42 protein-coding genes and 8 pseudogenes are annotated in these 57,671 nt (G+C 58.9%); 31 read left to right on the plus strand and 19 right to left on the minus strand.

Features of this window, described 5'->3' with window-relative positions; genetic code table 11:
- Positions 1–925 (minus strand): annotated as a pseudogene (locus tag AC0L18_RS25975) (DEAD/DEAH box helicase); the annotation flags it as partial.
- Between the two features lie 767 nt (positions 926–1,692).
- Between AC0L18_RS25975 and AC0L18_RS25980 the strand changes: the two are divergent.
- The 3 genes from AC0L18_RS25980 (at position 1,693) to AC0L18_RS25990 (ending at position 3,891) form a co-directional block, all read left to right on the plus strand.
- Positions 1,693–2,100: a hypothetical protein gene (locus AC0L18_RS25980; protein WP_473494778.1), complete on the plus strand. Its 408-nt coding sequence runs from the start codon at positions 1,693–1,695 to the stop codon at positions 2,098–2,100.
- A gap of 56 nt (positions 2,101–2,156) precedes the next feature.
- Positions 2,157–3,332, plus strand: a complete 1,176-nt coding sequence (locus AC0L18_RS25985) for a zinc-dependent alcohol dehydrogenase (protein WP_473494779.1) — start codon at positions 2,157–2,159, stop codon at positions 3,330–3,332.
- A 103-nt stretch (positions 3,333–3,435) separates the two neighbouring features.
- Positions 3,436–3,891 carry a hypothetical protein gene (locus AC0L18_RS25990; RefSeq protein ID WP_473494780.1) on the plus strand — a complete coding sequence of 152 codons (456 nt, stop codon included), beginning with the start codon at positions 3,436–3,438 and terminating at the stop codon, positions 3,889–3,891.
- A gap of 221 nt (positions 3,892–4,112) precedes the next feature.
- Here AC0L18_RS25990 and AC0L18_RS25995 read toward each other — a convergent pair whose 3' ends face one another.
- Positions 4,113–4,277: a hypothetical protein gene (locus AC0L18_RS25995; RefSeq protein WP_473494781.1), complete on the minus strand. Its 165-nt coding sequence runs from the start codon at positions 4,275–4,277 to the stop codon at positions 4,113–4,115.
- 749 nt (positions 4,278–5,026) lie between these two features.
- On the opposite strand from AC0L18_RS25995, the gene AC0L18_RS26000 reads away from it, so the two are divergent.
- From AC0L18_RS26000 to AC0L18_RS26040, 9 genes are all read left to right on the plus strand, one after another.
- Entirely contained in the window at positions 5,027–5,536 is a 510-nt protein-coding gene (locus AC0L18_RS26000; protein ID WP_473494782.1) for a DUF2231 domain-containing protein, read from the plus strand.
- A gap of 13 nt (positions 5,537–5,549) precedes the next feature.
- A complete protein-coding gene (locus tag AC0L18_RS26005; protein WP_473494783.1) occupies positions 5,550–6,464 on the plus strand; it encodes an SDR family oxidoreductase in 915 nt (304 codons plus the stop codon).
- A gap of 329 nt (positions 6,465–6,793) precedes the next feature.
- Positions 6,794–7,834, plus strand: coding sequence for a chemotaxis protein CheB (locus AC0L18_RS26010; RefSeq protein ID WP_473494784.1), 1,041 nt, complete (start codon positions 6,794–6,796; stop codon positions 7,832–7,834).
- Between the two features lie 396 nt (positions 7,835–8,230).
- The gene (locus AC0L18_RS26015) at positions 8,231–8,755 is read left to right on the plus strand and encodes a YciE/YciF ferroxidase family protein (RefSeq protein ID WP_473494785.1); all 525 of its coding nucleotides are present in this window, start codon (positions 8,231–8,233) and stop codon (positions 8,753–8,755) included.
- Between the two features lie 35 nt (positions 8,756–8,790).
- Complete coding sequence (locus AC0L18_RS26020) at positions 8,791–9,423, plus strand: ATP-dependent Clp protease proteolytic subunit (protein ID WP_473494786.1); 633 nt, start codon at positions 8,791–8,793, stop codon at positions 9,421–9,423.
- 184 nt (positions 9,424–9,607) lie between these two features.
- Positions 9,608–10,117 (plus strand): ferritin-like domain-containing protein, encoded by a 510-nt coding sequence (locus tag AC0L18_RS26025; RefSeq protein WP_473494787.1) that lies wholly within the window; start codon positions 9,608–9,610, stop codon positions 10,115–10,117.
- Between the two features lie 1,222 nt (positions 10,118–11,339).
- A complete protein-coding gene (locus tag AC0L18_RS26030) occupies positions 11,340–11,579 on the plus strand; it encodes a hypothetical protein (protein ID WP_473494788.1) in 240 nt (79 codons plus the stop codon).
- Positions 11,580–11,711: 132 nt separating this feature from the next.
- Positions 11,712–11,966: a DUF6894 family protein gene (locus tag AC0L18_RS26035; RefSeq protein ID WP_473494789.1), complete on the plus strand. Its 255-nt coding sequence runs from the start codon at positions 11,712–11,714 to the stop codon at positions 11,964–11,966.
- Positions 11,967–12,085: 119 nt separating this feature from the next.
- Positions 12,086–12,811, plus strand: a complete 726-nt coding sequence (locus AC0L18_RS26040) for a Crp/Fnr family transcriptional regulator (protein WP_473494790.1) — start codon at positions 12,086–12,088, stop codon at positions 12,809–12,811.
- Between the two features lie 283 nt (positions 12,812–13,094).
- Here AC0L18_RS26040 and AC0L18_RS26045 read toward each other — a convergent pair whose 3' ends face one another.
- From AC0L18_RS26045 to AC0L18_RS26055, 3 genes and pseudogenes are all read right to left on the minus strand, one after another.
- Entirely contained in the window at positions 13,095–13,664 is a 570-nt protein-coding gene (locus tag AC0L18_RS26045) for an inorganic diphosphatase (RefSeq protein ID WP_473494791.1), read from the minus strand.
- A 357-nt stretch (positions 13,665–14,021) separates the two neighbouring features.
- A pseudogene (locus AC0L18_RS26050) lies at positions 14,022–14,461 on the minus strand (DUF983 domain-containing protein).
- A gap of 1,459 nt (positions 14,462–15,920) precedes the next feature.
- On the minus strand, positions 15,921–16,283 hold the full coding sequence (locus tag AC0L18_RS26055; protein ID WP_473494792.1) for a response regulator: 363 nt from the start codon (positions 16,281–16,283) through the stop codon (positions 15,921–15,923).
- 1,011 nt (positions 16,284–17,294) lie between these two features.
- Between AC0L18_RS26055 and AC0L18_RS26060 the strand changes: the two genes are divergently transcribed.
- The 3 genes from AC0L18_RS26060 (at position 17,295) to AC0L18_RS26070 (ending at position 18,940) form a co-directional block, all read left to right on the plus strand.
- Entirely contained in the window at positions 17,295–17,789 is a 495-nt protein-coding gene (locus tag AC0L18_RS26060) for a DUF2243 domain-containing protein (RefSeq protein WP_473494793.1), read from the plus strand.
- A 189-nt stretch (positions 17,790–17,978) separates the two neighbouring features.
- The gene (locus AC0L18_RS26065) at positions 17,979–18,689 is read left to right on the plus strand and encodes a Crp/Fnr family transcriptional regulator (RefSeq protein ID WP_473494794.1); all 711 of its coding nucleotides are present in this window, start codon (positions 17,979–17,981) and stop codon (positions 18,687–18,689) included.
- On the plus strand, positions 18,689–18,940 hold the full coding sequence (locus tag AC0L18_RS26070; RefSeq protein ID WP_292552555.1) for a DUF6894 family protein: 252 nt from the start codon (positions 18,689–18,691) through the stop codon (positions 18,938–18,940). Before AC0L18_RS26065 ends, AC0L18_RS26070 begins: the two co-directional genes overlap by 1 nt.
- A gap of 96 nt (positions 18,941–19,036) precedes the next feature.
- On the opposite strand, the gene AC0L18_RS26075 is transcribed toward AC0L18_RS26070, so the two are convergent.
- The 5 genes and pseudogenes from AC0L18_RS26075 to AC0L18_RS26095 all read right to left on the minus strand — a co-directional run.
- Positions 19,037–19,276, minus strand: coding sequence for a hypothetical protein (locus AC0L18_RS26075; RefSeq protein WP_473494795.1), 240 nt, complete (start codon positions 19,274–19,276; stop codon positions 19,037–19,039).
- On the minus strand, positions 19,245–19,463 hold the full coding sequence (locus tag AC0L18_RS26080; protein WP_065008840.1) for a hypothetical protein: 219 nt from the start codon (positions 19,461–19,463) through the stop codon (positions 19,245–19,247). The genes AC0L18_RS26075 and AC0L18_RS26080 overlap by 32 nt, the downstream gene beginning before the upstream one ends.
- A 219-nt stretch (positions 19,464–19,682) precedes the next feature.
- The gene (locus AC0L18_RS26085) at positions 19,683–20,357 is read right to left on the minus strand and encodes a Crp/Fnr family transcriptional regulator (RefSeq protein WP_473494818.1); all 675 of its coding nucleotides are present in this window, start codon (positions 20,355–20,357) and stop codon (positions 19,683–19,685) included.
- A 1,548-nt stretch (positions 20,358–21,905) separates the two neighbouring features.
- Positions 21,906–22,271, minus strand: a pseudogene (locus AC0L18_RS26090) (TniB family NTP-binding protein); the annotation flags it as partial.
- A gap of 13 nt (positions 22,272–22,284) precedes the next feature.
- Positions 22,285–22,392, minus strand: a pseudogene (locus tag AC0L18_RS26095) (TniB family NTP-binding protein); the annotation flags it as partial.
- A gap of 209 nt (positions 22,393–22,601) precedes the next feature.
- On the opposite strand from AC0L18_RS26095, the pseudogene AC0L18_RS26100 reads away from it, so the two are divergent.
- Positions 22,602–22,772: pseudogene (locus tag AC0L18_RS26100) on the plus strand (DDE-type integrase/transposase/recombinase); the annotation flags it as partial.
- A 221-nt stretch (positions 22,773–22,993) separates the two neighbouring features.
- Here AC0L18_RS26100 and AC0L18_RS26105 read toward each other — a convergent pair.
- From AC0L18_RS26105 to AC0L18_RS26130, 6 genes are all read right to left on the minus strand, one after another.
- On the minus strand, positions 22,994–28,333 hold the full coding sequence (locus AC0L18_RS26105; RefSeq protein WP_473494796.1) for an SDR family NAD(P)-dependent oxidoreductase: 5,340 nt from the start codon (positions 28,331–28,333) through the stop codon (positions 22,994–22,996).
- An 83-nt stretch (positions 28,334–28,416) separates the two neighbouring features.
- Positions 28,417–30,354, minus strand: a complete 1,938-nt coding sequence (locus AC0L18_RS26110) for an amino acid adenylation domain-containing protein (protein WP_473494797.1) — start codon at positions 30,352–30,354, stop codon at positions 28,417–28,419.
- Between the two features lie 675 nt (positions 30,355–31,029).
- Entirely contained in the window at positions 31,030–31,755 is a 726-nt protein-coding gene (locus AC0L18_RS26115; protein WP_473494798.1) for a GntR family transcriptional regulator, read from the minus strand.
- Between the two features lie 252 nt (positions 31,756–32,007).
- Positions 32,008–32,763 (minus strand): 4'-phosphopantetheinyl transferase family protein, encoded by a 756-nt coding sequence (locus tag AC0L18_RS26120; RefSeq protein ID WP_473494799.1) that lies wholly within the window; start codon positions 32,761–32,763, stop codon positions 32,008–32,010.
- A gap of 758 nt (positions 32,764–33,521) precedes the next feature.
- Complete coding sequence (locus AC0L18_RS26125) at positions 33,522–33,932, minus strand: acyl-CoA thioesterase (protein ID WP_473494800.1); 411 nt, start codon at positions 33,930–33,932, stop codon at positions 33,522–33,524.
- Between the two features lie 431 nt (positions 33,933–34,363).
- Positions 34,364–35,080 carry a GntR family transcriptional regulator gene (locus tag AC0L18_RS26130; protein WP_473494801.1) on the minus strand — a complete coding sequence of 239 codons (717 nt, stop codon included), beginning with the start codon at positions 35,078–35,080 and terminating at the stop codon, positions 34,364–34,366.
- A 172-nt stretch (positions 35,081–35,252) separates the two neighbouring features.
- Between AC0L18_RS26130 and AC0L18_RS26135 the strand changes: the two genes are divergently transcribed.
- The 11 genes and pseudogenes from AC0L18_RS26135 to AC0L18_RS26185 form a co-directional block, all read left to right on the plus strand.
- Positions 35,253–37,262, plus strand: coding sequence for a hydantoinase/oxoprolinase family protein (locus tag AC0L18_RS26135; RefSeq protein WP_473494802.1), 2,010 nt, complete (start codon positions 35,253–35,255; stop codon positions 37,260–37,262).
- Entirely contained in the window at positions 37,262–39,016 is a 1,755-nt protein-coding gene (locus tag AC0L18_RS26140; RefSeq protein ID WP_473494803.1) for a hydantoinase B/oxoprolinase family protein, read from the plus strand. The genes AC0L18_RS26135 and AC0L18_RS26140 overlap by 1 nt, the downstream gene beginning before the upstream one ends.
- Entirely contained in the window at positions 39,013–39,903 is an 891-nt protein-coding gene (locus AC0L18_RS26145; protein WP_473494804.1) for a beta-keto acid cleavage family enzyme, read from the plus strand. The genes AC0L18_RS26140 and AC0L18_RS26145 overlap by 4 nt, the downstream gene beginning before the upstream one ends.
- A complete protein-coding gene (locus AC0L18_RS26150; RefSeq protein WP_473494805.1) occupies positions 39,900–40,676 on the plus strand; it encodes an SDR family oxidoreductase in 777 nt (258 codons plus the stop codon). The genes AC0L18_RS26145 and AC0L18_RS26150 overlap by 4 nt, the downstream gene beginning before the upstream one ends.
- Positions 40,677–40,711: 35 nt before the next feature.
- Positions 40,712–41,971 (plus strand): ABC transporter substrate-binding protein, encoded by a 1,260-nt coding sequence (locus tag AC0L18_RS26155; protein WP_473494806.1) that lies wholly within the window; start codon positions 40,712–40,714, stop codon positions 41,969–41,971.
- 67 nt (positions 41,972–42,038) lie between these two features.
- A complete protein-coding gene (locus tag AC0L18_RS26160) occupies positions 42,039–42,902 on the plus strand; it encodes a branched-chain amino acid ABC transporter permease (protein WP_473494807.1) in 864 nt (287 codons plus the stop codon).
- Positions 42,902–43,834 (plus strand): branched-chain amino acid ABC transporter permease, encoded by a 933-nt coding sequence (locus AC0L18_RS26165; protein WP_473494808.1) that lies wholly within the window; start codon positions 42,902–42,904, stop codon positions 43,832–43,834. The genes AC0L18_RS26160 and AC0L18_RS26165 overlap by 1 nt, the downstream gene beginning before the upstream one ends.
- Positions 43,827–44,585 carry an ABC transporter ATP-binding protein gene (locus tag AC0L18_RS26170; protein WP_473494809.1) on the plus strand — a complete coding sequence of 253 codons (759 nt, stop codon included), beginning with the start codon at positions 43,827–43,829 and terminating at the stop codon, positions 44,583–44,585. The genes AC0L18_RS26165 and AC0L18_RS26170 overlap by 8 nt, the downstream gene beginning before the upstream one ends.
- The gene (locus AC0L18_RS26175) at positions 44,578–45,282 is read left to right on the plus strand and encodes an ABC transporter ATP-binding protein (protein WP_127208196.1); all 705 of its coding nucleotides are present in this window, start codon (positions 44,578–44,580) and stop codon (positions 45,280–45,282) included. The genes AC0L18_RS26170 and AC0L18_RS26175 overlap by 8 nt, the downstream gene beginning before the upstream one ends.
- Before the next feature lie 255 nt (positions 45,283–45,537).
- Positions 45,538–47,490, plus strand: a complete 1,953-nt coding sequence (locus tag AC0L18_RS26180) for an acetoacetate--CoA ligase (protein ID WP_473494810.1) — start codon at positions 45,538–45,540, stop codon at positions 47,488–47,490.
- 101 nt (positions 47,491–47,591) lie between these two features.
- Positions 47,592–48,070 (plus strand): annotated as a pseudogene (locus tag AC0L18_RS26185) (recombinase family protein); the annotation flags it as partial.
- 652 nt (positions 48,071–48,722) lie between these two features.
- Here AC0L18_RS26185 and AC0L18_RS26190 read toward each other — a convergent pair.
- Positions 48,723–49,490, minus strand: coding sequence for an ABC transporter substrate-binding protein (locus tag AC0L18_RS26190; RefSeq protein WP_473494811.1), 768 nt, complete (start codon positions 49,488–49,490; stop codon positions 48,723–48,725).
- 1,387 nt (positions 49,491–50,877) lie between these two features.
- Here AC0L18_RS26190 and pmtA point away from each other — a divergent pair.
- The 3 genes from pmtA to AC0L18_RS26205 all read left to right on the plus strand — a co-directional run bounded on the left by pmtA (position 50,878) and on the right by AC0L18_RS26205 (position 52,757).
- A complete protein-coding gene (gene pmtA / locus AC0L18_RS26195; protein WP_292269697.1) occupies positions 50,878–51,471 on the plus strand; it encodes a phospholipid N-methyltransferase PmtA in 594 nt (197 codons plus the stop codon).
- Between the two features lie 621 nt (positions 51,472–52,092).
- Complete coding sequence (locus tag AC0L18_RS26200) at positions 52,093–52,506, plus strand: methyltransferase family protein (protein ID WP_473494812.1); 414 nt, start codon at positions 52,093–52,095, stop codon at positions 52,504–52,506.
- Positions 52,503–52,757, plus strand: coding sequence for a hypothetical protein (locus AC0L18_RS26205; protein WP_473494820.1), 255 nt, complete (start codon positions 52,503–52,505; stop codon positions 52,755–52,757). The genes AC0L18_RS26200 and AC0L18_RS26205 overlap by 4 nt, the downstream gene beginning before the upstream one ends.
- 31 nt (positions 52,758–52,788) lie before the next feature.
- Here the strand turns inward: AC0L18_RS26205 and AC0L18_RS26210 are convergent.
- Positions 52,789–52,979 (minus strand): annotated as a pseudogene (locus tag AC0L18_RS26210) (EamA family transporter); the annotation flags it as partial.
- Positions 52,980–53,251: 272 nt separating this feature from the next.
- Entirely contained in the window at positions 53,252–55,270 is a 2,019-nt protein-coding gene (locus AC0L18_RS26215) for an LTA synthase family protein (protein WP_473494813.1), read from the minus strand.
- A 625-nt stretch (positions 55,271–55,895) separates the two neighbouring features.
- Between AC0L18_RS26215 and AC0L18_RS26220 the strand changes: the two are divergent.
- Positions 55,896–57,613 (plus strand): annotated as a pseudogene (locus AC0L18_RS26220) (S46 family peptidase).
- Positions 57,614–57,671 lie beyond the last annotated feature (58 nt).

Genomic DNA, 57,671 nt, shown 5'->3' on the forward strand with positions numbered 1-57,671 from the left:
CACGCGACAAATAAAATTGTTTCGCCGCGGGCCGCGCCACCGTGGATACTTGCCGCCTGCCGCGCCACGCCTCCTCTGTGAGGTCCAAGACGCGAGTGAGCGAGATTTCTTCCAATCCATCCAGGAAGGAGATGGTAGCTGTTGATGCGACGTCGAAGAGCGCCGGCAAGTCGGAGTAGAGCGAGACCAGGCGTTCCTCCATCGGGATCGTTCGCATCGCTGCAGGGTCGAACTCGTTGCCGGGTTCCAACATAAGCTCGGACGCCGGACCAACTACGACTCTGTGCAGCGATCGTTCGCTTCGTTGAGTGATTGGGTCATATGTCTTAAGTTCGGAGATGGTGCCGCCAGGACCCAGGACAACACGAATAGGGCGATCACGGTCAGCAGGAAAAATGTCGATAAGATCCCCGCGGACGGCCATCTCGCCTGGTTCGTCGACCCGATCGTCGACAACATAGCCAGTTCTCTCAGCCAATACACGAAGTGCCCTCGGGTCCACCTCCTGTCCGATCTGCAGGGTCGCGAAACCCTGGCTGATTGCCGAGGGAGGCGGTACCCGCTGCAGGGCAGATTCGACCGAAGTAACCGTGATGCGGGGTCCGTTCGTAGCGGCCGCAGCAGCATGAACAACGCTGACCCGCCGCCCCATAGTGGCGCGAGTCGGCCACACCCTGTCGTATGGCAGGCAATCCCACGGCGGCATATACAGGATATCAGCTTTTGGGAGGAAGTGGCGCAATGCCTGGGTGATGTCAGCAGCACTGCGTTCGGAACTTGCGATATGGAGCATGTCCCTATTTCGAGTGGTTTCCAAAGCGCTGATCAATGCCGCAGCTACCGCGGCAGCTGGCGGTTCGGCTTCTCCTCCTGTTGCAAGTTCGCACTGCTCAGCCTTTCCGGCATTGGAGGTCACTCTATCCACGTCTCACCTTCCGGTCCTGGGACAAAACGGCCGCGACGCGCCCGGTGTTCCGTTGGGCGGCACAGTTGCCGACGCTCGGCTTTCAGCAACGTCGCAAAGCGGCAACCGTTGCCTTGCCCAGCGTGTGATCGGATCGTGCGCCATGAGAATAGAGTGCCGCACTGTCTAGCAATGCGTGCATTGCGAGGTTTCCTGAGCAAGTCGCGAATCCGGGGGCTACGGCTTTGTGGATTCTTTCTGGGACGAAACGGCAGCGGCTGGTCGATAGCGGCTTAGGCATCTGTGGTCGGCATTCCAATTGCCCGTTGCTAGACTTGGCCAAATGACTCGCTATCAGATGGACCCCAAGTTCTCAGGCTCAGCAGTCATTCGACGGTTGCTGTCCAAAAGCTCATGCACCCTTGGCGTGCTAGACTCCAAGCATCCCGGCACAAAATCGGCAATCAAACGGGTTGGCGCTACCATTGGCGATATGCATCCGCATCGAGTCTTCGCGCCGATCCGGACGTGCTTGGAAACCCTCGCCCGCCATAGACCCCCAAGGAATTGCAGGGCTTCATCTATCGCTCGAACCCTGCGTCTCTCGGCAGCCACAGCGACAGCGGAAAGCCCCAGATCAGCACGAGCCGACCAATCAGCCGCGGGACGACGATCTGCTTGCGCTGGACCGAGATCCTCGAGCTCGCTGCCCGCCGCCGGACGCAGGCCGGAGCGAGGAACGAAGAGCTCGCCGATGGTGGCGTCGCCCGAAGCTGTGGTCCTTCGTCATGGCGATGGCGGCCACTGTGGCCGAGATCGCCTTCGACACCGAGGAGACCTGGAAGATGGTGGTGCTGCTGACCTTAGAGGGTGTCATCCCGGTTGCTGCGAAGGCCATAGCCTTGGTCAATGATCATCTGCCGCCATGCACCACCGCCACGGCGAAGCAGGGAACGTTGGATGCTTCCTTGACCTTCTTGACGATGTCCGGCAGGGCGGCCACCGCCTTCTCGACGGCCCCACACTGCCATCAACCCCTCGTTCAAAAGCCGGGCTTAAGTTTTTTAACGGAGGCGGGAACATGGATGCTGCCTCGCGGGTTGAACCCCGAAGCTAATTCGCAGGCAGAAGGAAGGCGGCCGGGCTCGCTCTCGGGTGCAAGAAGCAGTGGTTCCGCAACCCCGTTTGCCACATGAGGGTCGCCGCGGAAGCTGCTACGACGCCGCGAACCGGGGGCCACGGGAGATTAAGCATGCGAGCGCTGGTTTGGCATGGAAAAGAAGACATACGTTGCGACGAGGTTACCGATCCCGAAATCGAGGATCCGCGCGACGTCATTGTCAAGGTGACGAGCTGCGCGATCTGCGGCTCGGACCTGCACCTCTATCACAACCTCATTCCGGCAATTCTGCCCGGCGACATTATGGGCCACGAAATGATGGGTGAGGTGGTGGAAGTTGGATCCGGGGTAAACGGCGCGCTTAGGAAGGGAGACCGCATCGTCGTTCCCTTCACCATCATTTGCGGGGAATGTGACCAGTGCAAGCGCCGAAACTTTTCGGTCTGCGAGCGTACCAACCGCAACAAGAACATCGCCGACAAGGCGTTCGGTCACACGACGGCTGGGCTGTTTGGGTATACCCATCTGACCGGCGGTTACCCGGGCGGACAAGCTGAGTATGTTCGCGTACCATTTGCCGATGCAACGCACATCAAGGTACCGGTCGGGCTCTCCGATGAGCAGGTCCTCTTCCTTGGCGACATATTGCCAACTGGCTGGCAGGCTGCTGTCCAGTGCGAAATCGAGCCCTCCGATACCGTCGCGATCTGGGGCTGTGGCCCGGTGGGGCAGATGGCAATCCGCAGCGCCATTCTTCTCGGTGCCAAGCAGGTCGTTGGCATAGATTGCCTGCCCGAACGCCTTTCCATGGCCGGAGCGGGCGGCGCGATCACCATCAACTTCCTGGAGGAGAGCGTTGTTGAAAGGGTGAACGAGCTTACAGGCGGCAAGGGGCCAGATAAATGCATCGACGCCATCGGGATGGAAAGTCACGTGTCTTTTCGTCAACCAGACACCGTTTATGACCGCGCGAAGCAGATGATGCTGATGGAGAGCGATCGGCCCCACGTGCTGCGTGAAATGATCTATGTCTGCAGGCCAGCCGGCGTCATCTCAATCGCGGGCGTGTATAGCGGGTTCGTCGACAAGATCCCGATGGGCCAAGCGATGAACAAGGGCCTGACCTTCAGGATGGGCCAGACTCATGTGAACCGCTGGACCGACGATCTACTGCGCCGCATCGAAGAAGGTCAGATCGACCCGTCGTTTGTCATCACCCACACTGCCGGGCTCGAACAAGGACCCGAGATGTACAAGCTCTTTCGCGACAAGCAGGACAGTTGCGTCAAAGTCGTACTGAAGCCATAGGATCAGTGTCATGAACATGCTTAGCAAATTCGGCAATCTCAGCAGATGGCCAAGCGACCCAAGGGTCGTAAATTCTGGCCCGAAGGCGCTCGCGCCCTCCGACATGGTGGCGCGCAAACTCGGATGGTTCAGCATTGCGCTTGGCATTGCCGAACTCATAGCCTCCGAGCGCATCGCCCGCGCATTCGGCTTGCCTGGCAAGGGAGGCGTGATCCGTGCCTACGGAGCGCGAGAAGTCAGCAGCGGCATTCTGTCCTTGTCGGTGGACAAACAGTCGGGACTTTGGAGCCGTGTGGCCGGTGATGGGCTCGACATCGCAACACTCCTATGGGCGTTCCGGCATGACAATCCCAAACGTGGCAATGTCGGACTTGCATTGGTGCTCGTTGCCGGCGTGACACTCATCGATTTATTGACCGCGCAAAAGGTAAGCGCCCGGCACGCTCGCGGCCGCCGGCAAGCCCGGGATTTTAGTAACCGCAGCGGCTTCCCGCGGGGTCTTGAAGCTGTGCGGGGCCTTGCACGAAAAGACATGTCGTCACCTGCCAGCCAGAATTGAGCGGTGACTAACTGGCACGAACCTGACCTCAGGCGACCAAGGCCTTGCCGCATGCCCGTGCCTGCCGCGGGGCACCGTCCCGATCGCAAGTTCCGGCTCCAGCACAGCCAAGCTTCGAACCGGGGCTTCGGCTGCCTTCCAGTCGGGCGTGGTCCATGCGCCAGCGACCCAGGGCTAGCCGGGGCATGATGCCGATCCTTCCCAAGCTGCGTCGCCAGCGGTCAGCCGCCAGCAGTCTGATCTGGTCGACCAAGTCCTTTCTTTGTAGCAAGTTTTTGTTTTTCTTTCAGCAGCCGAACGATCGCGTCGACGGGCGGCGCAAGGTCGGGCGCCGACTTGCTGTTCGAGCGCCACAAGTATCCAAAGAATGTTCTCAGTATGCGCATTGACGTTACCTCCTGGACCACCAAACTTGGCTTGGGGGTTGTTGTTCCTGAACGACGGGCCAAGCCCGCTGGGGGTGACGCGGAGGCTCAATCTGAGAAACGACCTGAAGTGCTCGCGTCTCGGATTGTTGCAGATTATACGGCGGGAGGACGGACGAGTAGAACTTCGTTGGGCTTCGAGACGACCGTTAGGACGGTGGCTCGTCAGCAGGCGGTTTGTCTTCCTTCCGGAACCCTGGCCGAGCCAAAGGCGTTCGTGCAGCACTTGCCCTAGGGCTGAAAGATCGGACTCCCCCTTCCGATCAGCCCACGTCCTTCCCATCCCCTCGGGGGTGCGGGCGCCTATTTTGTTTGGCGTGCTGGAGCGGCGCGGCTGAAGGCGTAGCGGGCCTTTTTTGTTTCCGTGTGGAACTTCGGCGCGGGCTGAAAGTTTGATTCGTGCAGCTGCGACATGGATGACTCCCGATGGGCCCGCGTCCTTTTTTCCCGAAGGGCGCGGGCTTTCTTTCTGCACGGAACACCGGGGCGGTGCACATTTCTCCGGCTTGCAGCGAAATGGCCGCTTGCGCGCTGCCTCAATCCCTCGCCTTCAGGCCCTGTTGTCTGCCGTCATATAGTGTGATCCCTGCTATCAACATATTTTGGAATCCCATCACCAGCCGTCACTGGGCGCCGCGAGTGGAGATGCTTGACAGTGATTACCGGCTCGGGTTTTTGGAACTTATTCAGGCTTTTCAGCGTTCTATGACATGCCTCACGATCGAGCCAACCGTCTGCTGGGCGTCGCCACCACTGCGAAAATCGGCGGTCATCCGATCCACCCCATGTTGATTCCTTTTCCGATCGCATTGCTTGTGTCGGTGTTCCTCTCAGACCTGGTGTTTTGGTCGACCAGGAATGCTTTCTGGGCCGAGGCTTCTTTTTGGCTGCTCGGGTTTGCCTTGCTTATGAGCGCCGCAGCTGCGCTGGCCGGCTTTGCCGATTTCCTTGGAAATGCAGTCGTACGCTCTTTCGGCGCCGCGTGGCACCACATGATAGGCAATGTCATCGCAGTGGTACTCGCCTTGGCTAATTTCGTTTTGCGGCTCAGTACAGGCGCAGTCGAGGGGACTCTGCCGTGGGGATTGGCCCTGTCTACGCTTGTTGTCCTGCTTCTTGGTTACACTGGCTGGAAGGGCGGAACGCTCGTCTACGAGCACAGGGTAGGAGTGCATCCTGAGGAGGGTGAGGGCACCAGTTCTCGTGCGGGACGATCTTGATTGAGGTCTTAGCATGGCCGACCTGCGGGGACGCGTTGTCGTGGTCACCGGCGCTTCGAGCGGCCTCGGCAGAGCGGCTGCTCTTGGGTTCTCGCGAAAAGGGGCGCGGCTGGTACTGGTTTCGAGAAACGACGACGCGCTCGACAACATCGCTGAGGAATGCGTCGACTCAGGCGGTGAGGCACTGACCTTTCCCGCCGATATGGCCGACTACGGCGCGGTGGAGGAAATCCGTGGTTTTGCGGTATCGCATTTCGGCGGGATTGACGTTTGGGTGAATTGCGCCGCAGTGCTGATTTTCGGGCGTTTCGAGGAAGTTCCGCCTCCGCTGTTCCACCGCCTAGTCGACACGAATGTGTTTGGTTACATCAACGGATCTCAGGTCGCCCTCAAGCAATTCCGCTCTCAAGGAGACCGTGGAGTGCTGATCAACGTCAGTTCCATGCTCGGTGTCGCTCCAGAGCCTTATGTCGGTGGCTATGTCGCGAGCAAGTTTTTCATACGCGGGCTCACAGCCTCGATCCGGCAGGAGTTGCGCACCACTCCCGGCATTCATGTGTCTGCTATCCTTCCTGCAGCCATAGACACTCCTATCTACCAGAAAGCGGCGAATCTGTTCGGCCGCAAGGCGCGATCCATTATCCCTGTTTACTCGGCCGAGCGAGCCGCCTCTGCAATTGTCGGCGCAGCGAGCCATCCTCGACGCGAGATCAGGGTTGGCGGCTTTGCATTCGTGTTGGAATTTGGCTGCCGGGTTGCGCCATCACTGGTGGAATGGATAGTCGCTGTTGTGGGGCCACGTCTACAGTTTCAGGAAAACGCCGAACAACCGCACGATGGCAACTTGATGGCAAGTGTGTCCCCTCACGAAGTTGCCGGCCGCTGGCGCCAGTACTGGACGAAGGCTGTTGGGCGTCACTCCCCTTGATCGTCGCGTGCCCTTTGAGCACGTGCCCAGCCACCGCTTCCAACCTCTAGTGAATGGATTGGAACACAATCTTGCTGTTGCGGATGACGAAGCTGTCTGCACCGTCGGTAGCGTTGAAACTGCGCGAAGTAGCGGACCAGATCAGAATGGCGTAGGGACCCCGAACCTGCTTTGCCAAGAATTCGAATTTAGCCTCAGGCAACTGCTCATGAAGGCCTGTTCCTTTACGCCGCGAGGGAACGCAGCCGCTCTTGGATTCGTTGCAATGTATGAGCAATGTTGGACATAGGTCGGGTCAAGCTTCGAACGATCAGGGCCGCATTTCAGAATTGCCCGAGAAGATCGAAGGGATGAGCTCTCGAAATCGCTGCATCATCGTTGTCGGAGCCTCGGCTGGCGGCGTCGAGGCTCTGAAGCGGCTCGCGACCTATCTACCGCCCGATCTTACCGCTGCTGTCTTCGTGGTGCTCCACGTGGGCCAGACGAGCTATCTCCCGGAGATCCTTGATCGGGCTGGCCCTCTCAGGGCGATCAAGGCGAAGAGCGGGGAGCAGTTCGAGCGGGGGCGCATCTATGTGGCTTCACCCGGTTTCCATCTGCTGCTGCACCACGATCACATGCTGCTCCGGCGAGGCCCTCGCGAAAATCTCGCCCGGCCGGCGATCGATCCTCTCTTCCGGTCGGCCGCATGCAGCTATGGAGCTCGGGTCATTGGCGTCCTCCTCTCCGGCAGCTTGTCCGACGGCACCTCGGGTCTCCGGGCAATCAAGGCCGTCGGGGGAGTAACAGTGATCCAGGACCCGCAAGACGCGGCTGTACCAGACATGGTTCGGAGCGCCCAGCGCCATGTCGAAATCGACCATTGCGTGCCGATCGTCGGAATGGGCGATCTGTTGGCCCGGTTGGCCTCCGAACCCGCCGGCGAAACGCTTCCTGTTCCACCGGGAGTCCGGCTGGAGGCGGCAGTCGCAGCTCAGGAGCACTCCGCTATGTCGAATGAAGATCGTCTCGGCGAACTTTCGTTGTTTGTTTGTCCGGAGTGCCACGGTCCTCTGTGGGAGATCGAGGACGGCGACATGCTTCGCTACCGATGCCACACTGGGCATGCCTTCACGTCGGACGCGATGCTCGAGGCCCAGTCGGCCGAGACTGACCAGATATTGTGGAGCTTGCTGCGCGCGCATCAGCAGCGGGCGGCATTCACCCGGCGAATGGCCGACCGGGAAAGTGAGTTGGCCCGCGTTGACATGGCGGCAAAGCTGCAGGAACGGTCGAGAGAATACGAAGCGGACGCCGAAGTGATCGAACGAATTCTCGAAAGCAGGCGTGGCATAGTGGCAGAGAATGGCCCGATCACGAAGCAAAACTGATCCGGCCTCGCCAACACTTCGGGCGGCGCTGCAGGGAAGGATGCTCCGTCTCCCGTTTGTCGGATAGGCGCATCGGCTGGCGGCATAGCCGCACTTCCGAAATTCATTCCCGACGCGCACCCGAACAGCGGAGCATCATTCAGGATTGCGCACAGTTGGAATCGCGGGTCGTGAACGCGATCAAACGGAACCGGATCTATGTATCCAACTCGCTCAATGGACCCGGACGATTGTACCCTCCACCCGAAGACGGTTACTGCCGTGGTCTAAGAAAGTTTCGTGTTCGGCACAATGATGACCGTAGATTGCCGATCGGCCCGAAGGAACAAACAGCACCCACTTTGGTTAAAGCTGCGCGTGCCACCAGACACGCGTTTCTCACATTCGGAGATGACGATGGCTACGAAAAAGGAATCGCAAAGCAAGGCCAAGGGCCTCGAAGATCTTTTCCACGACGGACTTAGGGACGTCTACTACGCAGAGCGCAAAATCCTGGTTGCGCTGAAGAAGATGGCGAAGGGTGCCGAATCCGACCAACTGACCGCCGCATTCGAAAAGCACCGCGACGAGACTGAGGCTCAGATCGAACGGCTGCAGCAGGTCTTCGAGATTTTCGGCAAACGGCCACAGGGAAAGACATGTCCCGCGATCGACGGCATCATTGAGGAAGGGCAGGAGATACTTGAGGAATTCAAGGAAGCTCCAGCTCTGGACGCTGGTCTTGTGGCGGCGGCGCAAGAGGTTGAACATTATGAGATCGCCCGCTACGGCACGCTGATCACCTGGGCCGGATTGCTCGGCCTAAAGGATGCCGTGCCGCTGCTCGAGGAGACGCTCGAAGAGGAAAAGGCGACTGACGAAGCGCTGACGCAGCTTGGAGAGACCAGCGTCAACGAGAGAGCGATGCAGGAAGCTGCCTAGGTAATCGGCGCTTCGACGGAATCAATGAGCACGTCATGAACAATAGAGAGACCGCGCCTCCAGACGACGGTGGCGCGCCTTTGTCGCCGGTGCCGGCGGGCCGGGCGCCAAGCCTGCGGCAACTCCTGTTCGAGCCTAACATCTCGGTCAACGGTCTGATCGACGACGGCACCGTCGTCTTTCTTCTTGGTCGCTTGGAAGCCGTACGCCAAAGCGGCGACGACCTCATCATGGAGCTCAACACCAACGGCGGGGACGCCGATGCGGCCCGGCGGATTGCCCTCGAAATTCGGCTGTTTCGGCAGCATTCAGGCCGAAACGCGTACTGCGTCGGCAAGACGAAAGTGTATTCGGCGGGGGTGACTATCTTCGCAGCTTTCCCGAAGCCGTTCCGCTTCCTCACCACGGACGCGGTTCTCCTGGTGCATGAGCGGCGTATGCAGACGAGTGTCGAATTGAATGGCCCGATGAAATCTTCCATCCAGATCGTGCGCGAGCAGCTTGCGCTACTTGAGACAGCGGAGCGACTGGAAATTGAGGGCTTTAAAGAACTCGTTGAGGGCAGCTCGCTTAGCGTTGACGAACTCTACCGCCGTGCGACAACCAATTGCTACATCCACGCTGAAGAGGCCCTCGATCTGGGGATAGTCGCCGATCTGTTGCGGTAGCATTGTGGCTTCAGGCGAGATATCCGCGGCGATATCCAGATTATCGGATTGACAATGCAAATCCCGCGCTTCTTGGGAGAGAGCATGGCCACGAGTATCGACTGCACTTGGCGGGCGATCGGAACCAACGGTCTGTGGCGACGTTGCGATGGCAGTAAAACTACGCTGACCAACGGAGACGGACATGACAGAGCCCAAGGAACGTCTGGTGCAGTGGCTGCGCGACGCTCACGCCATGGAAGAACAGGCCGAGACCATTTTGAGCGGCCAAATCGAGCGTCTAGAAAACTATCCCGAGATTCGCGACCGGATGAACACGCATCTCGAAGAAACGAGGCAACAGGCGAAACGTCTCGAACAATGCCTCGACCGGATTGGCGGTGGATCTTCGACGCTGAAGGATGCGGGCGGTAAAATAATCGCCTTCGGACAGAACATCAGCGGCATTTTTGCAGGCGACGAGGTGATGAAAGGATCGCTAGCCAGCTACACGTTCGAGCATATGGAAATCGCCAGCTATAAAATGCTCATTGCCGCAGCCGGCGAGGTCGGCGATTCCGAGACCGAAAGCGCGTGCAAAGCAAATTTGCGGGAAGAAGAAGCGATGGCCGACTGGCTGGAAAGCAAACTCGGCACGGTCACCACCGAGTTCCTCAGACGCGACGAGCGGGATTCTGACGCCGCGAAACGGTGACGTGCAGAGGCGCCGCTCTATTTGCGCTTAAGGGCGAGCTGTCGCGACCCAGCCGCAGGGGGAATGGAGACCCCCCTTCACCTGCTACGAGCCTATTGCTCCGGAACCGCGGAGGTCTGCGGATGATTTCGCGCGGCCTCGCAATTTCGGGGATGTATTTGGTCGCGGTGCAGCTTCGGTTCGTGTTCGAGCGCGCGTCGAACGCCGCCTTTTCGCAGACCCGCTCAGCGAGTTCGATGGGAACATGCACGGCCAGAGGCACCTCATTCTCAGATATTCCAAGCTTGGCTGCGATTCTGTTTCACCTTCTGCCTACCAAGCGAAACGTCAACGCCAACATCTTGCGGGTCTCCCGGGTTTTCCGTCGTCGGCGATGCGCCTTGCCCGGGTAGATCATCTTGCTGCCCAGTCTGAGCAAATGTCTGAACGGTAAAGAGCAGCCATGCAATCACAGCCGGCCGCAAAAATCGGTGGGGGACTATTCTCATGCCCAGCCTCCTGCAGGAGCTTTAAACAACGGGCAAAGTGGTCGAAGCGTTCCAGAGGAGCGGCGTGCGCTTTGGGGAGTCGAGCAGCCCGTCGTGCCGAAGGATGTGGCAACTTTTTTGCTGTGCGGATGAACCCGATCTGGCGACAATGGTTCGGTGCGGCAACAAAGCGCTGTGCTGTCAGATCGAGGAGAACAATGCGGCAACGGCAGGCATTCACCGATGAAGCAAGACAGAAGGAGCGCACGTCCATGCTGCGCGGGAATTGATCGAGGTCGAGCGCGCAGCACGAGATGCAAAGACGGCTCGGCTCGGGGAACAACGACTGAGGACTGAAACCGCTCTTGCTGGGGCACCGGCACCGCAACCGAAGAGGGATTGGAAGATGAAGAGGTGGTATTAGGCACGCTGCACGTAGCGCTCTCCAATCATCCGCGGCGGTGCCGGAAGGCGCCGGCTTCCTGCGCCGCCTGGCCGGCGGCGAGATTCGGCGTGCCCCAAAAGAAGGGCTTGCTGCAGCTCACGCAAGCTTTGCCGCCTCAGACCTCAGCATAGGAATTAATGTACGGGAATTACCAAGCCGTGGCCGCCTTGGAACGAATAATCCGGCTCAAGCTTACTTTAGCGATCCAGGTCCCTCACTCGGATCACCGGTCACTCGATCGGATTGGCCCGTCCTCGTACCAGGGCGGGCCATTGTCTCCGGGCGACCTGACTGACAGGAGTGAACAACAATGTTTGCAGATGAGATTGCGGCAAGGCGTCTGAAATCCCTGGTCGACCACTATATGGAGACCAGGAAAAGGCGGCACGATGTGGTTTCCACATCGAGGGCTGAAACCGCCATACGGGAAGTCCTCCCCAATTGCCCTGTGTCCGGCAAAGCCCTTGATGACATGATTGCCGCCTGTGCCGTCGAGCATGGTCTCGGCGTGCTGTTCGACAGGTCAGAAATCACCGACAGCGTCAGATGACCGCTGGCCGGCGAAGGCGCTCAAGGCAGTCCGACACGTCGAGTGTCCGGTTCATATATCCCCCGGTTGGTACGTTTCCGACACTATCCGTGAGCCTCTATGCATCTAGATAGCCATGGAGGTGGAGTGAGCATGCCGAGATATTTTTTCCATATCCGGAACGAGGAGGGGCACCTCGTGGAGGACCTCGAGGGGCAGGAATTTGCGGATTTGGCGCAGGCTGAGGAGAACGCGATGGCCTCCGCCAAGGAGATCCTGGCGGAAGGACTGCTCAGCGGGAAGCCAGTGCTGACAGGCGCGGTCTTTGAGATATGCAACGAAAATCACGCATTGGTGTTGCGATTTCCTTTCTCGGATGCCGCTACAAAGCCCGGTGCCCGCCCTTAATGCTTAAGTGACTGGCTTTCGGACTTTAGAACCCCATATATAGTTTCATCGTTCGCACGTTGTCACGGGCGCGAACGGCTGGGAGATCGGAAAGCTCTTGCCCTACCGAGGGTGGAGTCATGTTTAACCAGCCCAATACGCTCTATCAAAATAATTTACTGCGGCGACTTTTCCCTAGCGATCTGGCATCGCTCGAACCCCACATGGAACGGGTAGCGCTGCCGATCCGGACCCAGCTTGAGTCGGCGAAGTCCGTTATCGGACACGTGTATTTCCTAGAAGAGGGCATCGCGTCGGTCGTCGCCAAAATACCTAAGGGCCGGGATACCGAGGTCGGCCTGATCGGCTTGGAAGGCATGACCGGAGCCTTAGTGGCCCTAGGTGGCGATCGCGCCCCACATGACACCTATATGCAGCTGGCGGGAAGCGGCTTGCGAATTCCAGCCCCGGCACTGTCGTCTGCTCTGTCTGAGAGCACTACGCTGAAAGCCCTTCTGCTTCTCTATGTCCAGACCCTTTATATTCAGACCAGCTACACCGCCCTGGTGAACGCACGGTCGAAGTTGGACGAACGTTTGGCTCGCTGGCTTCTGATGTGTCACGATCGCGCCCGCGGCGACCGGCTTGCAATCACCCACGAATTCATGTCCGTCATGCTCGGTGTGCGGCGACCGGGTGTCACGGTTGCAATCCAGGAGCTTGAGGGCAGGGGCCTGATCAGAGCCACGCGGGGTGAGATCGTCATCAGGGATCGTGATGGTCTGTTCCAGTTGGCCGATGGCACCTACAGCGAGCCGGAGCGGGAATATGAGCGGTTGCTGGGGACAATCAACAAGCCGCTATGATCGGGGGCTTCGGCGAAAGTCACGTTAGCAACGAGCGCCACCGTGGTCGGCAATTCAAACGACGCATCGCGCTGGCGCTCCCCACCGTCTAACCCTTTCGCCATCCATATTCTTCACGGCATAAATCGCTTTCGCGAACCGGCACTTGCATGATCTGGGACTTCGCTACCCAGCGGCAGTTTGCGTGTGCACTTCGCCGATGTTGGACCCGGGAAGGTGCCCAACCGGCGTCCAGGCAGCCTTGTGTTCTCAAGTTACATTCTTATCAATATGGTGGGAGCACTCAGAGACCGGCGGCTCGCTGTTTCCGCTCGAAAGTTCTCATGGCCCGATGGATGTTCCGGAGAGCTTGGCTGGAATCGTGCCACCCTTCGAATTCGATCTGCTTGTCGGTGCCGGACACCGACGCCAGGAAAAACTGCTCGATCTCGGATCGCAAACGATCCGGAATATTCTCGCCAAGGAGAGACTCGCTATGCGCATCTTGCTTGTGCGGGCAAAATACATAGCGATCGTTTCTCACGGTCTCGCCGTTCTCCGTTTGCATGACACGAAGGGCCGCCAGCAGATCGCACTTGATGACAACACCGGGAGCGCTGGCTGCCTCATGGATGACTAGACCGTCGAGGGCATCGCCATCGTCGCCCAGCGTAGAAGGCAGAAAGCCCCAGTCGTAGGGGTAGGCTAGGCCTGCTGGAAGCGGCCTCGTATATTCGAAAAGCTTCTTCTTGGGTTTGTAAGTCAACTTTGCTTCGGCGCCACGCGGTGTTTCCACGACCACCCTGACCCGACCCTTCGATGTAGTCGTAGGCAGTGTCAGATAATTCGCCACGTTTGGTCCTCGCCAGTCCATCCCAATGGCCCTAGACTTCTCTAAGCGGCGGATGGCGGATTTGTTCCGAGCGTGCCTATCCGCGTTTTCACGAAAACCGGTGCGAATTGGACGCGCAAATACACTGGGCTCATCGAAGCCGCCAGAGAGCTTGAGATCGAGAATGCGATCACCGACCGCAAGGCTTCGGGAACACGCCGGTCCACTGCCCAAAGAGTTGAAGAAACGGCCGGCGAAGCAGTGGGCCAGAGGCAGTGAAACTGCATATCAAGCACCTCCGCGGCGAGTATATCCGACATCGTTCTGCGCCGTGTATCAGCTACGAATCGGAACCGGTAGTTGGGAGCATTGGCGGGCAAAAAGGTGCTGCGGCTCTACCTACCTCCTTGGCCAATACACTTCACGTGTTCGGCGGCTGCTGCGTTGGCGCTCAGCTTCGGCTGCATGCCATGCTCGGTCGATGGAGCCTTCCTCAGCCTTGTGGACGTACTGCGAGCAAACTAGCCAGCCTTTGAACGGTCTTAGCAATGCAACACACGCGCCAACGGTGAGGGGCAAGGTGGTGAGCGCATGCATCCAATAGGACGGCTCATACGTGAGCTGAAACCATAGTGCGAAAGCCAGCGCCGGGAACGCCACGATTGACATGGAAAAGAAGGCCGGGCCGTCAGCCGGATCGGCGAACGAGAAATTCAATCCGCATACATCGCAACTCCGCGCCAGCTTGAGATAGCTGCTAAACAGATGCCCCTGTTGGCAGCGCGGGCAACGGCCCTGATGCCAGTTAGGACGGGGTTGGTCGTTTCGTTGTAGGTCATCCTAGAAAACCACATGGCAGCGGCATTGTTCCGAGGCAGGCTGCGTCCTCGTTGGATTTCGGCGACGAGGAGTAACTGAGTTTGCTCGCGCCATGTGGCGTAGATAGCGCAGCTCGAGGGAGCTACCAGAACCCCTAGGTCCGCTCACCGAACTTTGCCCCGTTTTCAGGCGTCCGGCGACGATCGTCGGGTGGAATCTGGATGCCTCGGTGCGGCCGAACTCACGGCCATTTTGAAATCCCGCGTAAATGAACAGCCGCTGGGTTCGAACAGCGCGTAATAACCAATGGCAGGCGTCGAACGTGCGAACATTTTGGCGCGGCAAGCTTCCGTTCTTATAGGCGGGAAATTCAATCAATTGCAGGAATCGAGCGCTAGCTGTTCGCCCACCTCAGTGGACGCAGACAGTGGCCACCAACAGCACTGCAGGATCCATGTTGAACGCACTCTCCAGATCGCTGCCGAATAGCTGGAGCCAAGCGTCCTGCGCGCGGTAGGCGAGAACTTCGCGCCGAGCTCGGTCGCTGAAATGCGAACGATGAACTTTGACGCCGATGCAGTGCGCCAAGCACGATCTGGGTGCTTCTGGTCTCAACGAGATTGCGATAGGCGGCAATACATGGGATCGCGGTTCTGGCGTCATTCCCTCATAGCGCTAGCAGCTCGTATATGAGCGCTGATGGCAGTGGCGTCTCTGATCTCCATTCGGAGTTGGGCGATCTCACCGCGCAACACGACCATTCGCATCCGATGATGCGTAAGGCTGGCACGCAGAACCCGCGCTAGCTCGATTCGTTAAATGGGTAAATTTTCATCGCCCATGTAGCACGGCTTGTCGGCTATCTGCTAATCGGGTCTTTCAGAGGCGGCGCTCGTCAGCTTTGTTTTCATCGCGTCGCCTTCCGCCAGCGGCCGATCGCGCCCCGGCCTCGCTGCAAAACCACCGTTCACCTTTGCTCGAGGTAATCAGCGTCTCATTGTAATATTCTTGGCCTGGTACACGGTAGATATGCTCACCAGAGTTCACGCCGATGTTGCCTTTAAAGTTGCAACCTGAGCCGAGAAGGCTGACGCCCGTCGATGACTCGCGGACCGTCTGCAGGAAAAGCCTTAAAGCTTCGGCCCTAGATCACGGCGCAAGAGACGCGCTTCTCTCAGGATCGAGGCACGATCAAGCCCGATTAGCGATGCAATGTCCCGTATCTGCTGCTCAGTGGCACCGGACTCCCGCGCAAGCGCGCGTACATAATCGTCCGACAGGCGAGCCCGTCTTGCTTCATCAGCCATAACACAAATGCCTAGCGTTGGGGCAGGAGTGCGATAGCTCCCAAGCGTCAGCGCCCGTTGATGCGTGGCTGGCGATTTCAAATCTTATGCGCTGGCGCAGATTTTAGCCAGCCGCCCTTCCGTTAGATCGACCCCCATTATGAGCGGCCAAGAGGAAAACGGGCCCAAGTGATCAGAGTGCGCGGTGCGCGGCAAGCGAACTGGCCAAAGCTACAAGCACGGAACCGTCGGCAGGTTTCCCGACAAAAGTCCCGGCATTGAAGGCCTCACCTCGGCCCTCAATGTCCGTGGCATTATAAATTAAAAAAAAAGGGATATTGCGGGCCACGAGTTCTTCAGCAACCGAAGAGCTGACGCCGTCCTGCAAGAGCACGTCCAGGATGACGACGTCCGGCTCAACCAGGGCCAAAATTTGTCTTGCACGAACGCAACTCGGCTCCGAGGCTACCGCAAAGCCAGCCTGTTTAAGGGAGGCCTCGATCTCAATGACGATCATCGGCTCGTCCTCAACGATAAGTGCTAGAGGCTTTCTCATGTGCTCCTCCTGCTGGGCAGGAGCACGATGTGCGCTGACACCACGGCAATCAGTTCATAAGCCTGTCCGGATCAGAGTGCATCCTCATTTGTTAAAGCGAGCGAAAACACAGCGCGCACAAGAGACATGGAGCCAGGCTGTCATGCGATCGCCGACTGCATGCTGGATGCTGGATGCTGGATGCTGGACGGACGCGTCGGGAGATCATGCGCTCGCTGCGGCCGAGCGCCGCCGGCAATAAGGTCGAGGCGCGGCTCGCGATCGCTCGTGCAATGATGCGTGCCGGCCCGCCAATTTGAGTCACGACTGGTCTTAAAAGGCGTACACTTCACGAGTCGCCCGCACCTCCACGGCAAAGCTGGCGCTCGCGCCGGCAGGAGATCGAAACCAAGACTATTCGTCTTTCTTCAGCTCTTCAGCTTCGTCCTTCAGCCGTTGCCAGTCTGCGCCGTGCTTGCAATGCCCGCGCCTGTTTGGGCGTCACATCTGTCACCTCCGCCAGGTGCTCAACTTCGAGTTCTGCACCCTTCTTAACTCGGCTCGTGTCGCTCGTTCTCTTGTACGCCATCTGTTGCGTCCTCCTGACCCACGGCCAATGCAACGGATGTTCAACGTTGTGGTTCCGCCCCTGTGGAACCAACTGCCGGCCGTGTAGTTCTACCGCCGAAGGAGATCCCAAATGCTTCGGTTCTTAATCGGTCTTGGCGCGCTGTATGCGGCATTTCAAATCGGCCGGGAGTTTGGCCGCACAGACGCGGAGGTCATCCAGACTCCACCCGACGATCGTCGCACGACGCCTGGAAACGGGGCAGAGTTCGGTGAGCGGACCTAGGGGTTCTGCTAGCTCCTCAAGCTTGCGCTATCGACGCGACATTGGCGCGATTACGCATTTATTCGATTCTCGGCGATCGGCTATATTAGCCAGCGTGAACGGAACGTGATTCCGCTGGGTTGCGGCAACGAAAGTTGGTTGTCGGCGTTGCGCTTGTTCGCCCGAGGAGGAAATAACTCGTGCCAAGCCTGGATGCGAAGCCCCGCCAGTTTCCCACGCTCGCAGATATTCTGTTTGGCCTTGGTTTGGGCGGCTTTTTCGACGGCATCGTCTTTCATCAGCTGCTCCAGTGGCACCACATGTTAACCAGCGCCGGCTATCCCGCCGACAGCGTCGAAAACCTACGATTCAACACGCTCCTCGATGGTCTGTTCCACGCCGCCACCTATCTGTTCGTTGTGCTTGGGCTGCTCCTGCTCTGGCGCGCCGCGCATCAATCGCACCTTCGGTGGTCGGGAAAAATGCTGGTCGGCACAGTGCTTATCGGATTTGGCTTATTCAACCTCGTCGAAGGGCTGGTGGATCACCAGATCCTCGGCATCCACCATGTCAACGAGACCGTCCCGCGGGAGCAATGGATCTACTGGGATTTGAGTTTCCTGCTTTGGGGTGCGCTGATGTTGGTCGGCGGGTGGAGGCTGTGGAGGCAGGGCAGGCGTGCCTCGCCAGGCTAGTTGCGTTGAGGTGCCTGCCCAGTTCAGCGTGATCGCCGCGCAGATGCCAGATGCGCAGCTTCATCTCGGGCGTGTCCACCTCTTATCCGCATCAGCAGCGTGGAACATCTGAGGCGAATGCAAGTTCGGCCGGTAACACCCACGGAGGTAACCAAGCCCTTGTGTCCAGCTTTCTCCTCGGACGTGCTCATGCGCAAGCTGCGTGGCATCGCTGAGATCAGCGATGATGACGCCGCAGCCTTGGAAGGCCTCCAGATTCAGGAGAAGGAAGTTCCGGCAAACAGGGATATCCTCATAGAAGGCGATCGGCCAACCAACTCATTTGTCGTCTTGGACGGCGTAGTATGTTCATACAAGCACACAGGTGAGGGAAAGCGGCAGATCACCAGCTTCTTTGTCGCCGGCGATCTCCCGGATCTGCACGGCATCCATCTCACAGTCATGGATTGCAGCTTCTCCAGCATGACGCCCGGCAGATTGGGGTTAATCCGCCACAGCGCTCTTCGCTCGATTTGCGAACAGCGCCCGCGCGTTGCAGCCGCGTTCTGGCGATCGACCCTGATTGACGCTGCAATCTACCGGGAATGGGTCACCAACGTCGGGAGACGGGACGCCTACGCTCGTATGGCCCACATGTTATGCGAACTCATTGTGCGGTTGCGGTTTGCAGGACGCATTGAGGACCACGTCGCGGATCTGCCGATCACCCAGGCAGCATTTGGTGATGCGGTGGGTTTGTCCGTGGTTCACGTGAACCGCACGCTTCAGGCGCTACGAGGCGACGGGCTGATCGCGATGTCAGGTACAAAGTTCCGTGCCGTCGATTGGCCGGGTTTGGTTCAGGCAGGGGACTTTGATCCGACTTACCTGCACCAGAAGGACCCGGACGTGGCATTCTAATGACGGAAGCCAACATGCCAAGGTATTTCTTTGATAGCGGCGATCGCCAGCATCTCGTGGAAGACAATACGGGTCTGGAATGCGAGGGGATTGAGGCAGCGCGCAATGCAGCCGTCGAAGGGTTGACCGAGCTGGCGAAGGACGAACTGAAAGGTCCCGATGGGCAGCAACTCATCATGGATATCAGGGACGAGAGTGGCAGAAAGGTTCTGAGGCTTAGCCTGTCGCTGGTGATCGAACCGCTTGAGTAAACGCCGCCTCGCCGACGTCCAACAAAAGAGGGACCTCGACTGAACCATGCGGAGCACCAGCGGCTAGTAGCTGTGCAGTGAACGAGGACCGAGCTTTTAGCCGACCTCGCGGATCAAGGCGGTGCGGGCTTTGCCGAGCGATACGAACAGCCGATCTAAAAGGCCTTCGTCCACTTCGGAAGCCAGGCCGAACCGCCGGTCGTGCTCAACGATCCTGTCTTGGATCGACACGAGGATTTCATACCGAGCGACAAGGCTCGTCAGGACTTCCTGATGTTGGGAGGTCAACGCTTTTCTTTCCGCGCTACAATCGGGCATAGAGTCGAAGGCGTTCATAAAGAACTGCCGTCTCGTCAAATTCGCCATCTGAGAAGAGTTCCATTGCGCTAACGCTCAGGCGCTCCGCCTGCTCGCTACCGACGGGAATACCTTCCTCAACGCAAACACGATCAAAGACCTGCTTCAACAAAGTCAGGTCACTAGGAAAGGCAATGCCACTCTTTGCAGACTTAAGGCCGACCATATGCCTTTCCTCTCATTGGGGTGGAATCGCGTTAGTCGCTCACCGCGGGCGATACCCGAGAGTGATTAGCGCCGATCGGAAGAGGGTAAGGCAATGGGCGCAGAGAGTCTTGAAAAACGTTTGTACGTTTTTATCAAATGCCGTGGCTCTTAGAAACCAAGTGCGACCTTCCGATGTCTCGGCATACAGGAGACGGCCGCCGTGACCGTTGCCCTGAGATCATGTGGATGCCGGATCACCGATCAAGCGGGCATACTCTGCCTCCGGCTGCCCATATGAGCCGTCTGCCAAGGCGATGAGCCCATCTCGGTCGCGGACAATAACCTCTCCACGATTTGACCTGATCAGGCCGCGGCCCTCCAGCAACTGAAGTGCCACGGTGACGCCCGGCCGTCGTACTCCCAACATGACTGACAGGAACTCATGGGTAACCGGCAGCCGGTCGCCTTCTATGCGGTCGTCGCACATGACCAGCCAACGTGCCAGCCGTTCTTCTATTTTCAAGCGCGCATTGACCAGGGCGGTGTAGCTGGCCTGGATATGCGCGTAATGCACATAGCGCAGCAGAAACAACCGCAGCGTCGGGCTGTCGGAAAGCGCGTTGTTGAATGGCTCGGCGTCCATGCTGAGAACCTCGGCCTCCACCTGAATATAGCAGTCGTGCGGGGATCGATCGCCACCCATGATCAGCGCCGAGCCGGTCACGCCCTCGAAGCCGATGAGGCGAACCTCGGCGTCAATCGCCGGACGAAGCTTCGCGACCACCGAGCCGATTCCCGTCTCAAAGAAGTGGACGGCCTCGATCGCGGCATTTGCGGTTTCGAGCTGAGTTCTCAGAGGCAGAAAGCTGCTTTGAAGGTGAGGCCTCAGCAATCGCAGGTCGGCCGGAGCCATGCGTCGCAGCAGTTCATTTCTATATGCAATTTCTGGGCTGCGAGTTGGCTGCGGGCGGTCGCTGTCCTTTGAAAAGACGAGGTCAATTTTTGAGGTGTTGGGGCTGCTCATAGCTCCCTCCCGAATGGGGCGGAAGCACGATGCTCGCTCACAGCCAGCGATGCCCGTGAAATCTATCGCCGATAAGAGAAAGCTACGCCGATCGGCGCGGAGAGTCGATGCTTTCTGACTGGTCGACACCGATGGCTTACGTGGATGCTCATGCTGCCGGTTAAACGGCACAATAAGCCTTTAACTGTCCAGGCAAGCAGTGCGACGCCGATGCCGTAGGAAACCAGAACAACCGCCAACGCGGCCCAAGGCCTGTGTCTGCCAAAGCGGCCGCTCGCTGAGAAGTTGCTTCATGCCGGCGAACGCACACGCCTGGTGTTCCGTGCGGGCAATAAAGCCCGCGCCCCTGGAGGGAGAGGACGCGGGCCGATCGGTGCATCGGGCCGATCTGCAGCCGTCATTGGGAGGGAACAATAGCTGCACGTGCCGAACTTTCGTGTCGAGCATGTGTTCCTGAAGTAGGGCAAAAAACTTGGGAAAAATTAGGATCGCAACGTACAATACTCGCGAGGCCGGCGCACGCCGCGTCCGCAAAGTATTGGAACCGTTACAGGGATTGCGCATTACAACCGTAGCGGTCGATCCCTCGCCAGGATATAGCCGCGAAGGTGCTCCTCAAAGGCCCGCTGCGGTCCCCTCCCGCGGCGGGCTAACTTTGAGCTCGGGCTATCATGTTCTCGGCTGCGTCAGTGAATCGGACCCTGTTGTCACCCATCATGTGACCACGTAGCATTCGGAGCATCTCCGGCCCGGCGCGCTCGACGATGGCTTTGCAGGTGTAGGCAGGTTCTCCTGTTGCTCGGCAACGACATGGTCAAGATCGGGGATGATTGCGCCGAGCACCTGGAACCGCCAAAGGTCGTGCTCGCGGGGTATAGGTGTTGGAATGCGTCGCATCAGAAGAAGCCGAGCAATGTCGGCTGGCGATGTCCAGGTTCCGATACCACATTCGGCTTCATCGTCTAGCAGCTTTTCGCCCCGACGAGCCGCACCCGATATTGCCGGAAAGGGGAGGGGAGTTCGCACCCGCTGGCATCCCGGAGCAGGTCTCCGTAAAGAGGGCATGTGATACGCCACCCAGCAGCTGGCTTCGCACAATCGGTCTTGGTGCTGGTGCCATGTGATCGGGCTGCAGTTCATGCGGCATTGCGTTGGTCCTCGCGGCGATGAGCCGATGCGATGATTGCGCGACATTTGTGGACATTCGACGCACCACGGCCGGCTCGGTGGCGAACATGTTGGCGACGCGGATTTCCTGATCACCGTTCAGATGGAGATCGGTTGCTTGCAATGAGGAGACCTCCGGCAAGCAATGTCGAAGCATCACGAGTGGTGGAACCGCGTGAAAGGCAGCGTGCCGGCCGTTCCAGGACGACAGAAGCTCGTTGGCAACGGCCGGCAAACATACCGGCAATCGCTGTGGTTCCGCTTCTCGCATCATGCGAACGCCGCCTCGGCATCGAACTCGGGCTCCCAATTATCGAGCGCCTCGTTCGTGATCTGCTCGCGCCCGCTTTCGATGGCCTCGACGGCGAGGCTGTTGACCATGTGGAAGATGTTGGCCGTGATACCCTCGGTGATCTGCAGCATCCGCCGCAGCGATTTCGGGGTGAGCACCGAAGGTCGACGCAGCGGCGTATTGCGCAGGATAGACGCCACCAGAGTCTCGAACTGCTCGTTCGAGGCCCACCTGTTCAGGGTGAACTGCTCGAACCGACGGGCCAGTTGCACGTCGGCGCAGATGGCGTCGCGCGCCTCGTTGACGCCGAAGCAGACCAGCGAGATTTGCAGACGGTTGCTGCACGCCTGTGGCCTACATGATCCGCAGCGCAGCCTGTTCCATCTGGACGATGTCTGCGCGCGGCCGTTGCGGCGCGCCGAGAAAGGTGAGCAGTTCGGCGTAGAAGCGCCGCTCGCTGGGTTTGTGCTGGTTCTGCGGCGACGGACAGCTGTCGTCTTTCTAGTGTCCCCGCATCGACCAGTTCACGCTGCGCGATCGCGGTGCGAACGATGGCGCGGGTGTCGACTTCACGCCGTCCTTCCGCAAGCAGGGTGCGTCGGGCGGTCAGCGCCTCATGGAGCGTAATCGAAGGCAACATCACGTCGGCATAGCGGGCTTCCACGAAGTTTCCCCGGCGCCGGTCGAAGTCAATCCGCATCCGCCAAAGCCAATACCTCAGTAACCGCATCGAGCAGGATTATCGGCGCATCAAGCGCCGAGTGCGGCCGATGGTAAAAGTTCAAATCGACGCACGCCGCCGCGGTCACCGGTCCTGCATCGAGATGGTCCACATGATGCGCAAATGACAGGCGCGGTACGCCTTCAATCCGAACCCGTCTCTCAGTTCGAAATCCTCGCTGCCGCATGAGATTGCCAACGCTCTGGCAAATTCTCTGACCAGACAAAACTTTACGACGGAACCGCTGCCGCAATTCGTTGTTTCTCATGCCACTGCAGGGCTCGCAGTCGAAGGCGGCAGGACGTGGTCGACTGTTGGTACTGACTGAAGCCGGTGGTCAGGTCATCACCGCCAGCTGTGGCGCTTGCCGTCTGCGGCCAACCGCTGGACGACGGGCTCAAGGTCTTCGATCGCGATTCGCGTAAGGAGTTCGATCTGATGTTCCATGAAGAAATGGTCGCCGGCGCAAAAATGGGCCTTGAACTGCTTCGTGGTATGCTCTTTCCAGCCGAGAATGTGGTTGCCCGTAACATATGGGTCGACGCGGCCGCCAATCGCAGTGATTGGAGCGTCGAGCGGAGGATGGGAACCGTAGCGATAGGCGTTGTTCATCGCGTAGTCCGCTTGGATAATCGGAAGCATCATCGAGTGCATTTCGGGATCTTCGAACAGGGCCTTGTTGTTGGCGAAATTTACCTCCTTTAGCATCTCGACGAACTCGCTCTCGTCGAGTTCGTGTTCGGCCTTGCCGGTCCCGTGATTGAACTGCTGGACGTCAATGGCTAACTGATCGTCATTGTAGATCTGTGGCGAGCGACCACCGGCCACAAAGAAGTATTCCGGCTGCAGCCCGTGATCGCGGCGCACCCGATGGGCAACCTCGAAGGCCTGGATACCGCCATAGCAAAACCCGAAGAACGCGAACGGTTTGTCCTTAAGGAAGGGCAGCATCTCCGGCACGATGCCGTCGACCATGTCCTCCATCCGCAGCCAGAAGCCCTCTTCCAGGCGCGCGCTGCGGCCTGGCATCTGCAGGATGCCGAGCTCGATGTGATCCGGCATCTTGTCGATCCAGTGCTGGAATACGAGCGGGCCGCCGCCGGCATAGGGAAAGCCGATCAGGCGGATCGGCGCGTCGGGCTTCGGACGCGGAATGATCACCGCGCTCTTGTCGTAGGTCTGGGCGCTGTCGGCCACGACCGGCGCTGTCAGTACCGCCTCGCCATCCGCAATGCCCCCGAGAGTGGCGGTCACCTGCGTCTCAGTATCGGCCGCGAGCTCCGCGATTGAAGCACCCATCACGAGCTTCTGGAGCGAGACCTCGATGCCGCTCTTGGCGAGTTTGTTGCGGAACTCAATTATAGCCAAGGAGTCGAATCCCATTTGGTTGAGCGCTTCGTCCATCGGCAGGCTGTCCGGATCGGCGATGCCGAGCACACGGGCGACTTCTCCGCGCAGGAAGCTTTCGATCGCCTGACCGCGTTCGCTCGGCGCGACCGAGCCGAAGAGCCGCGCAAGTGGATCTGTCGCGTCGTCGTCATTGGCCGCCTGCGGATTCTTGTGCACATTCGACAGAGGCGTGAGCCAAGCCGGCGTCTCCCCGTACTGCTTCTTGGCGAAACGTCGCCACAGGATCGGCGCTGCGGTGAGCGTGCCAGTTGAGGCGAACAGGCCCTCCAGCCGCTCGAGCGCCTCCCGGTTGCGGATCGCGAGCAGGCCGAAATCGGTCAGGCGCTTGCGCAGGCGCTCGTCGAGTCCGGACGCCATGCCGGTTTCCGCCCACGGACCCCATTCGATGCTGACACCTGGCAGACCCTCGGCGTTGCGGCCCTCGACAATGCGGTTCATGGCGGCATTGGCCGCCACGTAAGCCGCTTGGCCCTTCATACCGAGAAGCGCGCTAACCGAGGAGAAGCAGACGAAGAAGTCGGGTGAGAAGCGACGGCTCGCGTTGTCGAGAACGAGCGTACCCTGGAGTTTGGCCCGGAGTGCGCGTTCCAGTTCGCTCGCCTCCTCGATCGATCCGAGCGTGGCGTCCTGAACGATGCCGGCGGTGTGGATGATCCCGCCGAGTTGATGGCCCGCCTCCGAGAGATCGCCCAAAATTCGCTCGACTTCGACCGGGTCGGCGATGTCAACCGCATGCGCCGCGATCTCAGCGCCCGAACGTCGCAGGGCTTCGAGCCGTTCCTGTTTGGCGCCGTCTGCGACGTCCCTGTTGAGAAGCACGAGGCGGCGCGCACCGTGATTTATCAGCCATTCGCCCATTAGCGATCCGAGAGCGCCAAGCCCGCCGGTGACGAGATAGGTCTTCTGCGGATCGACCGCGCAATCCATACCGACATCGCGGCTTTCGCTGAGGCGCAGGACGTAGCGTTCCTCGCCACGCACGGCGTAGGCGGTCTCCGACCCAGAGCCACCGAAAAGAATGCCGATCGCGATCGCGATTTCTGCGTCGCTCGGCTCCGCGCCGAGATCGATGTCACCCCCCCACAGATCAGGATGTTCGCTCGCGAGCACCATCGCCATGCCATGTAGTGAGGCGCTGACCAGTGAGGCTGGACGAGCGGCGTCCGGAATTGGTGTGTCTGTTTGCGGCACGGCACGGCCGGACTGGCCGACGACCCATATCTTCGCCTTCGTCAGATTGCCATGCTTGGTGGCTGCCTGAACCGTCTGGACGAACTGCATGAGGGTGGCGGCGTGGCTGTGCGCCGCCTCAACGATCTGTCCACTTGACGCGCCTTCCGCGCTCTCAGGAGTGACGATGATCCCCGCGACATACTCGTCGAGCACACCGCCAGATAGACCTGTTTCGACATTCGAAAGAACGACCGCTGTCTGCCTGGGCCCTTCCCGCTTCGCCTCGATCGCCTGAGCCAAACGTCCGGCGAGACCGATGGCATTGCCCAGGATAATCCAGAGGGCCTTGTCTTTCGGCAGTTGCGGCGCCGACTGCTTTTCCACGTGCCATTCGCGGCGGCAGTGCCATGCCAGCCGGTCGCTCGCTTTCGCGTCGATCCAGTGATGCTGACGCTCGAAGGGATAGAGCGGAAGATCGACGAGCCGGCGTTCATTATCCGGCAGATCGGTGAGTGTATCGATCGCAAGGCCGGCGACGAAAAGGCGGCCCGCGGTCTCGGCGAGAACCTCTTCGTCATTGCGGGTGCGATTGAGGCTCGAGACGAATTGTGAGGGCGAGGCAATGCCATCTAGGGCCGCCTGCGCCATCGGAGTGAGGACCGGGTGCGGACCGATTTCGAGGAAGAGATTCGCCCCAATTTCTTGCGCCGTCATTATGCCCTGATGGAACAGTACGGGCTGGCGAACGTGGTCGGTCCAGTAGCGCGCATCAGCGACTTCCTCGCCGGCGACCTTACCAGTCTTCGCACTGATCAGTCGGCCGTCGGGCTCGGAAAAATCGAGGGTGCTCGCGAACGCCTCAAACTGTTCGAGGATCGGATCCATGAGATGCGAATGAAAGGCGTGCGAGACCTTCAACTGCGTCGTGCGGATGCCTTTTTCCTTGGCGACCTTGATCAGCCTTTCAAGTGCGTCCGTCTCGCCCGCGACCACCGTACTGGCTGGTCCGTTCTCGGCCGCGATGGCGAGCTCAACTTCGGAGTCCCGGATCATCTGATGGGCTGTGTCCGGATCAGCTGTCAGGACGACCATGCCGCCATTACGTGGAAGCCGACCCATCAGTTCGCCGCGCTTGGTGATCAGCTGCAGCCCGTCCTCGAGTGAGAACACGCCGGCAAGATGGGCCGCCACGTATTCTCCGATGCTGTGGCCCATGACGATCTCTGGGACGAAGCCCCTAGCCTCGAGAACTCGGGCGAGTGCAAGTTCGATCGCGAACAGGGCGGGCTGGGTATATTCGGTATCGTGAACGAAATGGGCGAGCGTCCCGTCACCGTATAGGATGTCGCTCAATCCGTGCTTGCGAATCCGTGCGACCACCGCGTCACAGGCGTCGAAGGCTTCGCGGAAGATCGGATCACTCTCGTAGAGTCCGCGCCCCATACCTTCGCCCTGGCCGCCCTGTCCGGTGAACAGAGCGGCGGGAACCACGTGTTTGGAGACATCGACACGGGCATAATCGTTTGCGCGAAGACTCTCTGCCAGCCCCCTGGTTGTCCGACCGGTCGCGAAACTCCGATACTCAAAAGCGCGGCGGGCGGTGTTCGCAGTGAAGCAGATGGCGTCGCGCTCGTTCGGCTCTGCCGTATCGAGTCGCAGAGCAAAACTCTTGGCCATGGCGCCCAGGGCCTGTGGCGTGCGTGCCGAAATGTTCAGCGTACGAGGAATGTCCGGGTGGTGCGGCGCATCATTCGGCTGAGATAAATCGTTCGTCTCGCTCGGGGCTTCCTCCAAAATGACATGGGCATTCGTTCCGCCCACGCCGAACGAACTGATGCCCGCGCGTCGTGGACCCTTGGACGTCCAGGGCACAGCGCTAGTCGGCACGGCGAAGGGAAGGCGATCGAAGTTGATCTCCGGATTGGGCGTCTTGAAATTGACCGCCGGCGGCAAGGTTCGCGACTTCAGTGCCATGACCGTCTTGATTACACCCGCGATGCCGGAAGCGGCGATCGTATGGCCGATATTCGCCTTCACCGAACCAAGGGTAATCGGCGCGACATCCGCCGGCAAACCGGCGAAGACTTCGCTGAGGGCTTCGATTTCGATCGGATCACCCAGTTTCGTGCCCGTTCCGTGCGTTTCCAAGTAGGAGATCGTTTCCGGCGCGAGCGAGCTGTTCATGAGTGCTCTAGCGACGACGCTCGATTGGCCCTCGATGCTCGGCGCCGAGAAGCTGATCTTGTCGTTTCCGTCATTGTTGATCGCTGATCCGCGAATAACAGCGTGGATGGTGTCACCCTCGGCGAGCGCGTCATCGAGACGTCGAAGCGCAACCACGCCGACGCCACTCGAAAACACCGTGCCGCTGGCCTCGGAATCGAACGGACGGCAGTGGCCGTCGCGGGACAAAATCATGCCCTCTTGATAGCGATAGCCCGCACGGTCGGGAATGATTGCAGTGACACCGCCCGCCAGCGCCATGTCGCATTCGCCGTTCTGCAGACCGCTGCAAGCCAGATGGAGACTTACGAGTGAGGTCGAACAAGCTGTCTGGACGCTGATGGCGGGGCCGATGAGGTTGAGGCGATGGGCCGCCCGAGTCGCTAGGTAATCCTTATCGTTTCCCAGCATGGCCTGGAAGCCGGTCATGGTGTCGAGCATGCCTTCCTTGCTGAAATCGTGCGAGCCGGCTACGCTCCTGGCGAAATAAGTGTTCGGGCCGGAGCCGGCATAGATGCCCGTTGTCATCTCGGTCGAACGGACGGCGTAGCCAGCATCTTCGATGGCGTGCCAAATGTTTTCCAGGAATAGTCGGTGCTGCGGATCGAGGAGAGCCGCCTCACGAGGCATGATGCTGAAGAAGTCAGCGTCGAAGTAGCTGAGGCCTGTAAGCGGCGCGCCGTGGCGGATATAGTCCTCCGCTTCCCACTGCTCGGGGTCGACGCCCGCGCCGGCCAGTTCGACATCCGACAACTGACGAACGCTCTCGCGTCCGGCAATAATGTTTTCCCAGAACGCCTTGGGCGTATCAGCATCGGGGAACCGGCAGGCCATGCCAATAATCGCAATGGGGGTAGCTCTGTGAATGGGGCCGTTCATTATTACCTCGTCGCTGCTCCGGCCTTCTGATCTTTGGTTTCCGGAGCGTGTTGTCTGCTGGAGCGGGTCATCGGTGCGCAGGATCAGCGCGGAGAAGCGCGTCCTTTGGTCGACATACGCCGGGTTGCGAGACCGGCCAACGTCGTGTTCGATGCATCGCCCTTCGCCGAGTTTCGCGATAAAAAGTCTGCAAGCCCCCTCGGCGAAGGATGCCGGAAGACCAAGATCGCTGACATGTTGATCCCGAATTGGCGGCGAAGGCGGCGTTGAAGCTCCGGGACCATGATCGAACGCGCGCCGAAATCGAACACGTTATCCGAATCGGCGAGCGAGGGATGGTCCAGAAGCTCCCGCCAGTGGGAGGTAATCGCGCTGCACAGGTCACCTCCCTTCGTCGATCCGCTTGTAGTGGCACTGGCAGCCTTCTCGACAGGCGGCGCCGAGGTCTTGACCTTTTCGGCACATAGCCTTTCGGCGATTGATTTGCGATCGACCTTGCCACTTGCCGTTTTAGGCATCGCGCTCATGATCTGGACACGGTCCGGCGCCATGTAGCCAGGGAGCATCTTACGGACATGGGCGCGAACTACTGTTTCGAGACCGTCGGTTGGCGCCTGATCTTTGCTCGTTAGGCAGGCGATCAGCCGTCCCGTTCCATTTGCATCACGCTCGAAAACCACGGCGACTTCGGCCACGTCTGGGTGATCAGCTATAACGCTCTCAATTTCCCCAAGTTCAACCCTATAGCCGTCAATCTTGATTTGGTGGTCACGGCGACCACAGAAGAAAAAACAACCACTTTCATCTGACGTCGCAAAATCGCCGGTCCGATACAATCTCGTTGGCGTGCCATTAATATCGATAGTCAGGAACCGTTCCTCTGTTCGCTCCTTATCCTGGAAATAACCCTGCGCGAGACAAACGCCACCGACATAGAGCTCTCCCACCTCTCGTGACCTCACCGGTCGCGCATCTTCATCTAAAATAAAGAGTTCGACATTCGGCAGAGGCCGACCGATAGGCGGTAACCTAGGCCATTCGGCTGGATTGCTATCAAGCTCGTGACAGGTGACGACGTGTGTCTCGGAGGGACCGTACTGATTGAAGAGCCGACACTCGGGGAGGTTGCTGAAAAACTCGCGCAAACCGGAAGAGACCACGAGTTGTTCGCCGGCGGTGTGGATCTCCCGTAGACTGTTGGGAAACAGATTGCGCTCCACACAATTCGACGCCAATTGTTGGAGAGCGATAAATGGCAGGAACAATCGTTCCACCCGGGCACGCTGTATCTCGTCCGAAAGCAAATCGGGGTCGATCCGCTGTTCACTCGTTAGGATGACGATACGGCCACCAGAACAGAGCGTAGAGAATATCTCCTGAAACGATACATCAAACGAAATGGTGGCGAACTGAGCCGTTGCCGCATTGTCTGACAGCGTCGAAAGTTCGATCTGCCAGTCCACAAGGTTTTGAAGCGCTGCTCCTCCCATGTCGACCGCCTTCGGCTTGCCAGTCGAACCCGAGGTAAAGATAACGTAGCCACTGGAATTCGGCGACAGCGCCGCATCTCGGTCGGACGATCCAGCACCGGCTGCGCCCACTCCAATTTCCTCGACCATCACCGCCGAGCCCGACGAAACATCCTTGAGGATCGCCGAACAGACTGCCGATGAACTGAGGAGCACGCTCGGGTCCACTTGCGCAAGCATCTCGCGAATGCGACTCTCTGGAAGACTTGGTTCTACGGGAACGTAGGAAACACCCAGGATTTGACAGCCCAGGATCGCCGCGATCCGGTCAACACCGATGGGAAAATGAATTGCGACGCGGTCCAAACCCGCTTCACGTCCAGTTTTTAGGGCGCGAGCTATCTCACAGGCTCGCAGCCACAAATCCATGTAGTTGATCGTTTCTGTTCCGAAAACGACAGCCAGACGACGAGGAAATTCGGATGCATACCAAAGGACGGACGCTGCAATGGTCCGCTCTGAAGGGCCTGAGGCGTTGTTTAAATTCTGCATGATTTCCCTCAGAATGCCAGATATGATAAATACATTTTTACTGTATCCGTGGTAAGTTCACAGTCAATCCATTCAATAAAACTTCACATGTTCTTAATATTTCGACCGAGGTGTGCGGGCATCGCCAGATACAGTGCCGATCCCCTAGGCATCTCGCTGCCGGTTTCGAAGGCATGAGGAAGACGTGTCCATGGATGCCGGCGTCCTTCTGCGTGGCCCTGGAGGCGAGGCTCCGGAAATTGCTTCCCTGATCGGTTTTGAAGATGTTGGGCCTGTAGCAGCAATCGCCTCCTTGAGGGCGCCGGCAGCGGGCTTCACCCCAAGGCTGATGCTGCCAGTGAGCAACGACACCCTGCTGTGCGTCGTGCGGCTGCGCGGCTGGCCTCGAATAACGACAACAGCGGCCAGGCAGAATCGCTCGAAAGAGCGAGCAACGCCATCTGGTCGATCAGCTTCGTAATCTCATCCAGTGATGACCGTTAGCGCCATCAACTGCAAAACCGACCGCTCCTTTCCAATGCGCTGCCGCCCACCGCGTCCCCCCTCATCCAACGTTCGGATTGATAGAATCCCAGATATTCTCACCGATCCAGTCACCCGCGCACGGGTCTCCTGGCGCTACATATGGGCAAGGGATACAAGCTTGTTGCCATCCTGGGGCACGATTCCGCGTTCCTAGGCAGGGACCCGATTTCCCGCACGATCTGTCAGGTCGGACTTTTCAAGAATCGCAAAAATCTGCTCATGCGCTTCCATGATGTTGCGTTCGAGGGCGTCGGCGGCTGCCAAGCCATTGCCCTTCTCCAACTGGTCAATGATTTCGCGATGATTATGGTGGCCCGGAACAACTCTCGTTTCATTTCGCCTGAGGCCGAGGACTCGGCCCGCCTGTAGCCAATGCGCCTCGATTGTGTTCATCAAGACCTTGTTTTCAGAGAGATTGTAAACTGCGAAATGAAACAGTTGATTGAGCTTCAGATACTTTTTTACGTCAGCGTTCTTCTCCATATTGAGCAGTTCCATCTTCTCATTGATTTCTCTGAGATAGTTTAGGCTCTTCCCGGCAGATTTCTTCACACCCCAGACTATGGCCTGCCGTTCATTCAGAAGGCGCACTTCCAGAAGATCGCGGAGGCCTTCAGCAGTGATCATTGGAACGCGCGCGGACTGACGCGGCGCCCGTTCGAGTATGTCGATGCCGCTAAGCCGGTTGAGCGACTCGCGGATTGGCATATGGCTGGTGCCGAATGCGACAGCCAGTTCCTTGAGACGCATCGGCTGCCCGGGCGAAAATTCCCCGGACATCAGTGCGTCCTTCAGTTCGGCATAGACATGCTCAATCGTCGAACTTGGGGAAGCCTTCAATGGTGGTATTTCGTACTTCGAGCCTTTTGTCGCCATTTGGCATGATCTCCAAAACCGGTGCCTCGAACGCCCTGTGAACACGTCTCACGCGCTGCATGAAAACGGCGGGGCACCAGCCCACCCGAGCCCTGATCCGCTGGTCCACGCCCGAAGTGCGCGCATCGCAAACCACTTGGCAGGGCACCTGCCGCCGAGATTTCCGGCCACGACGACCCAGGACCAGCCGCCATCTCCAGCGCCCTGGTTCCGAAGCTTCGGCAGCCTTAACGATGTATCGGCCAGGAGCCGCTACATTGACATATGCTGGGGTGTTACTGCCAACCAGGTCAACACATGGCCAGCAGCGATGCTAAAGCGAATGTCATAGTGCTGGCCCTCGAGCAATTCTGGACAGATAGTTTTTGTCAGATGCAGTCGTAGTTGCCCGTTTCGAGGCGTCGTTCGTAACTCTGCACAGTCGAATCCGAAAAAGCGCCTTGCCACAGGATAGAGCGCTTTGAAAAGTGTCTCTTTGGCGGAAAAAACTAGGCTCGCCAGCCAGTCTGGAGAGAGGACCACTTGTCGAGCGATCAAGGCGCGCTCATCCTCATTGGTGGTCATGTGTAGGATCGCATCCAGAGCATGACCGCTGGCCAGCGCCTCAACGTCGACACCTGCCCGCCAGTTCGCATTGGCGATGGCGAAACAAGCGCAATGCCCACGCGTATGGCTTATCGATCCAGCGGAAGAGGAAGGCCAGAGTGGAGCCCCGCCTAGGCCGATTGGAATCTCAGTAGCGGCTTGACCCAGCGCCCGCAATGCCGCGTGTGCCATCGCTCGCCCGGCTAAAAACTCAGCACGGCGTATGGCCACCGCTGCGGACAGACTGGCAGGGCAGTGCAACGCCAGCAGGTTGAACAGGTCATCCGTATAGCTCTCGAGATCAAACCTGCCGCGCACCAAGATCGCATTGGGGAGCCCGGGAACATGTAACTCAACATCGGTGAAAAATCCACGTGAACGAGAAGATAGAGCGATAAGTTCGAGATCGGCAAAAGCGGTCATATCCCGTCGCCTCCCCTAACCTAGGTCGCATTTCTATCATGATATTTTCTGGGGAACGAGTTTGAGTTTGTTAATTTATATTACGAATTCATTAAGCTAGAGTTATACGTTTAGGTGGCGAAGCTGAGGGCTTGCGCCATTCGCAGGATGCGCCCCGGCCAGGACGGGAGTGTGGTGGGTCTTCCAAGCACCGAGTTGGCTGGGTAGGGTTTGCAAGGGGGCGAACAATCGGATGAACGGACGGCTGATGCTGGATTAGTTGCGCGTCCTGTTGGGGATTTATACCAACGGTCATGAAGCTCGACCGACGTGAGCCCACTTTCGCATTCCGATTGATGTGATTGTTTCGCGTTGGGCGATGAGCTTCTGCCAAGCCTCGCAGGCGGCGTCGATGGTGCCGGCGTGGGGACATCCGCGCCGGAGTTGGACCCCGATGAGCCAATCGAGGCGACGAGCCGGATCCGCTGCCCGAAGAGTTCGCGGCGATCGACGCCTTGCATGCGCGCTCGAATGCGGTCCTCGAAGGTGTGGTAGTCGAACGGCTACCTCGATCGGAAGCGGTGCCCGAGCGGGATCCGCTGATCTACGACCCGGATTGGGACGAGCGAACCCGGTCGAGGACTGGCGCGTCACGCTTGATCGAGTAATGTCATGAAATGCAAATTTTATGACATTGAGGATAGTTTGAACCAACCAATTTGCAGTAGAGACGCTGGACGTCGGGGCCAGACCGTTATTTTTTTGCGCAGCGTAGCCGACTAAGCGGCAAATACCGACTCTGCTCGCGCGATAACTGCCCTACCGAGCTCGCTTGACCTGCGCTGTTGAAGGTCGAATCGAACTGATACGCAGCTCTCCACGGCAGCGGTCTCACCGTTGGACGAATTCACCATGACATGCCGGATGGTAAGCGAACTTTTGCCGATCTTTGTGACGGAGGATCGGATTTTAAGAATGGTCCCCGCACTTACCTCTGCGCGAAAATCGGTCTCGGTCCTGACATCCGCCCATCCAAGGGAGTCTTGGCGGTCATCAACATCCAAGAACCGCAGCACGACCAATGTAGCGTCGTCAAACATGGCCGCGTAAAATCGGCGGTTCATATGACCAAACTCGTCGCACATCCATGGCTGCGCGACGCCAATAAAACTATCGATCTCGTCAGCCAAAATATACCTCACTAAGAGTTGGCGGAAAGTGTCGCATCGTCGGGATAACCCATGCTTGGGTATTCACTTCGGCACAGCTGTATTGGCTGTGGGCCGCGAAGACGCTAGTTTCACTTTGAATCGCGCCCACTCTCCCTTCTGGAGCTACTGCTCCGAGTTACCCGAGAAGCAATGCCCAACCGAAACAGCGGCAGCAGGCAGCGTGAACGGAACCTCGCGAGGCCAAATGAGCGACGGCGCGCATCGGAATGCCTGGGCCCCGCACTTAGAGTCGCCCGACGCGGAGGTCGCGGGTCGCTCGCTACCAGCTTCGATCCATATCATTCACCACCAAGCACCGCCCTCGCAACGCGCGGGTCGTTTTCCAATTCTGCCATCTTCGTTTCGTCCATTTGGAATCAATGCGCAGCCCAGGAATTGCGGTTCCAGTGTCATGGTGCGCTCGAGCTAGAGCTGTGCGCTTTGTGTATTTTTGTAGACAAAGCTGTCGCGATAGCGTCTCCAGCTTCCTGCAGGTCGGCGACCAGGCTCTGAACAGCTGTAGTGCTGTCGCCCGATCTCACGGCGGCAATTATGTCTGCGTGATGCCGATGCCCTGAAAACGACATTGGAGTCGCCTTCAACAGGCTCAACAACGGCCCATAACGCATCCAAAGCAATTCAATAAGATTCACAAGTTCAGGATTTCCGCATCGTTCATACAGCGAAAAATGAAACTTGTGATTTAGTTGTAAATACGTCCGCGTTCCTAATGCGCCACGCTCCGCTTCAATATCCATCCGGGCATTTATTTGGGCCAGCTGATCGGCAAGCCCGTTCTCGCCGCGTTCGACCGTCATCGCCACCGCCTTGCCTTCAAGATCTGTTCGAAGGGTAAGTAGATTGCGAAGGCGCCCAACGCTGGCTTCGGGAATGAAGGGAGTTCGCCTCGTTTCGGACTGCAGCGCGCGAGCCATGACAAGTCTATTGAGGGCCTCTCGAACCGGCATATGACTTGTGCCGAATGCGGTGGCCAAGTCGTCGAGCTTCAACTTCTGACCAGGTGCAAACTCGGCCATCATGATTGAACGAGTTAGCTCTGCATAAACATGTTCCAAATCTGAGTTTCTTGGCCGCGGCCGAAGCACGGGAAATTTGGTCGCTGGCATTTTCACTCCTGATCTGCCTGACACGGATGTGAGCATAGCGAAAATAATTTATTTGATCAACGATCAAAAATGGTTAGGCTCTGTGTGGTGGATATCGCGTCGACATGGGGGTTGACACAAATCTGTTTTGCCGGCAATTCTTTGATCAACGATCAATAAAAGGGTAACTGGTATGTGGAAGGTTGGTATCGATGTGGGAGGAACTTTCACGGACCTCTTCGCGGTCAACAGTGCGACCGGCGAAGAGCGAACCGGTAAAGTTCTGACGACCCCTGAGGAAAGGTCGCGTGGCGTCTTGAACGTCATTGCAAACGCCAGCATCGCACCGAACCAGATTGAGCTGCTTGTCCACGGCACCACGACGGCGACCAACGCACTGATCGAGCGCACCTTCCCGGATGCTGCGATGATCACCACGGACGGCTTTCGCGACGTGCTCGAAATCGGCCGAATGCACCGCGAACATCTTTATCGGCCCTATCAAACCAAGCCTAAGCCCCTGATCCGTCGTCGGCATCGCTACACGATCAACGAAAGAACCACTGCGTTCGGGAAGGTTGAGAAGGAGATTGATGCTGCAGAGCTTCAGCCCATTATCGAGGCCATCGCTGCAGCCGGCATCAAATCCGTGGCTATCTGCCTGATCAACTCCTACGCGAACCCGGCAAACGAGCGCAAGGTCGCCGAAATCATCACAGCCGCATTGCCCGGCGTGCGGGCAATTCCTTCGGCGGATGTCAAGCCGGTGTTCCGAGAGCACACGCGCTTCACGTTGGCTTCAGTGAGAGCCACGATCCTGCCGGTGATGGCCGACTATTTTGAGCGTCTTGAGGCCCGGCTCCGTGAAGCGGAGTTTACCGGCAATCTCATGATCCTGAAAAGCAATGGCGGGATGATGTCCGTCAACCAGGCGCGTCTCCGTGTCGAGGAACTGGTGGAGTCGGGGCCTGCAGGCGGCGTCGGATATGCGTCCGAAATCGCACGTACGGCCAGCTCGGTAAACATCATTCACACCGATATGGGCGGAACAAGCTTCGACGCATCCATCGTCGAGGATGGTGAGGGCCTCATCACCCGCGAATATGAAATTGAGTTCGACATTCCGGTCGCAGTGCCGATGCTCGACATCCGTTCAATCGGCGCCGGCGGGGGTTCGATCGGCTGGATCGACAGCGGTGGCTCACTCCGCGTCGGCCCCATGTCCGCAAGTTCGGTTCCCGGGCCTGCCTGCTATGGGCGAGGTGGAACGCGGCCGACGATCACGGATGCAAATCTGGTGCTCGGCAGGATTAGCCCGGATCTTTCGGGTAAATTTAAACTGGACGTCGCAGCGGCTCGCGCAGCCGTAGAGACCGTTTCGTCTCAGTTGAAACTTAGCATCGAGGAATGTGCCGAAGGCATGCTGCGGATCGCGACCGAGGCTATGGCACAAGCCGTCAAGCTTGTCCTTGCATCTCGCGGCCGAGACCCTCGCGATTTCGCGCTTGCGAGTTTTGGCGGAGCAGGACCGCTGCACGCGTGCGCAGTCGCCGAGGCGCTCGGCACGCCGACGGTCATCGTCCCCAGATACTCCGGTGTTGCCTCTGCTTATGGAGCGCTGCGACTGGCAATCAAGCACGACGAAGAAGTTTTCTACTACGCCCCGCTCGTCGCCAAGGAGCTCGACGAAATCGGCCTCCGCTTGAAGAACCTGGGTGATGCAGCCGTCGAAGCCCTTCTTGGGCAGGGCGCCAGCGCAGACGGCGTGCAGGTTAGCTTCGTGATGCGCATGCGGTATGCGGGTCAGACTTTCGAAGTGGACGTCGTGCAGGACCGGGGTGCTATCGAGCGACGCGACCTCGATCGCCTGGCTGAGGCCTTCCACGGTGCGCACAAGAGAGAGTTCGGTGTCCGGTCGGACGATTTCCCCGTGGAGATTGTCGCACTGGCAGTCACGGCGGAAGCGCCATCACCCGCTGGCATTCTGCAATCTAGTACGAGTTCCGCGATCGGCTCGCCACGTCAGGCTGAACGCAAGGTCTGGTTTGGCGGCTGGACCGACAGCCCGGTTCACGACGCCGCCGGCGCGGTCGAGGTCAGCGGCCCCGCTCTCATTGAAGATCCGCACACCAGCATCGTCATTCCACCGGGTTGGGTGGCACGCTTTGACTCCGCCCGCAACTGCATCTTGGAGAGGTCATAATGGTTACCTCAATCGACCCAATCACGTTCGAAGTGCTTCGCAACACGTTCGAGCATGTTTGCCGCCGCATGACGGTGATTCTGCAGAAGTCATCCTTCTCGCCGATCCTTTCGGAAAATCTCGACTTTTCGAACGCGATCTATGACCCCGCGCTGCGTCTGGTCGGTCAGACTGCAAACTGCCCCGTTCATCTGGCGGCGATGCATTTCAGCGTCCAGGCCGTGGCGCGGAAGTTCGGCATCGAGACGCTTCGGCCGGGTGATGTGGTGGTGCTGAATGACCCCTATGACGGCGGCACCCACATCAACGATGTGACGCTGACCATGCCTGTCTTCCATGAAGACATGCTTATCGGTTTCGCGGTAAGCCGCGGTCACTGGATGGATCTTGGGGGTGGCGGCCCTGGTGGCCAGGGCTTTGGAACGCACGTCGCCGGTGAAGGGCTTCGGCTTCCCCCACTGAAGCTCTATCGCAACTATGAGGTCGATCCGGACCTTCTCGAAATCCTGCTGCGAAACACGCGCACGCCGCATTACATCCGCGGCGACCTGCAAGCCCATATGGGCGCTCTGCTGGCTGCCGAGGATGAACTCCAGGCTACCGCGCGCAAATACGGCCGCGCGACCCTGCTCCAGGGAATGGACGACATGATCCGCTACACCGAACGGATCGTTCGCGCAGAAATCGAAAAGATACCGGATGGTGTCTACGAAGGCGCCGACTACGCGGATTCCGATGGCATCACCGATGCCAAGGTCTGGGCGCGGGTCAAGCTGACCGTCTCGGGCTCAAACCTGCACGTGGATTTCGCGGGAAGCGATCCCCAGGTTGCCGGCGCGATCAATTCGCCCTTCGCGAACACGACCGCCGCCGTATACACCGCTCTGCAGTTCTTCCTGGCGCCCGACGCGCCGCCGAATGCAGGCATGTTTGCGCCAATCACATTGAGCCTTCCGGATGACTGCTGGCTTAATGCGCGCTGGCCCGCTCCTGTCGTCGGCTGCACCACCGTAACGTCCGGAAAAGTACAGAGCGCGATCTGGCAGGCCGTGGCAAAGGCCATCCCCGATCTTGCGATCGCTCCTACATGCGCCGATGCAAACTGGTTCGTTGCTGCGGTTCGCGGTGCCGGCGGGCGCATTGATGTCTTCTCGGACATCCCGGCGGGCGGCTGGGGCGGAACGCCATACAATGATGGGCTGAACGTGACGCTGGATCCGTTGGGCAACTGCACCAACATGCCAGCGGAAGCGGCCGAACTGCTCTACCCGGTCGTCGTCGAAGCCTTCGACCTTCGCCAGGATTCAGGCGGCCCGGGCGAAAACCGGGGCGGTCTGGGCGCGCGGTTCAAGTTCCGCTTTCTCAATGGCGGCGAGCTTTCGATCGAGACATCCAGAACCATCGAGGGAAGCCCCGGCGTAAACGGCGGCAGCATGAGTCCCGTTCAGGTGCTGGTGCAGGAATATGGCAATGGGCGCCGCGAGATCATCGGTGGCCCGAGGCCGGATGGCACCTGGCGCTCTCCGCTTCTGTCATCCCACAAATTCGGGCCGAACGAAGCATTCGAATTCCTGTCCACGGGTGGCGGCGGCTGGGGCGTTGCGCGCTCCCGTAATCCTGAGCGTGTCCGCGAAGACGTGATCGACGGCTACATTTCGGCGGAAGCCGCACGCCGGGATTACGGCGTGGCGATCGACCCCAAAACTCTTGAAATTCTTTCAGACGAAACCTCCAAGCTGAGACAACAAGCATGAACAACGAAATCTTTATCACCTGTGCCGTGACCGGCGCCGGAGCAGGGCCCAAGAAGAACCCGCATGTCCCCGTGACGCCTGAACAGATCGTCGCCGACGTTCTGGCCGTCGCCGAAGCCGGTGCCGCGATCGCCCATGTCCATGTTCGCGATCCGGAGACGACGGACGGAAGTCGCGATGTCAAACTTTATGCAGAAGTGCTTGAGCGCGTTCGTAATCGCAACAAGGACATCATCGTCAACATGACGGCGGGCATGGGCGGCGACCTCGTTCTCGACGCCGAGTATCCGACCAAGGCCGTCGCTGGCACAGATCTCGTCAACCAGAAGACCCGGCTCCTCCACGTCGAGGCGCTGCGACCCGACGTCTGCACGCTTGACTGCGGCTCATACAACGTCGGTGAAGGCAATCTGGTCTACATTTCCACGCCCGAGCAAATTCGCGAAGGTGCGGCTTTGATCCGGGGTTACGGTGTAAAGCCCGAGCTCGAGGTATTCGATCTCGGCCACCTTGACTTTGTCATGAAGCTCATCGGCGAAGGCGTCTTCGCCGGCCCTGCAATGATCCAATTTTGCCTAGGCGTGAATTGGGGCGCTCCGGCCACCACGACGGCAATGAAGGCCATGGCGGATGCAGCCCGCGGCGCCGACGTTGTGTGGTCCGCATTCGGCGTTGGCCGCATGCAGATGCCGATGGTCGCCCAGGCTGTTCTGCTTGGTGGGAACGTGCGTGTCGGTCTCGAAGACAATATCTGGCTCGAACGGGCTGTTCCGGCGACGAACGTCGCGCTTGTGCAGCGCGCGCACGAAATCGTCGAACGCATGGGTGTGCGGATTATGTCATCCGCCGCGACCCGCGATCGCCTTGGATTGGGAGCAGCAGCATGAGCCCTCTTTCTGGCAAGCGCGCAATCATCACTGCCGGTGCCAGCGGTATCGGTAGGGTCGTCGCGAAGAAAATGATTGAAGCCGGTGCGCGGGTCGCAGTCTGTGACATTGATCCCGCTTCGGTAAGCTCGTTCTCCTCGGAATATCCCGAAGCCACTGCAGTCGTATGCGATGTGGCTGACCCCGCCAGCGTTCCAGCCGCTCTCCAGTCGATGCTCGCGGGATTGGGTGGCGGAGTGGACATCCTCTTCAACAATGCCGGCATTGCCGGTCCGACGCTTGCGATCGAGGACGTCTCGCCCGAGGAGTGGGCGCGAACGGTCGATGTCAATCTCACCGCCCAGTTCTTGTTCATTCGCGGTGTGATGGCCGGGATGAAGACGCAGCGGTCGGGGGTTATCCTCAACATGTCCTCAGCGGCCGGACGACTCGGCATGCCGATGAGGACGCCATACGCGGCGGCCAAATGGGCCGTGATCGGCCTTACCCAATCGCTCGCGATGGAGGTCGGCCAGTTCGGCATCCGCGTGAACGCAATCCTTCCCGGGTCCGTCCGTGGGCCGCGCATGGAGCGAGTGATGTCCGCCCGGGCAGAACTTACAGGACGCCCGCTCGCTGAAATCGAGGCCGATGAAGTCGCGACAATATCACTGGGTCGAATGATCGAACCTGAGGAAATTGCGGATCTGGCGGTTTTCGTCGCGTCCGATGCAGGCAGATCAATCTCGGGGCAGTCATTGGGTGTGTGCGGTAACACCGAAATACTCCGGTAGAAACATAGGGGAACTTCAACACAGGGAGAAGTGAAATGAACGCGCTTACAAGACTGCTGATCGCCGGCGCACTTGCCGGTGCTCTAGGAACTTCAGCGGCCGCCGAAGATACGATCAAAGTTGGAGTGGTCCAGCCACAGGCAGGCGAGTGCGCTCAATGGGGCGTTCCGATTACTCGCGGTGTTCAGCTTTGGGCCGAAGAATTCAACGCGAACGGCGGTATCGCCGACGCAACGGGCAAGAAGCATAAGATCGAGGTAACTGGCTACGACAACAATTGCTACACAGCCGGTGATGAGCTGAACGCTTTCCGCCGTGCAATTCTTGATGACAAGGTGAGCTTCATTCTCCAGACCTTTACACCTGCTTCACGCCAGGCGGTCGCCGAGATCACTACCGAAAACAAGGTTCTGACAACAAGCTATGGTGCCGGCTATCTCGGCCCGAAGTACCCGTTCCTCATCGGTTCGGTCACCGGCTCACCGGCGTCATACATGTTTCTTGTCAGCCATCTCCTGGAGAGCCGGCCGGAGATCAAGCGTGTCGCAATCGTAACGGCAGACCACTCTTTCGGCCAGGCGGCGCTTGCTTATTACAAGGCAGGCCTGGCTCCCTACCTGGATCGCGTCGAGATCGTTTACTCGCAGCCCTACGATCCGGCATCAACGTCGGATATGCTCGGCCTGGCCACGCCGGTAATGGCATCCAATCCCGACCTTATCGTCGAGCTGGGCTTCACACCTGGACAGCAGGCCCTGTTCGTCGAGGCGATGGAGCAGTTGGGCTACAAGGGTCTCTACGGCAGCGAAGGCTGGACCATGGGCCTGGTAACGGAACGTGTCCCGGCTGCAGAAGTAGCTGGCCGGATCTTCAGCGCTTATGTCGTCGATGCTTCCGAGCCGAACTTCAGCCCGCGCGTGTCGGCGTTCTATAAGACCTACGTCGAGAAGTTCGGCGAGAAGGAATGGTCGGCGCTCGCGTCGGTCGCCTACGCAGCGATGACAACCATCGAGGCGGGGATTCAGAAGTCCTCTGATCCCACCGGCGCAGGCGTGCGCGACGCGCTTTTCGCAAGCGATACCGTGGATCAGCCGCTTTTCGGACCTTCGCGCTGGGGTGGATCGGAAATCTTCGGTGCCAACAACTGGCTGATGACTCCACTCCCGATCTACGTGACGGACGACAAGGGTGGTGTAAAGGTTACCGCCGTCGTTGATGTTGCTGCCTGGTGGAACGCTCACAAAGACGCAGCGCTGCTAGCACTCTCTGAAGGCGGTCAAGTCTCGGCAAAGTGAGGCTTATCGGCATAGGTGGCCGCGGACGTGCCGCGGCTACTCCGACCTCTCTCAGGTGATTGACCCGATGCAAATCTTACTGAATTGCCTATCGCTCACGTCCTTTTACCTTTGCTTCGCCCTCGGTCTGGCATTGGTTTTCGGCGTGATGCGAATCATTAATTTCGCCCATGGCGAATTCTTCATGATCGGCGCATACGCAACATATCTCTGTATTTCGACTCTCTCACCCCAGGTGGGTGGTCCAGTCGCATGGGCCGTCGGTGCAATCGTTGCGGCGGCGGTGACCGGGCTGCTCGGCCTGGTGCTACACAGAACCATGGTCGTGCCACTCGGCGACAAGCCTTTGGCGATTTTCATATCAACGCTTGCGTTGTCGTATGTCATTCAGACGATTGTCGTTCAAATCTTTGGGCCCGTTGGTCTTTCGATCGCCCCGCCGATGCGAGGCGTCGTGAACTTCGGCGGCGCCATTCTTCCGGCATCGAGACTCGTCGTCATTGGGGCGGTCGCCGTGCTAGCAGCCGGTCTGTGGGTATTCCTCATGAGGTCCGAGGCAGGCCGGCGCATTCGCGCTGTGGCTCAAAATCCGCGTGGCGCCCTCTTGCAAGGTATACGAACCGAGAAGGTGGGCCGACTTACCCTCATCCTCGGATCATCGATCGCGGGCATATGCGGTGCGGCCATGGGTCCCATCAGCCAGATCTCTCCCTTCATGGGGGCGGGTGCGCTATGGAAGGCGTTCATCATCATCATCGTTGGCGGTATTGGCAACATCTGGGGCGCGGTTGCTGCCGCTGCTATTTTCGGTGTCCTCGATACCCTCATGTCTCAGTTCGGTGCCGGACGTTTTCTCGCTCTCACGAGTGCGGCCGTCATGCTGTTCGTCCTGAGTGTTAAGCCATCTGGCCTGTTCGGGGAGAAGGAATAATGAGTGCGTTCCGACGCGATTTAATGACCGTGTGCGCACTGGGCGCCGCGCTTGTCGTCGGGGGCTTCGTCGGCAGTAACTATATGCTTGGTGTCCTCGTGCTTTTCGGCATGACTTCCATCCTGGTTCTGTCGTATCGCACCATCACGACAATGGGAGGTTGGTCGTTCGCTCATATCGCCATCATGGGGATCGGCGGCTACTCCGTTGCAATCCTTTCGAAGCCGCCATTCGACCTGCCGGTGCTGGTGGCAATAGTCGCAGGAGGATTGTTCGCGGCGCTATTTGCAGGGCTGCTGTCCTACCCCGTGCTTCGGACCCGCCAATATTACTTCTTCCTGTCTACCTTTGCGGCGGGAGAGGCACTGCGCCAATGCTTCATTCAGTTCCGGGAAATCACTGGCGGCACATCGGGCATCGCCTTTATCGAGCGGCCTGAAATCCTGCCTAATCCGTCGTCGACGCTGGAGTTCCTATGCCTGGTGGCCGCTGTGCTGGTCTTGTTGGGCATCTTCTACGCGTCACTGGATGCCTCCGATGCCGGCTTGAAGATCAAGGCTGTCGGCGAGGACGAGGCACTATCGTCGTCGATCGGGATCGATGCCTGGGCGTTGCGCGCCTTGGCGTTCATACTTGGCTCATTCGGCGCCGGAATATCGGGCGGTTTGTTCGCCACTTACAACGGCATCGTCTCGCCATCGGATATAAATGCGATGCTGATGTTCAAGGTCGTCGCGGCCTGTGTGATCGGTGGCACGACCCGTTTTTCCGGTCCAATTCTCGGACTGCTGTTTCTTACGCTGATCGAAGAAATCTTCAGATTTGTCCCTGAATTCGTCCCGATGATCTGGGGCGTATTTGTCATCATCGCAATACTCTTCGGACAATGGGCGCGTGGCCGCCTCATGGTCTGGAGGACTAAAAATGCTTGAGATCAATAATTTAAGCAAGATCTTCGGCAGCTTGAAAGCGGTAGATGGAGTGTCGCTCAAGCTCGGACGGAGCGAAATCCGCGGCCTTATCGGGCCGAATGGCTCGGGCAAGTCGACGACGATGAATTTAATAAGCGGAAGCTTGAAACCTTCTGCCGGTGACGTCAGCCTGGATGGTGTTCGCGTCGAAGGGTTCCCCTCGCATCGTATTGCCAGGCTGGGCCTGGTTCGAACATTTCAGCTTACGAGGGTCTACACTTCAGGAACCCTGCTTGAAGCCGTGGCGCTCGGCGTCCGAGCTGCACAGGGGTCAGCGTGGAACCCTAAGAGATGGATACCGACCGGAGAGACCGCGAAGATCAATATTGCTGCGTTCGAGGCACTGGAGCGGATGGGGCTTGCATCACGCGCCAATGAGCCTGCTGGGAACCTTCCAGGTGGTTTGAGGCGCGTACTAAGCATCGCAACCGCGCTGGCGACCCGCCCTCGAATACTGCTCCTGGACGAACCGTTGGCAGGGCTGCATGCAACCGAAAAGGCAGAGGTCTCGACACGGGTTGAACAACTGCGAGCAGATGGAATCTCGATTTTGCTCGTTGAGCACGACATGAAATCGGTGATGCGTCTGTGTGACAGGATCACCGTTTTGAATTTTGGCCGCGTCATTGCGGAAGGAACGCCTGAGGAAATCGGACGTCATCCTGAAGTGATTAAGGCGTATCTTGGTCGGAAGAGGAATAGTGATGCTTGAGGCGAAAGATCTGGTACTTGAATATGGTGGCGTCCGCGCGCTCAATGGGATGAGCTTTACGGCCAGCACTGAGCAAGTGACCGCGGTCGTCGGCAGCAACGGCGCGGGAAAGACGACCCTGATGAATGCTATCTGCGGTCTCGTCAAACTCGCCTCCGGCGAAATCCGATTGGACGGTGCAAAGCTCAATGGGCTTGCACCAGATGACATCGTGCGCAAGGGCATCTCTCTTGTGCCAGAGGGACGTGAGCTTTTTCCGAAACTGTCGGTCCTAGAGAACCTTTTGCTCGGCGCAACCGTTCGGCCTGATCCCACAAGGCGGCGCAAGACGCTGGAGCGAATTTTCGAGCTCTTTCCGGTGCTCGCCAACCGTCAAAAACAACAAGCAGGTCGAATGAGCGGCGGTGAACAGCAGATGCTTGCTTTTGGCCGGGCACTGATGGCGCAACCGAAGATGCTGTTGCTTGACGAACCGTCCATTGGCCTCGCCCCTATGGTCGAAGAGCAGCTCATCTCGGCCATCAGCGACTATTCGCGCGAAAGCGGGATCGGTGTGCTGATCGTCGAACAGAACGCCATGCTTGCGCTTGAGTATGCACAACATGCCTACGTCGTTGAGCAGGGGCGCGTTGCACTGTCCGGACCAGCAGCAGAGATAAGGGACGATCCTGCCGTCATCGCGTCCTACTTAGGCTAGTTGTCCCGAGATGCAGGACGTGTGTCAGGCCGCGCTGCGCGCTTATCGCGGCGCAACTAACCTCTGTTCATCCTGGCGGGTTGGCGATCAAGGCGCTCGCGTGTTGTCGGGACGCGGGCGTTAATCTGGTCGGTTAAACGCCGAGAAGGCACCTAGTGGCACTAAGGCGAAATCTGGTGGTGTTGGGCTCCTGCGACGCATCGGCCTGTTATCTACACCGCGGCCGCATAACATTTGGTTCAAAGGAACTTGTCGATGATCGACTCACCCTTATTTCAGCCCAGCGCAGACGAGATTCGCACGAGCGCAATCACGAGGTTTCGCGAATTCTGCACCTGTACCTACAAGGCTGATCTACCTGACCATGATGCGTTTCATCAATGGTCAATCGATGAACGCGGCAGTTTCTGGTCTGCCGTCTGGGATTATTGCGGCGTGATTGGACAGCCCGGGGCACGCGATCTCATCAACGGCGATGTTATGCTCCATGCTCGCTTCTTCCCCGACGCCAGCCTGAACTTCGCCGAAAACCTCCTGATCAAGAACGGTCCCCAACACGCGCTGATCTTCCGTGGTGAGGACAAGATGAGCTATCGCTGGAGCTGGGATCAGCTCCATTCCACCGTATCCAAGCTACAGCAAGCCTTCCGCGCGATGGGCATAGGCAAGGGCGACCGTATCTCGGCCATGATGCCGAACATGCCGGAGACAATCGCCTGCATGCTGGCCTCCGCCTCGATCGGTGCCATCTGGTCGTCCTGCTCGCCCGATTTCGGCGAGCAGGGCGTGCTCGACCGCTTCGGCCAGATCGAGCCGGGCCTATTCATCACCTGCGATGCCTACTGGTACAACGGCAAGCTGCAGGACGTCTCCGACAAGGTCCGGAACGTCGCGCCCAAGCTCGGCTGCCCCGTCATGGTCGTGGGTTACGCCGGCGACGCCGAAGCGCTGGCCGCATCGCTCGCCGGTGGCCGCACCATGGATGCCGCGACCATCCCCTTCACCGCGAGGCCCGTGGAATACGAGCCGCTGCCGTTCGCCCACCCGCTCTATATCCTGTTCTCCTCGGGCACGACCGGAGTGCCGAAATGCATCGTTCATTCTGCCGGCGGCACGCTGCTGCAACACCTGAAGGAACACCGCTTCCATTCCGGCATCGGCGATGGTGATCGCCTCTTCTACTTCACGACCTGCGGCTGGATGATGTGGAATTGGCTGGCCTCGGGTCTGGCGAGCGGCGCCACGCTCTGCCTGTTCGACGGCTCGCCCTTCGCGCCCTCGGGCAATATCCTGTGGGACTATGCAGCCGAGGAACGCTTCGCCGTCTTCGGCACCTCGGCCAAATACATCGATGCGGTGCGCAAGGGCGGCATCGAGCCGCTCAAGACACACGATCTCTCCGAATTGCGCCTGATCACCTCCACCGGCTCGCCGCTTTCGCCGGAAGGTTTTTCATTCGTCTATGAAGGCATCAAGCCGGACGTCCAGCTCGCCTCCATCTCCGGCGGCACCGACATCGTCTCCTGCTTCGTGCTCGGCAATCCGGTCAAGCCGGTCTGGAAGGGCGAGATCCAGGGGCCGGGCCTCGGCCTCGCAGTCGACATCTGGGACGATGAAGGCAAACCGGTCCATGGCGAGAAGGGCGAACTGGTCTGCACCAAAGCCTTCCCCTCCATGCCGGTGGGTTTCTGGAACGACCCTGATGGCGCCAAATACCGCGCGGCTTATTTCGAGCGCTTTGATAATATCTGGTGCCAGGGCGATTTCGCCGAATGGACCGAACACGGCGGCCTGATCATCCACGGCCGCTCGGATGCCACCCTCAATCCCGGCGGCGTGCGCATCGGTACCGCCGAGATCTACAACCAGGTCGAACAGCTCGATGAAGTCGCCGAGGCCATCTGCATCGGCCAGGACTGGGACGACCACGTCCGGGTTATCCTCTTCGTCCGTTTGGTACCGGGCCTGACGCTCGACGCCGATCTCGAAAAGAAGATCAAGACCAAGATCCGCATCGGTGCGTCACCGCGTCATGTACCGGCCAAAGTGATCCAGGTCGCCGACATTCCGCGCACCAAGTCCGGCAAGATCGTCGAGCTCGCCGTGCGCGAAGTCGTCCACGGACGGTCGGTGAAGACCAAGGAGGCGCTGGCCAACCCGGAAGCGCTGGAGCTCTATTCCGGGCTGGAAGCACTCTGCAGTGATTAATAATGGTCTGGCGCAAACATCATGGCCACTCGAATGTATTTCGGCATCACGAAGCAAGGTAACGACGGGGGTTGTAGCAGCGGAGTGGCGCCCGCCTACGAATTCCGTTTCCTTATCAGAAGCAATCTCACTTTGCAGATTGCAAAGCCTATGCCCGCGTCTCGACCATCGGCCAGACGGTTTGACAACCAGATCTTGGAAATCCAGTCGGCGGGGCTTCCATGTCGAATCCCGTCGCATCGTCTCCGAAACCATCTCCGGCAGCACTGCCATTGCCCAGCGGACAGGCTTCCGCCGCCTGATCGATCGTTTGGAGCATGGCGATGTCCTGGTCGTCACCAAGCTTGATCGTCTCGGTCGCAACGCGATTGATGTCAGCACCACCGTCGCTCAGCTCGAGGAGATGGGCGTGAAGGTTCACAGTCTCGCACTTGGCCGCGTCGATCTGGCAAGCTCAGCCGGTAAGATGACGATGAACGTCCTCAACGCTGTCGCCCAGTTCGAGCGGGATCTTCTCGTCGAACGCACCCAGACCGGCCTCGATCGCGCCAAGGCTGAAGAAAAGACACTCGGGCCGCCCCGTCCGCCTCAATGCAAAGCCCTTTGCCCGGGAATCCAAACTAGCAGGCAAACGATCATGCGGGTCAGGGACCTGTGCTTGTCGTTTCGCCCTCCCGCAAACGACCCCAGGATCCGGAACTGCTGCTCGAGGTTTGGGAGCAGTTCAGAACGACGATCGTCTTCGTTACGCATGATATCGACGAAGCCTTGCTGCTTTCGGATCGAATCATTGTCATGCAGGCACAGCCAGGTCGCATCCACGAAGAAATCACTGTGGCCTTCGAGAGGCCGAGGACCAGGGACATCATCGCGTCCCGCGAGTTCTTGCGTTTGAAGCAACGTTTCATACAGCTGCTTCGAATCGACAGGCGGGGGATACCTTGGCGAGGCTGTCGCCGCTTGGTTGATTGCAGCTGTGCTTCGCCGATTTCCCTCCCCTTCTCGGCTAAATTTCCAACTGCAAGCGCGCCGCCGCTGATCCGGCGTGCGTTTGGCGCCGCATCCCGCTCCTAAACCGTCACCCCCTTTGCCATGCGGCTAACAGCGCCGTTTTTCCCACTGACGTGAAAACATCAGAACAAAGTACCTTATCTCTACAGAATTTTGGGGCAACTGCGGCGGTGTTGGAGAATGCGTTCATCGGTGTCGTCTCCGGTCTCGGAAAGCAGGCGTCAGGAGGCGTTCAGCGCGTTTGTGGCGATCGCCTCGAAGCGCCTGTCGAACAGGTCCTCGGCCTTGATCGCGGGCTTGTTCAACTCCTTGGCCAGGAGATCGATCGTCGCCTGCTGGCGCACGATCAGGTCGTTCCAGTCGGAGGGGATGTCGAACTGACCATCAGCGTCGACCAGATACTGGCCATCTTCTGTGTTGAGGCCCTGGGTGGCGACGTAGTACCCCTCGATCCACTCCTTGGGATGCTCTTCCACCCAACGGGCGGCTAGCGCCCAGTAGCGCACATATTCGCCGAGAGCGGCTGCTTTGGCCGGGTCCTCAAGCACGGCTTGTGGGGCATAGAGATGGGCTGGATCATCGCGCAAGCCGTGCGGGATGGTGGTAGCGCCGTCGGCGCCATACTGGCGCAGATAGCGCTTGATGAGGACGCCCGAGATCGGCGCGACGTCGACTTGCTTGCCGGAAAGTGCCACCGGATAGGCATCGCCTTTGCTGGGCAATTCGATGAGATCTACATCCTCGTTTTCCAGGCTGGCGGCCTGCAGGACCCTCAACACCAGCGCGCCCTGTGCCTGACCGGGGCTGAAAGCAATCCGTTTTTCGCGCAGATCCGCGAGCGTCTTGACCTCGACTCCCGGTGCAATGCCGAGTTGATAGATCGGGTGCGCAACCGGTTCCTTACGGAACTTCGCGGCAATGATCTTGACCTTGAGCCCAGTCCAGGTCGCGTGGATGGGCGGAATGTCGGCAACCGATCCGACGTCCAAATGCGTTGGCGCGAAAGGCTTCGATTGTCTGTGGGCCGCCGCTGATATTGGCCCATTCGACCTCGAACGGCAGTTGATCGATCAGCCCCGATAATTCCAGCGCCCTTTGCGTCTCGGGAATCGCCGATACGAAGGACAGTGCCCGCCGGGATGTTGGTCGGCAGTTTGCCAGCGTCCGGGCTACCCGCCTGCGCAATGAGGGGGAGAAAGAAGCGACCAAGCCTACCGCGAACGCGGTCACGAACCCACCAAATCTCCTTCTTGAAAATCTCTCCACAGCTAACACCATCGTCTTGCTCCAGTTTTGGGAAGGCTCCGAATTTCGCGCTAGTATGTCCAGCGATTTGCTAGACTATAAAGCATCAGGTGCTGTTCTTTGCCACTCAAAGGAAACGCTGTTCGCCTCGAATGCTCATTCGGAGTACGCGCCGCTCAACAAACGGCTTAGGGTGCTGCAGAGCAGGTCGCGTTTCTGGCCGGCGCCAACTCACGTCGTCGCCAAAAGCGGTTCCTGATGCCCTATGCGCCATGCCAGCGAGCTTCGGCTTGGAACAGGACCCAGCGTGAAGCTGCTAGCAGAAAAATGGCTTCGGCTCCGGTCGTCGAAGGACAGGCACTATGGCCTGCGATGATTACCGGCCGATAGGAACGGCCGGGCTCGTAAAGACCGGAAGAGCTGCTGTTTCCTTTTTGATGGTTTCCCTGAAAAGTCTTCAGCCTAAACCTCATTATTGTGGTCCAGCCGTCGTATTTTCCAAGGCCAATGCACGGTAGAGTCATAGCTCTGTGCCGCCTGCGCGGCAGAGAAGGTAAGGCCATGGCAAGCCGAAACCACGGTAAGACGGCGAAGACCGTCAGGCTCTCCAAAGAACTATTCAGAGGGGATCGTCATCATTGATCCGGCGACTGGGAGGCTCGGCCGGTTGAAAAGAGGACGTTTGGCAATGGGGCGGCCACGAGATAGCTGGGGTGATCCAAGCGACGCACTTGCACAGATCACCTGCCAAAAATGGCGGACCGGTCCCGGAATCGAGCCGCCGTCGCGGGTTTTTTGCGGCCGTAGCGGCCTCGCTGTCTGCTGTGCGCCTGGCGAAACGCGCAGCAGATGAGAACCTGTGTGCGTCCCGCGGGCGCTGATGGTGCAGCCGGAGATACGGCTGCTCGATGAGCCGAGAGGGGCTCGCGAGCCATGACCGAGATTTCCATACAGGAAGAACTGGCGCGCATCTGAGCGAGAAAAACGTGATCCTGGTGGACAAGGGCGTGCCAGCCGGCGCGGGCGTTTCGCGCCTCCGGCGCGGCAATCATCCCTGTGAATCAGGCTTGTTTATATAGCGAAACTTCGACAAAAAGTCGCTCCGACGCGGATCGGGAGAAGGGAGCGGATATGGTCTTTCGATTGAAAGAGCGACTTGGCAAGAAACTTGAGGAAGAAGTGCAATTCTTCAAATGTTGGCAGAAGGATAAGAAAGGCGTGGGCGCACTCATGCCCACGTCGATCCACGCGGCGCGCCGCATGGCTAGTGTGGTCAACCCGCATTCTGAATTGCCGGTTTTGGAGCTTGGTGCCGGGACGGGTGTCATCACCAGGGCCATCCTGGAAAGAGGCATCCAACCGCATCGGGTGACTTCGGTCGAATATTCCAAGGATTTTTATGATGGCCTGGTGCGACGCTTTCCGGGAGTGGATTTCCGCTTGGGCAATGCGTTTGCCTTGGAAGAAATTCTGGGGGAGCGCCGGGAAAAGTTCGATTGTGTCATAAGCGCAGTGCCGATGTTGAGCTTTCCGATGCAACAGCGCCTCACACTGCTCGAGGATTTGCTTGCACGAGTCCCCGCCGGGCGACCTGTGATCCAAATCACCTACGGTCTTCTGTCACCGGTGCTCAAAATGCCCGACCGTTACATCGTTTCTCACTATGATTTCGTCGTTCGCAATGTTCCCCCCGCACAACTCTGGACCTATCGACGGGCAGTGTGAAACCACAGGGGACGCGAGCGACAGGTGGCTTTCGGAATCCTTGTACAGGACTGCACAGCCGATTGAACTTGGTGCTGTGGCCAGCCATTCGCGGCCCTGGCTGGACCGCCTTCCCTTCCGCATTTTCTGAGGATCGATTTGACCGCAGCAGAGAGATGATGTTCGGCTACAAGCATTGAGAGCGGCGAAGCTTCCCGCTAACGCCGATGTTTCTCCGGTATTTCCGGAGATGCATTCCTCGAGACGCGCCAGGCGGGACTTCGCATTGCGAAGTTCATGTCCGGCTTCGAAACGTCGATGGCGTCCTTGAGGTGTGGGCGCTATGAGGTCGCGCTCCAGTTCCGCAATGCGCGCACGCACCTGCCGAGCCTCGTCCTGACGCAACGCCTTGATCCATCCACGCCCGCGCATCGGTCTTCCTGCCAGCAAAAGCCATGCGGGTTTATCCACCGAGACCTTAATTTCCGGCAAGTTCCAAAGGGCTGCCGACATAGGGATCTGCCAAGGGTCAGGCCTACTGCAATCGGCTATCGAGCTTGCCATTGAAACCGAGCAGTCGCCGCCAGGAAAAGGGACAGCGCGTCACATTTCTGACAGATCGGTCGACATTGGATGCACTGCTTGGCGCGAGCCCCCGAAAAAGCCTTTGTCGAAGGAACCATGATGTCCGCTTCCATTGCCCCGCAACCATTTAATCAGCGGAAGAGACTTTTGGTCGTCCAGGCCTTGAGCATAGCGGCGATTGGCTCGCTGCTATTCTCTCGCCCCGGTTGGGATGAAGCATCTAGCCTTCACGAGGTCATCGAGATGATCGGTTTTGTTCTGATCCTCGTCTGCATAATCGGGAGGTTGTGGAGCATCCTCTATGTCGGGGGGCGGAAGAACAGCGAGTTGGCAGTCAGCGGGCCGTACTGGATCACTCGCAATCCCCTATATCTGTTTTCGACGATCGGAGCATTCGGCATCGGCCTCATGTTCGGATCGCTCATCGTTGCATCCGCTCTGGGGGGTGCACCTACGCGGTTTTCGGGATGACTGCCCGAAAGGAAGAGACGTTTCTTCGTGACAAATTTGGTCCGGAGTTCGAAGCATATGTGGCAAGAACGCCGCGGTTCTGGCCCAAGCCGTGGCTGCATCAGGACAAGCATCAGCACACGTTCTCCACGAACGCATTAAGAAGCACATTCTTCGATGCCCTCTATTTTCTGGCGATCTTTCCAGCCATCGAAGGCATCGAATACCTCCAGGTAGCTGGCTATCTGCCCACCTTTTTTTGGCTGTTCTGATCCTAAAGACGGAGCAATAAGCTTTGTAGCGCACCAGAACCGCGCCTGTTGCGATCAAGGCAACCCCTGCCCAGTTCGACAACGATTTCCTTGAGGAATGTCGCTCCGAACACCGCCACCAGCACGAGGCTCAGTTTGTCGACAGGGGCAACGCGTGCTGCGTCTCCCAAACTGGAGCGCGCGAAAGTAGCAGATCCACGATGCACCCGTCGCCACCCCGGATTGTCCTGCGTCACGTAATCGTCCAGGCACTCGGGAAGCAGTGCCGCTTGCCGGCGATCCTCGCCCCCGACAAACCGCTTCAGCCCGACTCACCTCGCTGATCGGGAATCACGTTATCAAATCAACGTATTTCCACGACAGGCTGGACCCGTTCCGGCCATTGCCGTTGCCACCACGAAGGGTCTTGCAAGGGATTGTTAAGTTCCTCACACCTCTTGGCGATCACCGGAGCAGACCTGGCATTCCTAAGACGTTGTGGCACGGTGGCTTTGTTAGGGCACCGGTATGGTGGGTGTGGTCCTGGACGGAGGCGCGCGTCGCTTCGGGTTTGGCAGGCGATGCACACCGGACCGGCCGAGTGCCCGCGTGCCGTTGTCAAGAACACTTGGAATGCGGCGTGAAATATCGCGCCAGTGCGAGGCATATTGATAGACGGCTACGGTATCTTCGACCGCGTTGTGGTCGACGGCCCTTTCAGGTTGCACCTCCTCACCCTTCATCTGGACGATTTGCTTCTTGGGCTCGAGGATCGTCGTGCGGCCATGCAGGATCATGGCCACCTTCTGGTAGTTGGAGATGTAGACCGGCCGCTCCGGTTCGTCCGCTTCGATCAGGTCGTCGCCGAAAAAGCGGCTGCGATAGCTAGCCTGCAGCAGGGCAAGCAGCGACGGCGCAATATCCACCTGGCTCGCCAGCCGGTTGATCCGGCGGGGCTCGACAAAGCCCTGCGACCAGATGATGCACGGTATGTGGTATTTGTTCATGTCGAGCTCCACCTTGCCTGCGACGCTCGCCGTATGATCGGCGACAAAGACAAAAACGGTATCCCTGAACCACGGTTTCGCCGATGCCTTCTTGACCAGTTCCCCGATCGCGTAGTCGGAATATTTGACCGCCCCGTCGCGCCCGCCCGGCGATGGGATGTCTATGGCGCCAGCTGGATAGGTAAAGGGCCGGTGGTTTGACGTGTTCATGACGAAGCTGAAGAAGTTCTTGCCGGCTTTCGCCGAGGCGTCGGCTTGGCGGATCACCTCGTCATAGAGATCCTCATCGCTAACGCCCCACGCATTGGCGAAATGCACATTGCCTGCCGCCATCGTAGCGCGGTCGACGATACCGAAGCCATTACCGGAAAAGAACGCGTTCATGTTGTCGAAATAGCCGTAGCCGCCATAGAGGAAGCGCGTATCGTAGCCCGAATCCTGGAACACAGAGCCAATGGTGAAGAGATTGTCGTTGCCGGGGCGACGCAGGATCGATTGCCCCGGGGTCGGCGGGACTGAAAGCGCGATCGCTTCAAGCCCGCGCACGGTGCGCGTGCCGGTCGCCCGCATTTCCGTGAAAAGCAGGCCTTCAGACGCCAGCCGGTCAAGGTTCGGTGTCAGTCTTTTCGGATTGCCGAATGTGCCCATGAACTCCGCACTCATGCTTTCCATGCCGACCAGGATGACGTTCTTGCGCAGCATCGGCCCCTCGGCTCGAATGTCACGCGTGATGTCGTTTAAATCGGTGCTTTCGAACGGCTCGTGATCTTCCGCTAAAAGGTCGCGTGTCCGTTCGGCCGCCTGTTTCTCGGGTATGGTCCGATAGAAATTCGCGAAATCGATCTCATTCGAGAAGAAGGCGCTAACCAAACCATAGAGTCCGTTGCCCCCGAGTTCGCGGGCGATCGCGCTCGGCATCGGCCGTGTGATCGAATCGGGCGTCACCAACACGCCGGCGGCGGCCATTCCCGTTATCGTCGCAAAGACCGCCAGCCGCTTCACGAACGGCGGATGCGGCGCGAAGCCTGCCTTCACCTGGCGGCGGAGCAGATAGGTCCCGCCGACCGCCAACAGGCCGATGCCGGCAAGCAGCGGCACGACCGGATAGCTCTCCATGATGTTCTGGATCACTTCCTGCGTGTACACGAGGTAGTCGACCGCGATGAAATTGAAGCGCGTCGTGAATTCGTCCCAGAAGAAATACTCGCTGACCCCCTGCACGACCATCAGAAACAGGAAGATTGCGAAGCCCGAGAGCCCAACTGCGCGGTCAAACCGCTTTCCGGCCCACGAAACTGGCAGGAGCAGCGGGAAGAGGAGAAAGACCACGAGGATTGGAAGCAGCGTGACGATATCGAACCAGATGCCAGTGAAGAAAGGAGCCAGCCAGTCGGCCGGATGGAAAGACAGGTCTTTGGCCGAAACCAGCGACAGCGCCAGCCTGACCAGGAACTGAGTCAACAGGAAAAGCAGGATGAATGGCTTCAGCCGACGAAAGAACGCACCGACCGATTGAGCAAAAGTCATAGCAAGCCTCCGAAGCAGCTGGATGTCTGGGCAATTATGCCTCGTTTTCAATTTTGGCAACCGTCGGGACGAGATCGATCGCATGGTCTGCGATGCCGATCCCCGATTCGGCCCGCGCGAGTCCGAAACTTCATCGACGGTGGTGGTGGCGAGACAATGTGAAAGGTTCGCGGCGAAGGTGATTTGTTCCTCACTTTGAAGGCGCTGCATCCCAGCCTCCCCTGTGGGAGAAGGTGGATGGGCACGAAACGCCGAGCCGAATGAGCGATCGTCCTCATGTTGCCGGGCCTCACTCGAGCATCACCCGAGGATGCAGCCGGGAGACCCGCGGCGGCGGCAGCTTTCGGCGAGATCATGGACCGATTTCTCAATAGTCCGTGACGTGTCTGCAGAGCGAGCCTAGGCGGCGATGCATGCGAGGCTGGCGCGGGGCTGGTCAAGAGGGCATTGTCGACATACAGGGCAGCGGAACGCTCGGCTCGGCAGAGAAGCGAACTGGGCCTCTTGACACATGATCGCCTTTGGGGGGCGGAGAGATGACCGCCTTGCGGAGATTTGAGAGGCCGGTTGTTGTCCGGGTTGGCCGCGGGATGTGACCACCGAGATGCTTAGGGGCGTCTCTGACATGCTGAGCGGCTTTGCCCGCCATGAGCAGCTCGACACGAACCGCAAGGCGCTAATAGCTGCATGTGAAGAACAGCCCGATCGCCGCTGCGACGTGAGGCCCTATTATGGCGGCGCCTTCTACTACCTCCAGCTTGAAATTGAGGACGTGCGCCTCGTCTACGCGCCCGCGCTCGGCATCGGCAACTTCGGCGTTCAAACGGACAATTGGATGTGGCCGCGCAACACGGGCGACTTCGGCTTCTATCGCGCCTATGTCGCTCCTGACGGTTCCTCCCGGCTTTATGCGCGCGACAATGTGCCTTACCGGCCAAAGATTTGGCTGCCCATAGCCCGTGAAGGCGTCAAGAAGGCGATTTTGTGATGGTCGCCGGCTTTCCCGGCGCAACCCACCGATTCCTCACCGCCGATGAAGTCCGGTTCAACTTCGCCGACTACGAACCACTGTCCCAGCGTTTGCTCTCGGATTATGCCGATCAGATCAACCGAGCCACGGCAAGCAATCGCGAAGCGCAGATCCGCTACGCCTCCATCCTGCAAGGCGTGGAAAACTACAAGAAGAAGCTGGGGGCGATCTAGCCGGCGCCGACGCGATCGGCCTCGACGCGCGCAAGGCCATCGAGGAGAAAGCTTTTCGCGCCTGGGTCGCCGAGTACCCGTGCGGCAGACGCGCTTTTGACGCAGCAAACCGCGAACTGGACGGGATGGTGGGCGAAAATAGCCGGGCTTTGCTGGCGAGGCTGCGCCAGGCGTTGCTCAATCGCGCGCAACTACTGTCATCGGCACGCACTCTCTATCGCTGGACAAAGGAGCACGAGAAGGCCGATGAAGACCGTGAAAGCGGCTTTCAGGATCGTGACCGTAAAGAAATCTTGGATCAGCTGACGCAGATCGAGCGCGGCTATTTGCCAGACATCGATCGAAAGCTGTTCGAGGCCGCACTCGACGAATATCGCCGGCTGGATGCAAAGGACCGCGATACTACTTTCGAAAGCGCTTTGGACCAAATTGGCCTTGACCGACTTTATGCAGACACCAACTCGCAGACACGGCAACGCGGCTCGGCTGGCCCGACAAGCCCGCTGCTGCCTTCGAGGCGTCGGACGATCCTTTCATCAAGCTGGTGGTCGCGCTCTATCCCGGCGACATAGCTGCGAAGCACGCTGCGAAGGACCGCGCTGGACGCAGCCAGGCGGCTCGCGCCATCTATATGCACGGCCAGCGTGCCTACCGCCAGGCAATCGGCCGGCCGATGTATCCCGACGCGAATGGCTCGCTGCGCATCAACTGGGGCAAGGTGGCGGGGCGAACACGCGACGGGCAGATCTGGATGCCCTTTACCACGGCCGAGGGACTTCTAGCCAAAGAAACGGGCAAGGGTGAGTTGGACGCTCCAGATCCGGCTATCGCAGCGATCCGAGCCAGGATTATGGCCCCTATGTCGCGCCGACGCTGGGCACGTTACCGGTCACCTTCCTGTCCACCGCCGACATTACCAACGGCAACAGCGGCTCGGCGACGCTGAATGGGCGCGGCGAGTTCGTCGGTCTCGCCTTCGATGGCACGCTTGATGGAGTGATCTCCGATTGGGCATATGCCGCAGACCGCAATCGCAGCATCCATGTCGACAGTCGCTTCATGCTCTGGACCATGGACAAGATTGACGGCGCTGGCCGGTTGCTCAAGGAGACGGGAGTGCTCCCGGCGTCGCGCTCCTGAGCGGGGTAGTCTGGTGGTAGCGAAATGCAATTCGGGGACATTGACGTGAGCTTGCCAC

The organism is Mesorhizobium sp. WSM4819, assembly GCF_055811215.1.

Bases quoted from the DNA above. Each gene is read 5' to 3' on its own strand.
- AC0L18_RS26160 (WP_473494807.1), top strand. From the start codon at position 42,039: ATGCAAATCTTACTGAATTGCCTATCGCTCACGTCCTTTTACCTTTGC.
- AC0L18_RS26145 (WP_473494804.1), top strand. From the start codon at position 39,013: ATGAACAACGAAATCTTTATCACCTGTGCCGTGACCGGCGCCGGAGCA.
- AC0L18_RS26205 (WP_473494820.1), top strand. From the start codon at position 52,503: ATGACTGCCCGAAAGGAAGAGACGTTTCTTCGTGACAAATTTGGTCCG.
- AC0L18_RS26085 (WP_473494818.1), bottom strand. From the start codon at position 20,357: ATGGCTCCGGCCGACCTGCGATTGCTGAGGCCTCACCTTCAAAGCAGC.
- AC0L18_RS26175 (WP_127208196.1), top strand. From the start codon at position 44,578: ATGCTTGAGGCGAAAGATCTGGTACTTGAATATGGTGGCGTCCGCGCG.
- AC0L18_RS26105 (WP_473494796.1), bottom strand. From the start codon at position 28,333: ATGAACGGCCCCATTCACAGAGCTACCCCCATTGCGATTATTGGCATG.
- AC0L18_RS26215 (WP_473494813.1), bottom strand. From the start codon at position 55,270: ATGACTTTTGCTCAATCGGTCGGTGCGTTCTTTCGTCGGCTGAAGCCA.
- AC0L18_RS26005 (WP_473494783.1), top strand. From the start codon at position 5,550: ATGGCCGACCTGCGGGGACGCGTTGTCGTGGTCACCGGCGCTTCGAGC.
- AC0L18_RS26150 (WP_473494805.1), top strand. From the start codon at position 39,900: ATGAGCCCTCTTTCTGGCAAGCGCGCAATCATCACTGCCGGTGCCAGC.
- AC0L18_RS25995 (WP_473494781.1), bottom strand. From the start codon at position 4,277: ATGCGCATACTGAGAACATTCTTTGGATACTTGTGGCGCTCGAACAGC.
- AC0L18_RS26130 (WP_473494801.1), bottom strand. From the start codon at position 35,080: ATGCCAGCGACCAAATTTCCCGTGCTTCGGCCGCGGCCAAGAAACTCA.
- AC0L18_RS26045 (WP_473494791.1), bottom strand. From the start codon at position 13,664: ATGGACTGGCGAGGACCAAACGTGGCGAATTATCTGACACTGCCTACG.
- AC0L18_RS26015 (WP_473494785.1), top strand. From the start codon at position 8,231: ATGGCTACGAAAAAGGAATCGCAAAGCAAGGCCAAGGGCCTCGAAGAT.
- pmtA (WP_292269697.1), top strand. From the start codon at position 50,878: ATGGTCTTTCGATTGAAAGAGCGACTTGGCAAGAAACTTGAGGAAGAA.
- AC0L18_RS26180 (WP_473494810.1), top strand. From the start codon at position 45,538: ATGATCGACTCACCCTTATTTCAGCCCAGCGCAGACGAGATTCGCACG.
- AC0L18_RS26040 (WP_473494790.1), top strand. From the start codon at position 12,086: ATGTTTAACCAGCCCAATACGCTCTATCAAAATAATTTACTGCGGCGA.
- AC0L18_RS26170 (WP_473494809.1), top strand. From the start codon at position 43,827: ATGCTTGAGATCAATAATTTAAGCAAGATCTTCGGCAGCTTGAAAGCG.
- AC0L18_RS26070 (WP_292552555.1), top strand. From the start codon at position 18,689: ATGACGGAAGCCAACATGCCAAGGTATTTCTTTGATAGCGGCGATCGC.
- AC0L18_RS26155 (WP_473494806.1), top strand. From the start codon at position 40,712: ATGAACGCGCTTACAAGACTGCTGATCGCCGGCGCACTTGCCGGTGCT.
- AC0L18_RS26030 (WP_473494788.1), top strand. From the start codon at position 11,340: ATGTTTGCAGATGAGATTGCGGCAAGGCGTCTGAAATCCCTGGTCGAC.
- AC0L18_RS26020 (WP_473494786.1), top strand. From the start codon at position 8,791: ATGAACAATAGAGAGACCGCGCCTCCAGACGACGGTGGCGCGCCTTTG.
- AC0L18_RS26110 (WP_473494797.1), bottom strand. From the start codon at position 30,354: ATGCAGAATTTAAACAACGCCTCAGGCCCTTCAGAGCGGACCATTGCA.
- AC0L18_RS25980 (WP_473494778.1), top strand. From the start codon at position 1,693: ATGGCGATGGCGGCCACTGTGGCCGAGATCGCCTTCGACACCGAGGAG.
- AC0L18_RS26035 (WP_473494789.1), top strand. From the start codon at position 11,712: ATGCCGAGATATTTTTTCCATATCCGGAACGAGGAGGGGCACCTCGTG.
- AC0L18_RS26000 (WP_473494782.1), top strand. From the start codon at position 5,027: ATGCCTCACGATCGAGCCAACCGTCTGCTGGGCGTCGCCACCACTGCG.
- AC0L18_RS26075 (WP_473494795.1), bottom strand. From the start codon at position 19,276: ATGAACGCCTTCGACTCTATGCCCGATTGTAGCGCGGAAAGAAAAGCG.
- AC0L18_RS26065 (WP_473494794.1), top strand. From the start codon at position 17,979: ATGCGCAAGCTGCGTGGCATCGCTGAGATCAGCGATGATGACGCCGCA.
- AC0L18_RS26165 (WP_473494808.1), top strand. From the start codon at position 42,902: ATGAGTGCGTTCCGACGCGATTTAATGACCGTGTGCGCACTGGGCGCC.
- AC0L18_RS26140 (WP_473494803.1), top strand. From the start codon at position 37,262: ATGGTTACCTCAATCGACCCAATCACGTTCGAAGTGCTTCGCAACACG.
- AC0L18_RS26115 (WP_473494798.1), bottom strand. From the start codon at position 31,755: ATGGCGACAAAAGGCTCGAAGTACGAAATACCACCATTGAAGGCTTCC.
- AC0L18_RS26120 (WP_473494799.1), bottom strand. From the start codon at position 32,763: ATGACCGCTTTTGCCGATCTCGAACTTATCGCTCTATCTTCTCGTTCA.
- AC0L18_RS26135 (WP_473494802.1), top strand. From the start codon at position 35,253: ATGTGGAAGGTTGGTATCGATGTGGGAGGAACTTTCACGGACCTCTTC.
- AC0L18_RS25985 (WP_473494779.1), top strand. From the start codon at position 2,157: ATGCGAGCGCTGGTTTGGCATGGAAAAGAAGACATACGTTGCGACGAG.
- AC0L18_RS26055 (WP_473494792.1), bottom strand. From the start codon at position 16,283: ATGAGAAAGCCTCTAGCACTTATCGTTGAGGACGAGCCGATGATCGTC.
- AC0L18_RS26025 (WP_473494787.1), top strand. From the start codon at position 9,608: ATGACAGAGCCCAAGGAACGTCTGGTGCAGTGGCTGCGCGACGCTCAC.
- AC0L18_RS25990 (WP_473494780.1), top strand. From the start codon at position 3,436: ATGGTGGCGCGCAAACTCGGATGGTTCAGCATTGCGCTTGGCATTGCC.
- AC0L18_RS26080 (WP_065008840.1), bottom strand. From the start codon at position 19,463: ATGGTCGGCCTTAAGTCTGCAAAGAGTGGCATTGCCTTTCCTAGTGAC.